The 56,000-nt window shown below is 64.1% G+C and carries 54 protein-coding genes, 2 tRNA genes and 1 other RNA gene (2 of these 57 cut by a window edge); 26 read left to right on the forward strand and 31 right to left on the reverse strand.

What is annotated here, in order from left to right; all coding sequences use genetic code 11:
* The 5 genes from P6U25_RS31495 to P6U25_RS31515 all read right to left on the reverse strand — a co-directional run.
* Nucleotides 1-318, reverse strand: the 5' end (the start) of a protein-coding gene (locus P6U25_RS31495; RefSeq protein WP_407148637.1) for a metallophosphoesterase. It extends 600 nt beyond the left edge of the window; 318 of the gene's 918 nt are visible here — the first part of the coding sequence; it begins with the start codon at nt 316-318; its stop codon lies off the left edge, out of view.
* A 179-nt stretch (nt 319-497) separates the two neighbouring features.
* Nucleotides 498-1,547, reverse strand: a complete 1,050-nt coding sequence (gene ruvB / locus P6U25_RS31500; RefSeq protein WP_407148638.1) for a Holliday junction branch migration DNA helicase RuvB — start codon at nt 1,545-1,547, stop codon at nt 498-500.
* A gap of 196 nt (nt 1,548-1,743) precedes the next feature.
* Nucleotides 1,744-2,361 carry a Holliday junction branch migration protein RuvA gene (gene ruvA / locus P6U25_RS31505; protein ID WP_407148639.1) on the reverse strand — a complete coding sequence of 206 codons (618 nt, stop codon included), beginning with the start codon at nt 2,359-2,361 and terminating at the stop codon, nt 1,744-1,746.
* 181 nt (nt 2,362-2,542) lie between these two features.
* Nucleotides 2,543-3,070 (reverse strand): crossover junction endodeoxyribonuclease RuvC, encoded by a 528-nt coding sequence (gene ruvC / locus P6U25_RS31510; protein ID WP_407148640.1) that lies wholly within the window; start codon nt 3,068-3,070, stop codon nt 2,543-2,545.
* A gap of 196 nt (nt 3,071-3,266) precedes the next feature.
* Nucleotides 3,267-4,013 carry a YebC/PmpR family DNA-binding transcriptional regulator gene (locus tag P6U25_RS31515; RefSeq protein WP_407148641.1) on the reverse strand — a complete coding sequence of 249 codons (747 nt, stop codon included), beginning with the start codon at nt 4,011-4,013 and terminating at the stop codon, nt 3,267-3,269.
* A 198-nt stretch (nt 4,014-4,211) separates the two neighbouring features.
* Between P6U25_RS31515 and P6U25_RS31520 the strand changes: the two genes are divergently transcribed.
* Nucleotides 4,212-5,972 (forward strand): methyl-accepting chemotaxis protein, encoded by a 1,761-nt coding sequence (locus P6U25_RS31520; RefSeq protein WP_407148642.1) that lies wholly within the window; start codon nt 4,212-4,214, stop codon nt 5,970-5,972.
* A gap of 131 nt (nt 5,973-6,103) precedes the next feature.
* Entirely contained in the window at nt 6,104-7,528 is a 1,425-nt protein-coding gene (locus tag P6U25_RS31525) for a methyl-accepting chemotaxis protein (protein WP_407148643.1), read from the forward strand.
* A gap of 109 nt (nt 7,529-7,637) precedes the next feature.
* Here the strand turns inward: P6U25_RS31525 and P6U25_RS31530 are convergent, their stop codons facing one another.
* From P6U25_RS31530 to P6U25_RS31550, 5 genes are all read right to left on the reverse strand, one after another.
* Nucleotides 7,638-8,465, reverse strand: coding sequence for a TIGR00282 family metallophosphoesterase (locus tag P6U25_RS31530; protein ID WP_407148644.1), 828 nt, complete (start codon nt 8,463-8,465; stop codon nt 7,638-7,640).
* A 2-nt stretch (nt 8,466-8,467) separates the two neighbouring features.
* Entirely contained in the window at nt 8,468-9,046 is a 579-nt protein-coding gene (locus tag P6U25_RS31535) for a 5-formyltetrahydrofolate cyclo-ligase (RefSeq protein WP_407148645.1), read from the reverse strand.
* Nucleotides 9,047-9,294: 248 nt separating this feature from the next.
* A non-coding RNA gene (gene ssrS, locus P6U25_RS31540) (6S RNA) lies at nt 9,295-9,455 on the reverse strand.
* A gap of 540 nt (nt 9,456-9,995) precedes the next feature.
* Nucleotides 9,996-10,379: a cell division protein ZapA gene (locus P6U25_RS31545; RefSeq protein ID WP_407148646.1), complete on the reverse strand. Its 384-nt coding sequence runs from the start codon at nt 10,377-10,379 to the stop codon at nt 9,996-9,998.
* Complete coding sequence (locus P6U25_RS31550) at nt 10,376-10,696, reverse strand: DUF4164 domain-containing protein (protein ID WP_407148647.1); 321 nt, start codon at nt 10,694-10,696, stop codon at nt 10,376-10,378. Before P6U25_RS31550 ends, P6U25_RS31545 begins: the two co-directional genes overlap by 4 nt.
* Nucleotides 10,697-11,061: 365 nt before the next feature.
* Between P6U25_RS31550 and tkt the strand changes: the two genes are divergently transcribed.
* The 8 genes from tkt (at nt 11,062) to P6U25_RS31590 (ending at nt 20,709) form a co-directional block, all read left to right on the forward strand.
* The gene (gene tkt, locus P6U25_RS31555) at nt 11,062-13,044 is read left to right on the forward strand and encodes a transketolase (RefSeq protein ID WP_407148648.1); all 1,983 of its coding nucleotides are present in this window, start codon (nt 11,062-11,064) and stop codon (nt 13,042-13,044) included.
* Between the two features lie 164 nt (nt 13,045-13,208).
* The gene (gene gap, locus P6U25_RS31560; RefSeq protein WP_407148649.1) at nt 13,209-14,216 is read left to right on the forward strand and encodes a type I glyceraldehyde-3-phosphate dehydrogenase; all 1,008 of its coding nucleotides are present in this window, start codon (nt 13,209-13,211) and stop codon (nt 14,214-14,216) included.
* Between the two features lie 158 nt (nt 14,217-14,374).
* On the forward strand, nt 14,375-15,571 hold the full coding sequence (locus P6U25_RS31565) for a phosphoglycerate kinase (RefSeq protein ID WP_407148650.1): 1,197 nt from the start codon (nt 14,375-14,377) through the stop codon (nt 15,569-15,571).
* 55 nt (nt 15,572-15,626) lie between these two features.
* The gene (gene fba / locus P6U25_RS31570) at nt 15,627-16,694 is read left to right on the forward strand and encodes a class II fructose-bisphosphate aldolase (RefSeq protein WP_407148651.1); all 1,068 of its coding nucleotides are present in this window, start codon (nt 15,627-15,629) and stop codon (nt 16,692-16,694) included.
* Nucleotides 16,695-16,873: 179 nt separating this feature from the next.
* A complete protein-coding gene (locus tag P6U25_RS31575) occupies nt 16,874-17,899 on the forward strand; it encodes a class I fructose-bisphosphate aldolase (protein WP_407148652.1) in 1,026 nt (341 codons plus the stop codon).
* Nucleotides 17,900-18,577, forward strand: a complete 678-nt coding sequence (locus tag P6U25_RS31580) for a thiamine phosphate synthase (protein ID WP_407148653.1) — start codon at nt 17,900-17,902, stop codon at nt 18,575-18,577. It begins immediately after the preceding gene.
* Between the two features lie 7 nt (nt 18,578-18,584).
* Nucleotides 18,585-19,679: a tetratricopeptide repeat protein gene (locus P6U25_RS31585; RefSeq protein WP_407148654.1), complete on the forward strand. Its 1,095-nt coding sequence runs from the start codon at nt 18,585-18,587 to the stop codon at nt 19,677-19,679.
* A gap of 235 nt (nt 19,680-19,914) precedes the next feature.
* Entirely contained in the window at nt 19,915-20,709 is a 795-nt protein-coding gene (locus P6U25_RS31590; protein ID WP_407148655.1) for an inositol monophosphatase family protein, read from the forward strand.
* A gap of 118 nt (nt 20,710-20,827) precedes the next feature.
* Here P6U25_RS31590 and P6U25_RS31595 read toward each other — a convergent pair whose 3' ends face one another.
* Together P6U25_RS31595 and P6U25_RS31600 are read right to left on the reverse strand one after the other, a co-directional pair.
* Nucleotides 20,828-23,977, reverse strand: a complete 3,150-nt coding sequence (locus P6U25_RS31595) for a multidrug efflux RND transporter permease subunit (RefSeq protein ID WP_407148656.1) — start codon at nt 23,975-23,977, stop codon at nt 20,828-20,830.
* 6 nt (nt 23,978-23,983) lie between these two features.
* Nucleotides 23,984-25,192, reverse strand: coding sequence for an efflux RND transporter periplasmic adaptor subunit (locus tag P6U25_RS31600; protein WP_407148657.1), 1,209 nt, complete (start codon nt 25,190-25,192; stop codon nt 23,984-23,986).
* A 525-nt stretch (nt 25,193-25,717) separates the two neighbouring features.
* Between P6U25_RS31600 and P6U25_RS31605 the strand changes: the two genes are divergently transcribed.
* The 4 genes from P6U25_RS31605 (at nt 25,718) to P6U25_RS31620 (ending at nt 28,699) form a co-directional block, all read left to right on the forward strand.
* Complete coding sequence (locus P6U25_RS31605) at nt 25,718-26,704, forward strand: flagellar motor protein MotA (protein WP_407148658.1); 987 nt, start codon at nt 25,718-25,720, stop codon at nt 26,702-26,704.
* 15 nt (nt 26,705-26,719) lie between these two features.
* A complete protein-coding gene (locus P6U25_RS31610; RefSeq protein WP_407148659.1) occupies nt 26,720-27,103 on the forward strand; it encodes a VOC family protein in 384 nt (127 codons plus the stop codon).
* Nucleotides 27,104-28,132 (forward strand): peptidoglycan -binding protein, encoded by a 1,029-nt coding sequence (locus P6U25_RS31615; protein ID WP_407148660.1) that lies wholly within the window; start codon nt 27,104-27,106, stop codon nt 28,130-28,132.
* 117 nt (nt 28,133-28,249) lie between these two features.
* Nucleotides 28,250-28,699 carry a GNAT family N-acetyltransferase gene (locus P6U25_RS31620; RefSeq protein ID WP_407148661.1) on the forward strand — a complete coding sequence of 150 codons (450 nt, stop codon included), beginning with the start codon at nt 28,250-28,252 and terminating at the stop codon, nt 28,697-28,699.
* A gap of 729 nt (nt 28,700-29,428) precedes the next feature.
* Here the strand turns inward: P6U25_RS31620 and P6U25_RS31625 are convergent.
* The gene (locus tag P6U25_RS31625) at nt 29,429-29,731 is read right to left on the reverse strand and encodes a PilZ domain-containing protein (protein ID WP_407148662.1); all 303 of its coding nucleotides are present in this window, start codon (nt 29,729-29,731) and stop codon (nt 29,429-29,431) included.
* Nucleotides 29,732-30,037: 306 nt separating this feature from the next.
* On the opposite strand from P6U25_RS31625, the gene P6U25_RS31630 reads away from it, so the two are divergent.
* The 4 genes from P6U25_RS31630 to P6U25_RS31645 all read left to right on the forward strand — a co-directional run bounded on the left by P6U25_RS31630 (nt 30,038) and on the right by P6U25_RS31645 (nt 34,256).
* Nucleotides 30,038-31,555, forward strand: a complete 1,518-nt coding sequence (locus tag P6U25_RS31630; RefSeq protein ID WP_407148663.1) for an AMP-binding protein — start codon at nt 30,038-30,040, stop codon at nt 31,553-31,555.
* 144 nt (nt 31,556-31,699) lie between these two features.
* Nucleotides 31,700-32,671, forward strand: a complete 972-nt coding sequence (locus tag P6U25_RS31635) for a S1C family serine protease (RefSeq protein ID WP_407148664.1) — start codon at nt 31,700-31,702, stop codon at nt 32,669-32,671.
* 213 nt (nt 32,672-32,884) lie between these two features.
* A complete protein-coding gene (locus P6U25_RS31640) occupies nt 32,885-33,949 on the forward strand; it encodes a phospholipase (RefSeq protein ID WP_407148665.1) in 1,065 nt (354 codons plus the stop codon).
* 100 nt (nt 33,950-34,049) lie between these two features.
* Nucleotides 34,050-34,256, forward strand: a complete 207-nt coding sequence (locus P6U25_RS31645) for a hypothetical protein (RefSeq protein ID WP_407148666.1) — start codon at nt 34,050-34,052, stop codon at nt 34,254-34,256.
* Between the two features lie 169 nt (nt 34,257-34,425).
* On the opposite strand, the gene P6U25_RS31650 is transcribed toward P6U25_RS31645, so the two are convergent.
* The 6 genes from P6U25_RS31650 to P6U25_RS31675 all read right to left on the reverse strand — a co-directional run bounded on the left by P6U25_RS31650 (nt 34,426) and on the right by P6U25_RS31675 (nt 38,295).
* Nucleotides 34,426-35,100 carry a DsbA family protein gene (locus P6U25_RS31650; RefSeq protein ID WP_407148667.1) on the reverse strand — a complete coding sequence of 225 codons (675 nt, stop codon included), beginning with the start codon at nt 35,098-35,100 and terminating at the stop codon, nt 34,426-34,428.
* Between the two features lie 34 nt (nt 35,101-35,134).
* A complete protein-coding gene (locus P6U25_RS31655) occupies nt 35,135-35,872 on the reverse strand; it encodes a sulfite exporter TauE/SafE family protein (protein WP_407148668.1) in 738 nt (245 codons plus the stop codon).
* 135 nt (nt 35,873-36,007) lie between these two features.
* On the reverse strand, nt 36,008-36,730 hold the full coding sequence (locus tag P6U25_RS31660; RefSeq protein WP_407148669.1) for an LrgB family protein: 723 nt from the start codon (nt 36,728-36,730) through the stop codon (nt 36,008-36,010).
* Nucleotides 36,727-37,113, reverse strand: coding sequence for a CidA/LrgA family protein (locus P6U25_RS31665; protein ID WP_407148670.1), 387 nt, complete (start codon nt 37,111-37,113; stop codon nt 36,727-36,729). Before P6U25_RS31665 ends, P6U25_RS31660 begins: the two co-directional genes overlap by 4 nt.
* Before the next feature lie 295 nt (nt 37,114-37,408).
* On the reverse strand, nt 37,409-37,855 hold the full coding sequence (locus P6U25_RS31670; RefSeq protein ID WP_407148671.1) for a PaaI family thioesterase: 447 nt from the start codon (nt 37,853-37,855) through the stop codon (nt 37,409-37,411).
* Nucleotides 37,856-37,860: 5 nt separating this feature from the next.
* On the reverse strand, nt 37,861-38,295 hold the full coding sequence (locus tag P6U25_RS31675; protein ID WP_407148672.1) for an acyl-CoA thioesterase: 435 nt from the start codon (nt 38,293-38,295) through the stop codon (nt 37,861-37,863).
* A 99-nt stretch (nt 38,296-38,394) separates the two neighbouring features.
* On the opposite strand from P6U25_RS31675, the gene P6U25_RS31680 reads away from it, so the two are divergent.
* Nucleotides 38,395-38,952 (forward strand): TetR/AcrR family transcriptional regulator, encoded by a 558-nt coding sequence (locus P6U25_RS31680; protein ID WP_407148673.1) that lies wholly within the window; start codon nt 38,395-38,397, stop codon nt 38,950-38,952.
* A 65-nt stretch (nt 38,953-39,017) separates the two neighbouring features.
* Here the strand turns inward: P6U25_RS31680 and P6U25_RS31685 are convergent, their stop codons facing one another.
* Entirely contained in the window at nt 39,018-39,503 is a 486-nt protein-coding gene (locus P6U25_RS31685) for a hypothetical protein (protein WP_407148674.1), read from the reverse strand.
* Nucleotides 39,504-39,687: 184 nt separating this feature from the next.
* On the opposite strand from P6U25_RS31685, the gene P6U25_RS31690 reads away from it, so the two are divergent.
* Together P6U25_RS31690 and P6U25_RS31695 are read left to right on the forward strand one after the other, a co-directional pair.
* Nucleotides 39,688-39,972 carry a PsiF family protein gene (locus P6U25_RS31690; protein WP_407152664.1) on the forward strand — a complete coding sequence of 95 codons (285 nt, stop codon included), beginning with the start codon at nt 39,688-39,690 and terminating at the stop codon, nt 39,970-39,972.
* Nucleotides 39,973-40,244: 272 nt separating this feature from the next.
* Complete coding sequence (locus P6U25_RS31695) at nt 40,245-41,330, forward strand: AbrB family transcriptional regulator (RefSeq protein ID WP_407148675.1); 1,086 nt, start codon at nt 40,245-40,247, stop codon at nt 41,328-41,330.
* A 74-nt stretch (nt 41,331-41,404) separates the two neighbouring features.
* Here P6U25_RS31695 and P6U25_RS31700 read toward each other — a convergent pair whose 3' ends face one another.
* Complete coding sequence (locus tag P6U25_RS31700; RefSeq protein ID WP_407148676.1) at nt 41,405-41,977, reverse strand: disulfide bond formation protein B; 573 nt, start codon at nt 41,975-41,977, stop codon at nt 41,405-41,407.
* 157 nt (nt 41,978-42,134) lie between these two features.
* Between P6U25_RS31700 and P6U25_RS31705 the strand changes: the two genes are divergently transcribed.
* The 3 genes from P6U25_RS31705 to P6U25_RS31715 all read left to right on the forward strand — a co-directional run bounded on the left by P6U25_RS31705 (nt 42,135) and on the right by P6U25_RS31715 (nt 44,395).
* Nucleotides 42,135-42,219 (forward strand) — tRNA-Leu (locus P6U25_RS31705).
* A gap of 222 nt (nt 42,220-42,441) precedes the next feature.
* Nucleotides 42,442-43,812, forward strand: coding sequence for a tyrosine-type recombinase/integrase (locus P6U25_RS31710; protein WP_407148677.1), 1,371 nt, complete (start codon nt 42,442-42,444; stop codon nt 43,810-43,812).
* Between the two features lie 412 nt (nt 43,813-44,224).
* Nucleotides 44,225-44,395, forward strand: coding sequence for a hypothetical protein (locus tag P6U25_RS31715; protein ID WP_407148678.1), 171 nt, complete (start codon nt 44,225-44,227; stop codon nt 44,393-44,395).
* A gap of 275 nt (nt 44,396-44,670) precedes the next feature.
* Here the strand turns inward: P6U25_RS31715 and P6U25_RS31720 are convergent, their stop codons facing one another.
* From P6U25_RS31720 to P6U25_RS31745, 6 genes are all read right to left on the reverse strand, one after another.
* Complete coding sequence (locus P6U25_RS31720) at nt 44,671-45,576, reverse strand: FAD-dependent monooxygenase (protein ID WP_407148679.1); 906 nt, start codon at nt 45,574-45,576, stop codon at nt 44,671-44,673.
* Nucleotides 45,458-46,249: an FAD-dependent oxidoreductase gene (locus P6U25_RS31725; RefSeq protein ID WP_407148680.1), complete on the reverse strand. Its 792-nt coding sequence runs from the start codon at nt 46,247-46,249 to the stop codon at nt 45,458-45,460. The genes P6U25_RS31720 and P6U25_RS31725 overlap by 119 nt, the downstream gene beginning before the upstream one ends.
* 161 nt (nt 46,250-46,410) lie before the next feature.
* Nucleotides 46,411-47,652 carry an amidohydrolase family protein gene (locus P6U25_RS31730; RefSeq protein WP_407148681.1) on the reverse strand — a complete coding sequence of 414 codons (1,242 nt, stop codon included), beginning with the start codon at nt 47,650-47,652 and terminating at the stop codon, nt 46,411-46,413.
* Between the two features lie 101 nt (nt 47,653-47,753).
* Nucleotides 47,754-48,212 carry a nuclear transport factor 2 family protein gene (locus tag P6U25_RS31735; RefSeq protein WP_407148682.1) on the reverse strand — a complete coding sequence of 153 codons (459 nt, stop codon included), beginning with the start codon at nt 48,210-48,212 and terminating at the stop codon, nt 47,754-47,756.
* An 86-nt stretch (nt 48,213-48,298) separates the two neighbouring features.
* On the reverse strand, nt 48,299-48,904 hold the full coding sequence (locus P6U25_RS31740; protein WP_407148683.1) for a protoglobin domain-containing protein: 606 nt from the start codon (nt 48,902-48,904) through the stop codon (nt 48,299-48,301).
* A 604-nt stretch (nt 48,905-49,508) separates the two neighbouring features.
* Nucleotides 49,509-50,396, reverse strand: a complete 888-nt coding sequence (locus P6U25_RS31745) for a helix-turn-helix domain-containing protein (protein WP_407148684.1) — start codon at nt 50,394-50,396, stop codon at nt 49,509-49,511.
* A gap of 783 nt (nt 50,397-51,179) precedes the next feature.
* Between P6U25_RS31745 and P6U25_RS31750 the strand changes: the two genes are divergently transcribed.
* Nucleotides 51,180-52,838 (forward strand): recombinase family protein, encoded by a 1,659-nt coding sequence (locus P6U25_RS31750; protein WP_407152665.1) that lies wholly within the window; start codon nt 51,180-51,182, stop codon nt 52,836-52,838.
* On the opposite strand, the gene P6U25_RS31755 is transcribed toward P6U25_RS31750, so the two are convergent.
* From P6U25_RS31755 to mnmA, 4 genes are all read right to left on the reverse strand, one after another.
* A tRNA-Met gene (locus P6U25_RS31755) sits at nt 52,795-52,871 on the reverse strand. The genes P6U25_RS31750 and P6U25_RS31755 overlap by 44 nt on opposite strands.
* A 116-nt stretch (nt 52,872-52,987) precedes the next feature.
* On the reverse strand, nt 52,988-53,359 hold the full coding sequence (locus P6U25_RS31760; RefSeq protein WP_407152666.1) for a hypothetical protein: 372 nt from the start codon (nt 53,357-53,359) through the stop codon (nt 52,988-52,990).
* A gap of 53 nt (nt 53,360-53,412) precedes the next feature.
* Nucleotides 53,413-54,048: a class I SAM-dependent methyltransferase gene (locus P6U25_RS31765; protein WP_407148685.1), complete on the reverse strand. Its 636-nt coding sequence runs from the start codon at nt 54,046-54,048 to the stop codon at nt 53,413-53,415.
* An 18-nt stretch (nt 54,049-54,066) separates the two neighbouring features.
* On the reverse strand, nt 54,067-55,263 hold the full coding sequence (mnmA, locus tag P6U25_RS31770; protein ID WP_407152667.1) for a tRNA 2-thiouridine(34) synthase MnmA: 1,197 nt from the start codon (nt 55,261-55,263) through the stop codon (nt 54,067-54,069).
* Between the two features lie 356 nt (nt 55,264-55,619).
* Here mnmA and P6U25_RS31775 point away from each other — a divergent pair, with 356 nt between their 5' ends.
* Nucleotides 55,620-56,000: the start of a flagellar hook-length control protein FliK gene (locus P6U25_RS31775; protein ID WP_407148686.1), read on the forward strand. 1,200 nt of this gene lie beyond the right edge of the window; only the first 381 of its 1,581 coding nucleotides appear in the window; its start codon is at nt 55,620-55,622; the stop codon falls past the right edge of the window.

The raw sequence follows: 56,000 nt of genomic DNA on the forward strand, positions 1-56,000 counted from the left end.
CGACGCCGGAATGAAGCGCGTGACGTGACGAAGGCCTGCAACATAGTCACCGAGCATGACGACGAGATCGGCATTCAACGCGTTGGTGCGGTCGACGATCTCGGCGATGCGATCGAGCGACATCCAGGGATCGCAAGCATGAATGTCGGCGAGCGCGGCGATCTTGAGCGGAAAATCCGCCGGCCATCGCCGCGGCGACAGATCGTAGCGCGTGAGCGTGAGCCGAACGACCGGCTCGCTGACGCCATAGGCCGCGGTCGAGGCACTGGTGGCGGTCAATCCGCCAACGGAGCGGAGGAAGTTGCGACGTGAAATCATGGACCTGCGATCGCTGATGCCTGACCGAGCTAAGCCGCGTGATTGGAGCGAAATTGGGCCGCCTTTGTGCAGAAGGCGGGCAGATGTCGCAATGGTTACCGATGGCCTGGGCCGCGTGACGGAACCGACCGCGCATTCAATTTTTCGAGAGTGCTGCGGCGGACATCACGCCCGCGCGATCAATCCTCGTCACCATTACCGCCGAACAGGCCGAACTGCGCGGGATCACGGTTGGGCTCGGCAAGGCCGAGATGGCGGAAGGCATGCGAGGTCAAGAGACGGCCGCGCGGGGTGCGCTGCAGATAGCCGCACTGGATCAGATAGGGCTCGATGATGTCCTCGATCGCGTCGCGCGGCTCCGACAATGCCGCTGCCATGGTCTCGACGCCGACCGGGCCGCCGCCATAGTTCAGGGCGATCGTCGTGAGATAGCGGCGGTCCATCGCATCGAGGCCTGCGCTGTCGACCTCGAGCGCGCTCAGCGCGCGGTCGGCGATGCCGCGGTCGACGGAATCGGCATCCGCTGCGGATGCAAAATCCCTGACCCGGCGCAACAGACGGCCGGCGATGCGCGGCGTGCCCCGGGCACGGCGTGCGATCTCGTTGGCACCGTCGGAGCTCATACCGACGTTGAGCACGCGGGCGCCGCGGGTGACGATCTTCTCCAGCTCCTCCTCGGTGTAGAAGTTCAGGCGGATCGGAATGCCGAAGCGGTCACGCAGCGGATTGGTGAGCAGGCCTGCGCGCGTGGTCGCGCCCACCAGCGTGAACTTCGACAGATCGATCTTCACCGAGCGCGCCGCGGGCCCCTCGCCGATGATCAGATCGAGCTGGAAATCCTCCATCGCCGGATACAGCACCTCTTCCACCGCAGGGCTCAGGCGATGGATCTCGTCGATGAACAGCACATCGCGCTCTTCGAGATTGGTGAGCAGCGCGGCGAGATCGCCGGCCTTGGCGATGACCGGGCCCGAGGTGGCACGAAAGCCGACGCCGAGCTCACGCGCGACGATCTGCGCCAGCGTGGTCTTGCCGAGTCCCGGAGGCCCGACGAACAGCACGTGATCCAGCGCTTCGCCGCGCTTCTTCGCCGCCTCGATGAAGATCGAGAGATTCTTGCGCGCCTGCGCCTGGCCGACGAACTCGGTCAGCGACTGCGGACGCAGCGCGGTGTCGCCAACATCATCGGAGCGGCGCTCGGGCGTGACGATGCGGGAGGGCGTGTTCATGACGCAAAACCAGCACGAGAGCGTTGTTCTCCCTCTCCCCGCCCTTGCGGGGAGAGGGTTGGGGTGAGGGGCTGCATCCGCGAGCGAGACATGCGTTCAGACCTGTACCCCCTCACCCGGATTGCATCTGCGATGCAATCCGACCTCTCCCCGCAAGCGGGGAGAGGTAAAGAAAGGACCGGCTTCGATACGCAGCTCACTTCGACAATTCCTTCAGGCCCAGCCGGATCAGGTGCGCGGTCTCGGCACTCTCACCGGCGCTGCGCGAGGCGGCGGCGATGGCGGCGGCGGCCTGCGGCTGGCCGTAGCCGAGATTGACCAGCGCGGAGATCGCATCTGTCACCGGGCGCGGCGCCCGGTTGTTGTCGATCGCGCCCGAGAGCTGCACCACGGCCGGATCGACATCGGCAAAGCCCGGCGCCTTGTCCTTCAATTCGCTGACAATGCGCTCGGCGACCTTCGGCCCCACCCCCGGCGTGCGCGCGACAGCCGCCTTGTCGCGCAGGGCAATCGCATTCGCGAGATCGGTCGGCGGCAGCGTGCCGAGCACAGCGAGCGCGACCTTGGCGCCGACGCCCTGCACCGTCTGCAGCAAACGAAACCACTCGCGCTCATGATCCGAGCGGAAGCCGAACAGTTTGATCTGGTCCTCGCGGACATAGGTCTCGATCGACAGCACGGCCGCCCCCCCCGGCGACGGCAGCGCCTGCAACGTGCGGCCGGCGCAGTGCACCTGGTAACCGACGCCGCCGACGTCGAGGATCACATAGTCCTCGCCGTAGGAATCGATCAGCCCCTTGAGCTTGCCGATCATCGTGCCACCTCGGACTTGGCGCTCGCGTCGCGTTCGTTCGCTTTGGCGTTGGCTTTGGTGAGGCAAGCACCGACGGAAGGGTTCCCTCCCCCCTTATCCCTCTCCCCAACCCTCCCCCGCAAGGGGGGAGGGAGCCTGACGAATGTGCCCTCCTCACCTCGCGAAAGCTTGCAAGCGCTCCTCATAGGCTTGCCACCTTCAGCCGCAGCGCGGCGCTCTGGCGGTGATGCGCGTGGGTGATCGCGATCGCCAGCGCATCGGCCGCATCGGCGGATGGCGGCTCGGCCTTCGGCAGCAGGATCTTCAGCATCACCTGGATCTGGTTCTTCTCGGCATGTCCGGCGCCGACCACAGTCTTCTTGACCTGGTTCGGCGCGTATTCGGCAATCGCAATGCCGAACATTGCGGGCGCCAGCATGGCGACGCCGCGGGCTTGGCCGAGCTTCAGCGTGGCGGCACCATCCTTGTTGACAAAGGTCTGTTCCACCGCCGCCTCCGCCGGCTTGTAATCGCCGAGCACGGCGGCCAGCCCCTCATGGATCGCGAGCAGGCGGCTCGCGAGCGGCAGATTGTCCGGCGGCTCGACCGAGCCACAGGCGACGTAGACCAGCCGATTGCCCTCGCTCTCGATCACGCCCCAGCCGGTACGGCGGAGGCCAGGATCGATACCGATGATGCGGACGGGGGAGCGAATCGGCTGCGATGTCATGGGGGAGTGATACCGCCTGCGCACCGGGAACGAAACACAAACGGAGCGTCATCCCCTGCCCCGCTTGTCCTGCCCCGCTCGTCATCCCCGCGAATGCGGGGATCCAGTACGCCGCGGCAGTTCGGATTAAGCGCAGGTCTCTGGGTCGCCCGCCAACGCGGGCGACGACAGTGGCGTGTTAGGCGGGACGAGGCTTTTATTCGCCCATCTTCGCGATCAACGCGTCGGACACTTCGAAGTTAGCGAACACGTTCTGCACGTCGTCGTGCTCGTTGAGCACGTCCATCAGCTTCAACAACTTTTCGCCGGTCTCATCGTCGACCGAGACGGTGTTCTGCGGCTTCCAGGTCAGCGCCGCCTTGCGCGGCTCGCCGAACTTCGCCTCCAGCGCCTTGGCGACCTCGCGGAAGGTGTCCTGCGCGGCATAGACCTCGTGGCCGCTTTCGCTGGAGACCACGTCGTCGGCGCCGGCCTCGATCGCCGCGTCCAGCATGGCGTCGTCGGAGGCGACGCTCTTGTCGTATTCGATGATGCCGGTGCGGTCGAACATGAAGGCGACCGAACCGGTTTCGCCGAGATTGCCGCCGGATTTGGTGAAAAAGGAGCGGATGTCGGAGGCGGCGCGGTTGCGGTTGTCGGTCAGCGCCTCCACGATCACGGCGACGCCGCCGGGACCGTAGCCCTCGTAGCGGATCTCTTCGTAGTTCTCGCCATCGCTGCCGGCCGCCTTCTTGATGGCGCGTTCGATGTTGTCCTTGGGCATGTTCTCGGCGCGCGCCGCGACCACGGCGGCGCGCAGACGCGGATTCATCGCCGGATCCGGCGTACCCAGCTTGGCCGCCACCGTGATTTCGCGCGCCAGCTTGCCGAAAAGCTTCGACCGCTGGGCATCCTGCCGGCCCTTGCGGTGCATGATGTTCTTGAATTGGGAATGGCCGGCCATGCGAGGTCTCTTCGAAGCGTCAGGTCAAAGGGGGATGGAAAACGCGGCCTTATAGGCCCCCACCGGCCAAAATCAAAGATCGGCGGGACATTCCGTTGCAGATACTACCGCATGCCGGAATATCAGGCACCTGTTAACCATGACTTCATGCCCGGATGAGAGGATCGGCCGTCCTAATCCCCACGCCCAAGGGTCCCCATGGCGTTCGGTTTGTTTCGAAGACGAGGGCCGGAGCCGGTTGCGCCCGCCGTGAAATCAGAGGTTCCGGCCGCGAACATCGCGCCCGAAGCCATCACCTCGACCGAAAGCGATTCGGCGAGGGAGATCCTGGAACTATTGGAACTCGAGCTCGGCGGCATGATCCGTCAGCTCGAGCGCGCCGCGGGCTCGGTGGCCGCCGGTGCCGACGCCACTGCCGCGACGCTCGCGACCATCCGGGCGCGCACGGACGCGCTGACCGGCCGCACCAGCGCGGCGCAGAGCACCGCGACGACATTTTCGGAGGCCGCCGACAGGTTCACCCACTCTGCCGAGGGCATCGGCCAGCAGGTGCGCAACGCCAGCAGGTTGGCTGACGACGCTGCAGCCGCCGCGCGCGAGGCCACCGCCAATGTCGATCGCCTGCGCGAATCCTCGGCCGCGATCGGCAACGTCGTCAATCTGATCGCGCAGATCGCGCGCCAGACCACGCTGCTTGCGCTCAACTCGACGATCGAGGCGGCGCGGGCCGGCGCCGCAGGCAAGGGCTTTGCCGTGGTCGCAACCGAGGTCAAGGCGCTCGCGGTGCAGACCCAGAGCGCGACCGAGGAGATCACCAAGAAGATCGAGGCATTGCAGAAGGACGCGACCGGCTCGGCGGACGCGGTGCACCGCATCTCGCAGGCGATCGAGGCGATCCGCCCGGTCTTCGAGCATGTCAACGGCGCGGTGGTCGAGCAGAACCAGATCACCGGCGAGATCGGCCAGAACGCCGCATCCGCATCTCACTTCATCGTCTCGGTCGGCACCAGCGCCGGCGAGATCGACAGCGCAACGCAGGAAGCAGCAAGGCACGGCGACAACGTCGCCAGGGCCGGCAAGGCCGTGACCGCCTTCGCCCAGAAGCTGAAGGCGCGCTGCGCGGTGCTGCTGCGCCAGAACGAGCGCGGCGATCCGCGCAAGAACGAGCGCCTCCCCTGCAGCCTCAAGATCGAGATCACGACCGCGCGCGGCAGCGTCACCGCGCCGGTCTACGAGCTCGCGATGGACGGCATCCTGATCGGTGGGCCAGACGCCGACAAGCTCCCGGCGCATGAGAGCCTGAGCGCGACGTTGCAGGATATCGGCGCCTGCCGCATCAGGATCGGCGAGCGCTCCAAGGCCGGCGCACAGGCGCGGTTCGAGGCGCCGACCGCCGCGCTGCGCGAGACGATCGAAGACCGGATGTGGGCGATCCACGAGGAGAATACCGAGTTCGTCACCCGCGCGATGGAGGCAGGCAGCGCGCTGACCAAGATCTTCGACAACGCGATCGCCAGCGGCGCTGTGGCGATCGACGACCTGTTCGACACCGACTATGTCGAAATACCGGGCACCAATCCGGTACAGTACCGCACCAGGATGCTCGATTGGGCGGAGCGCGCGCTGCCGCTGTTCCAGGAGGCATTCCTTGCCAGGGACTCGCGGATGGCGTTCTGCGTCGCGATCGACCAGAACGGCTACCTGCCCGTCCACAACAAGCTCTACTCGCATCCGCAGCGCCCCGGCGACGTCGCCTACAACACGGCCAACTGCCGCAACCGCCGCATCTTCAACGATCAGGCTGGGCTTGCCGCCGGCCGCAATCAGCGCGCTTATTTGATCCAGACCTACGCACGCGACATGGGCAACGGCACCACCGTGATGATGCGCGAGATCGACGTGCCGATCCGTGTGCGCGGCCGGCACTGGGGCGGCTTCCGCACCGCGTACAAGCTTTGATCATTCTGTAGCAACGACACGCACCAGTGCACGCTCAGGCAAGACCGAAGGTGCGAATCACGCTTTTAAGATCGGAATGGAGAATGCCGCGACGGGTCGACGGGCGGTTCTGACGGAAAGGAAGCTCGAAAATGTCGGTCGCGCAGGCTGCTGTCCTGGACACGTCATCCGGCCGGACGCTGGCCGAACGGCTCATCGACCTGCTCGCCGACCGTATCGGCGGCCTCGGTGTGGAGCTGGCCGACATCGCCGGCAACGTCCAGGAGGTCGCAAGTCGCGTCAGCAACCAGTCGGAGCGCTTCCACCATTTGCAGAAGACCGCCGAGACCATGGTCTCGGCCAATCACGAGATCGCCAATGCGTCGCAGGCGGTGCAATCGACCACATCCGCCGCGGTCGGCCAGATCGCGGAATCTCGCGGCGTGGTCGAGACCGCTGTCGGTCACATCGCAGAGCTCGTTGCGGCGGTCGGACGGATCGAGGCGCGGCTTGCCGCGGTCGGCTCCGCGCTGAGCCAGGTCGCCAAGGTCTCAGGTTCGATCGAGGCGATCGCGAAGCAGACCAACCTGCTCGCGCTCAACGCCACCATCGAGGCCGCACGCGCCGGGACCGCCGGTCGCGGCTTTGCCGTAGTCGCGAGCGAAGTGAAGAGCCTGGCGGAAGCGACCCGCCAGGCGACGCATCTGATTTCCGACACCGTGCGCGATCTCGACGGCCAGATCAGCAGCCTGATCGGTGAGAGCAGCGATGCCTCGCTGCGCGCAAAGAGCGCCGGCGAAGGCGCCCGGCAGATCTCCGGCATCATCACGCGCATACAGGAGGGTTTTTCATCCGTGGGCGCCGAGATCGACAGCGTCGCGCGCGCCGCGACCTCGAATCTCGGTCATTGCGACACCGTGATTGCGGAGCTGAACGAGCTTGCCAAAGGCGTCGATCTCTCTTCGCGTGACCTCAAGCACGCCGACGAGCGGGTGACGAAACTGCTCGAAACCTCGGAACACCTGATCGCGATGATCGCCGACAGCGGTGTACAGACCTCGGACGCGCCGCTGATCCGCGTCGTGATCGAGACCGCAAAGCAGATCTCGGAGCTGTTCGAGCATGCGATCGCGCGCGGCGAGATCACACTCGCACAATTGATGGACGAAAAGTACCGGGAGATAGCAGGCACCGATCCGAAGCAGTATCTCACCGACTACGTGGCCTTCACCGACCGCGTGCTGCCCGCGATCCAGGATCCGATCCAGAAGAGCGACCCGCGCATCGTGTTCTGCGTCGCCTGGGCCAAGGGCGGCTATCTGCCGACGCACAATCCGAACTACCGGCTGCCGCAAGGCCCCGATCCGGTCTGGAACAACGCCAATTGCCGCAACCGCCGCCTGTTCAACGATCGCGCGGTGAAGAAGGTGGCGGCAAATACAAAACCGTTCCTGCTGCAGACCTACCGCCGCGACATGGGCGGCGGCAATTTCGTGCTGATGAAGGACCTGTCATCGCCGATCTTCGTGAATGGCCGTCACTGGGGCGCGTTCCGGATGGGCTTTCGGCAGAGCTAAGCGAGCACCGCGTAGCCCGGATGGAGCGAAGCGTAATCCGGGACCAACATGCGAGCGGACGATAACCCCGGATTTCGCTGCGCTCCATCCGGGCTACGTTCACTCGCGATCACTTTACCCAGAACTCTGGCATCGCAGGCGCAAGCCGTCCGCCGGCCCGCACCGGCGCGATCTTCAGCGCAAGCCCGGTCGCATCGTCGGTTTCGACCGCCACCCCGCTCAGCGTGGCGGGTCCCGACGCCGGCTCGAAGCGGGCGGACGGAATGCCAGTGAGGAAGCGCTGTAGCGGCTCCTCCTTCTGCATGCCGATCACCGAATCGTAGTCGCCGGTCATACCGGCGTCACTCATATAGGCGGTGCCGCCTGGCAGCACCTGGTGATCGGCGGTCGGCACATGGGTATGGGTGCCGACCACGAGGCTGACGCGGCCGTCGCAGAAGAAGCCCATGCCCTGTTTCTCGCTGGTCGCCTCGCCGTGGAAGTCGACCACGATGGCATCAGCGCCCCGGCGCAACGGACATGCTTCGAGCTCACGCTCGATTGCCGCGAATGGATCGTTGGCGGACGGCTCCATGAACACGCGACCGATCGCGTTGATGACCAGCGCACGCTTGCCGTTCTTGGTGTCGATCAGCGCAGCGCCGCGCCCGGGCGAATGGCGCGGGAAGTTGAGCGGGCGGATCAGCCGCGGCGCACGCTCGATGAAGACCAGCGCCTCCTTCTGATTCCAGGCGTGATTGCCGAGCGTGACCGCATCGGCGCCGGCGTCGAGCAGCTCCTGATAGATCGCCTCGGTGATGCCGAAGCCGCCGGCGGAGTTTTCGCCATTGACGATGACGAGATCGAGCGACCAATCCCTGATCATGCCGGGAAGATGGTCGGTGATGGCGGTGCGGCCGGTCCTGCCGACGACGTCACCAACGAAGAGAATACGCAATGCTAGGCACTCCGGAAATCGAACGTCTTGCGTTCCGTTAGCACATAATCCAGCGGAACGTCGTGCGACAACGCCGGGATCGCCTTGGTCTCCTGGACGGCGAACGCCAGTCCGACGCCGATGACATGCTTGGCCTTGCGCAGATGCGCGAAGGTATAGTCGTAATAGCCGGCGCCGTAGCCGATGCGATGGCCGAGCCGGTCGAAGGCGGCCAGCGGCACCAGCATCACATCCGGATGCACCTCGGCGGCGGCCGGCGACGGCTCGGGGATGCCGAGCGGCCCGAGCATCAACCTTTCATGCGGCGCCCAGGAGCGGAAGGTCAGCGACTGGCCGCGCGCATTGACGCAAGGCAACGCGAGCCGAGCCCCCTTGGCTGCGAGCATCACCATCAGCGGGGTCGGATCGATCTCGCTGCGGATCGGCGAATAGCCCGAGACGATCATGCCTGACGTGATCTCGAACGGTGCGCCGCGCTTGGCCAGCGCCTCGGCGGCCGCATGACGTTGCTCGTCGCTCAGCGCGTCGCGCTTGGCCAGCGCGAGCGCCCGGAGTTCGGCCTTCGATGGAGATGCATGCATGACCATCTTCCGCTGTCATCGTCCGCGACAGCGGACAATCCACCATTCCAGAGACGCCGCTATCTTGCGGCCAAGCCGCGGCGTACTGGACACCCCGCATCGACGGGGCAAGCACTGCTAGTCAATCAAACCGCCGCAACGAAAACAGCACAAACCGAAAGCACGATCCGGGAAAAGTGCGAAGCGTCTTCCGAGGAGATCCTGCTCAAGCACAGCACGAAAGCGCGATGACCTCATCGCGCTTTGAGTGCGAAGCCGCAGAGGCCGTTGGAGCGCTCGATCCCGGAGTTCCCTACGAAAGTAGGTGGGCACCATATGTCCGGGTCCACGGACCCGGCCAGGGACAGTTCCCTAAAGGATCGATAAGGCCCCGGGGATATATGGCTCCTGACGCACGACGCAGCTTCGCGAGCGCTAATCTAGCCATCGTTGCCGCAATCCGCCAGCGGTAACAGAGACGCAGAGTTCATGCATTCTCTTCATCCACCCCTGGATGGCACTTGCGGGAAGACGCGTTGGCAAAATATCGAAAAACAACCCCATGCAAAGTAGCCGGCGGTGGCTGGCGTTCGATCAGGCTACTTGACGCGTCGGGCAACTCACCGATATTCTTCCAATAATCCGAAATCAAGCAGACGCACGCTCGCCCCAGGGGGCATATGGCATTTGCGTGCTTCTGCAACCGACGTTTCCACGTCGTCATGGCCGATAGCGATATGCGATAGCTCGCCCCACCAGGCAGGGCAATCGCATATGCCGCCTTGGGCCGCTGCGCACGAACCCGGCCTCGTGGTTCGAGACGCGCCGCAAGCGGCGCTCCTCACCATGAGGGTCTACTATTGTGCCGCAACACAAGACTTCATCCTGAGGAGCCCGCCAAAGGCTCGAAGGATGGCCACAGGGCGCTTTTCTCCCAAATGCGATTGCCTGCCCCACCAGGGGAGGGTGATCACCCGATCGCGATCCCGCCGCCGACCGTGCGGTTGAGCACCTGCGTGGTGTGCTCGATCCGCTCGGCCGCGGCGTTGAGCGCGTTGCAGACCGCGACCTGAGTCGCGCGGGCGCGGTCGGCCGCGGCCACACGCGCGTTGCGGAGCTGTTCGACCTCTTCCTCGAGGTTGCGGATGCGTGATCCGGCGTCGACCAGTTCGTCGCACGCGGTGAGCGCCGCCATCACAGTGAGCCGCGCATCGCCGATCTCGCCGAATTTGCCGCGCAGCGATTCGATGCGCTGCTCGAGGTTTTCCGCGAGCTTGAGCAGCCGCACCTCCTGGCCTTCTTCGCAGGCCATCCGGTACTGCCGGCCATTGATGGTGACGTTGATGTGGCTCATCTCGTCTCTCCGCTCTCCAGCACGGCGCGAATGGTGCCGATTGCTGCGTCGAGCTTTTCTGCGATCTCGCGATTGGCGCGCTCCAGCTTGCGCGTCTTGACCAGCGATCCGTCGAGCTCGTCGGCGAGCCTGGAGCGATCGGCGCCGAGCGCCTGGATGCGGCTCGCCAGCTCGTTCTCGTCGCGATCGGCCTCGCGCCGCCGCTCCACCGAGCTCTCCAACGCATCGAGCGCCGCCATCAGCCGCTTTGTCGCAGCATCGATATCGGCAAGAGGTGCCTCGGTATTACCAGACCCGTTGGCGGGACGATCACTCATGACACTCGGCGCGGACCCTTCATCAGTTGGTCTTGGGTAAGTTGGTCTTGTGTAAGGTGGTCTTGGGTAGCCTTGCTTGAGACAAGCCTGCCGCACGGCAAAACAGGCGTATCGGCAAGCGGTTAGGGGATGAAATTTACGTGGCGAGCGAGCCCAGCGCAATGTCGCCGCAGAACTATGCACCGAACAATCGAAACGGCCCATTTCGAGCAACTTTTCCCCGTTTTGGGGCGTTTGATCGCCTTGGACTTGAGGATTTGAGGTGCTAATCCACCCCGCAACCCCGTAAGGCCATCACGCGCGTGTCGCGGCTGCCCGCCCCGATGCGTCCCGCAACCAACTCCTCATTTCAGGCGGACTTCATCATGACGCAGGTCGATCACACCCGTATGGCCAATGCGATCCGTGGCCTTGCCATGGACGCCGTCGAGAAGGCGAATTCCGGCCATCCCGGCCTGCCGATGGGTGCTGCCGACATCGCCACGGTGCTGTTCACGCAATTCCTGAAATTCGATGCAGCCGACACGGCCTGGCCTGATCGCGACCGCTTCGTGCTGTCGGCCGGCCACGGCTCGATGCTGCTCTATGCCTTGCTGTACCTCACCGGCAACAAGGACATGACGCTCGATCAGATCAAGCATTTCCGCCAGCTCGGATCGACGACGCCGGGACACCCCGAGAATTTCCATACCAAGGGCATCGAGACCACCACCGGCCCGCTCGGCCAGGGCATCGCGACCGCGGTCGGCATGGCGCTGGCCGAGAAGATGCTCGCCGCCGAGTTCGGCAAGAAGATCGTCAACCACCACACCTATGTGCTCGCCTCCGACGGCGACCTGATGGAAGGCATCTCGCAGGAGGCGATCGCGCTGGCCGGCCACTGGCGGCTCAACAAGATGATCGTGCTGTACGACGACAACGGCATCTCGATCGACGGCCCGACCTCGATCGCGGATTCCGTCGACCAGGTGAAGCGTTTCAAGTCGGCCGGCTGGGCCGCAGAGCTGATCGACGGCCAGGACCCGCAGGCGATCGCCGCCGCGATCACCCGCGCGCAGAAGTCGAACAAGCCGTCGCTGATCGCCTGCAAGACTACGATCGGCTACGGCGCGCCGCACAAGGCCGGCACCGCCAAGGCGCATGGCGAGGCGCTTGGCGCCGACGAATTGAAGGCCGCCAAGGAGAAGCTCGGCATCTCGCTCGAGCCGTTCTCGGTGCCCGATGACGTGCTGAAGGCCTGGCGCGAAGCCGGTGCCCGCGGCGCCGCCGCGCACAAGGCGTGGGATGAGCAGTTCGCCCAGCTCGGCAGCCGCAAGCGCGCCGAGTTCGAGCGCCGCATCCGTCACGAGCGTCCGCAGTCGCTCGCCAAGGCGCTGCGCGCGCACAAGAAGGCGCTCCTGGAAAATCCGCTTAATGTCGCGACCCGCAAATCGTCGGAAGCCGCGATCGAGGTGATCGCCGCGGCGATGCCGATGGAATTCGTGGCCGGCTCGGCCGACCTCACCGGCTCCAACAACAACAAGGCGAAGTCAGCGGTGGCGTTCGCGGCGAAGACGCCGAAGGGCCGCTTCATCCATTACGGCATCCGCGAGCACGGCATGGCGGCGTGCCTCAACGGCATCTTCCTGCATGGTGGCTTCGCGCCGAACGGCGCGACCTTCCTGGTGTTCACCGACTATGCGCGCGGCGCGATCCGGCTCTCGGCGCTGATGGGCACCGGCGTCGTCTACGTTATGACCCACGACTCGATCGGCCTCGGCGAGGACGGCCCGACGCATCAGCCGGTCGAGCACCTCTCGGCGCTGCGCGCGATGCCCAACATGCGCGTGTTCCGTCCCTGCGACGCGGTCGAGACCGCCGAGTGCTGGGAACTGGCGCTCAACCGGGTCGAAGGCCCGACCGTGCTGGCGCTGACCCGTCAGAATCTGCCGCAGCTCCGCACCACGGCGCCGAACGACAACCCGTGCAGTCACGGCGCCTATGAGCTGGTGCCGGCGCAGGGTGACGCAAAAGTGTCACTGTTCGCCTCCGGTTCCGAGGTCCAGCTCGCGGTCGAGGCGCAGAAGCAGCTCGCCGAGCGCGGAATCGCGACGCGGGTGGTTTCGGTGCCCTCACTGGAATTGCTACTGACGCAGCCCGCCGAGCGCCAAAATGCCATTATCGGCAACGCTCCGGTCAAGATCGCCGTCGAGGCCGCCGTGCGCTGGGGCTGGGATGCCGTGATCGGCCACGATGGTGAATTCGTGGGCATGCACGGTTTCGGCGCCAGCGCCCCGGCGAAGGACCTTTTCAAGCACTTCGGCATTACTGCCGAGGCCGTCGTTAACGCTGCGCTGAAGCGCGTCTGACGCCGGCCAGACGCCCGCCGGCCGAAGGTTGAGCTTGCCGCGAAAAAGGATTACCAAAGCTCCATCTTTTCCGTCCGCGCCCGGCCGAACCGGGCGTTCCGCCGTAAAACCCTCGTGGGAGGTCTCCCACGGGGCGGGCATCAGCTTTTAGAGGAGAGACGAGCATGGCAATCCGCGTCGCGATCAACGGGTTTGGACGTATCGGCCGCAATGTGTTGCGGGCCATCGCCGAGTCCGGCCGCAGGGATATCGAGGTGGTCGGCATCAACGACCTCGGCCCGGTCGAGACCAACGCGCATTTGCTGCGCTTCGATTCCGTGCACGGCCGTTTCCCCGGCACCGTGACCGTCGAGGGCGACTCGATCAGCGTCGGCGACAGCAAGATCAAGGTCTCCGCCGAGCGCGATCCCTCCAAGCTGCCGTGGAAGGCGCTCGGCGTCGATGTCGCGCTGGAATGCACCGGCATCTTCACCGCGAAGGACAAGGCTTCTGCGCATCTCAGCGCCGGTGCCAAGCGCGTGCTGGTCTCGGCTCCCGCTGATGGCGCCGACGCCACCATCGTCTACGGCGTCAACCACGAGACGCTGACCAAGGACCACATGGTGGTCTCGAACGGCTCCTGCACCACCAACTGCCTGGCCCCGGTCGCCAAGGTCCTGAACGACACGGTCGGCATCGAGACCGGCTTCATGACCACGATCCACGCCTACACCGGCGACCAGCCGACCCTCGACACCCTGCACAAGGACCTCTATCGCGGCCGTGCGGCGGCGATGTCGATGATCCCGACCTCGACCGGTGCGGCGAAGGCGATCGGCCTGGTGCTGCCGGAGCTGAAGGGCAAGCTCGACGGCGTTGCGATCCGCGTGCCGACCCCGAACGTCTCGGTGGTCGACCTCAAGATCGTCGCCAAGCGCGCGACCGACGCCAAGGAGATCAACGAGGCGATGAAGCGCGCCTCCGAGCAGCAGCTCAAGGGCATCCTCGGCTACACCACCGCGCCGAACGTCTCGATCGACTTCAACCACGATCCGCACTCGTCGACCTTCCACATGGACCAGACCAAGGTGCAGAACGGCACGCTGGTGCGGGTGATGTCGTGGTACGACAACGAGTGGGGCTTCTCCAACCGCATGGCCGACACCGCCGTCGCGATCGGAAAGCTGCTCTAAGACAGGCGATCCGTGATGCCCGGCCTTGCGCCGGGCATCATCGTCTTGCTCCTCCGTCATTCCGGGATGGTCCGAAGGATCAGACCGGGAATCTCGAGATTCTGGGCTCGATGCTCCGCATCGGCCCGGAAGGACCGCTCAGAGTTCGAGTTGACCCCATGAAAAAATCATTCCGCACCCTCGACGACGTGGACATGAAGGGCAAGCGCGTGCTGCTGCGCGTCGACCTCAACGTTCCCATGGAAAATGGCCGCGTCACCGACGCCACCCGGCTCGAGCGCGTCGCTCCCACCATCACCGAAATTTCCGACAAGGGCGGCAAGGTGATCCTGCTGGCCCACTTCGGCCGGCCCAAGGGACGCGATCCCAAGGAGTCGCTCAAGCCGGTCGCCGAGGCGCTGTCGCAGGTGATCAAGCGCCCGGTCGCCTTCGCCGACGACTGCATCGGCGACGCCGCGGCCGAGGCGGTCGCGGCGCTGAAGGACGGCGATATCCTCTGCCTCGAGAACACCCGCTTCCACAAGGAAGAGGAAAAGAACGACGCCGGCTTCGTCGCTGAGCTCGCAAAGCTCGGCGACATCTGGGTCAACGACGCATTCTCCGCCGCACACCGCGCACACGCCTCGACCGAAGGCCTCGGCCACAAGCTGCCGGCCTATGCCGGCCGCACCATGCAGGCCGAGCTCGACGCACTCGGCAAGGCGCTGGAGGCGCCGACCAAGCCGGTGATCGCGATCATCGGCGGCGCCAAGGTGTCGACCAAGATCGACCTTCTGGAGAACCTGGTGACCAAGGTCGATGCGCTGGTGATCGGCGGCGGCATGGCCAACACCTTCCTGCACGCGCAGGGCGTCGCCATCGGCAAGTCGCTGGCCGAGAAGGATCTCGCCGCCACCGCGCTCAAGATCCTGGACAAGGCCAACGCCTCGAACTGCGCGATCATCCTGCCGGTCGACGCCGTGGTCGCAAGCCAGTTCTCGGCCAATGCGCCGTCGCATGCCTATGGGCTCGACGCGATTCCCGCCGACGGCATGATCCTTGATGTCGGCCCGCAGTCGATCGCACGCATCCATGCCGCGATCGACGATGCGGCAACGCTGGTGTGGAACGGACCGCTCGGCGCCTTCGAGCTGACGCCGTTCGACCGCGGCACCGTGGTGTCGGCGAAGCATGCCGCCGAGCGAACCAAGGCGAAGGAGCTGATCTCGGTCGCCGGCGGCGGCGACACCGTCGCGGCGCTGAACCAGGCCGGCGTCGCCGGGGATTTCTCCTACGTCTCGACCGCGGGCGGCGCATTCCTCGAATGGATGGAAGGCAAGCCGCTGCCCGGCGTCGAAGTTCTGAAGAAGGGCTGAGGGCTAACTCACATCCGATCACGCGCGAAAGCGCTGCAATACAGGGAGAAACTGAATGGCTCGCATCACGTTGCGGCAACTGCTCGATCACGCGGCTGAGCATGAATACGGCGTTCCGGCGTTCAACATCAACAATATGGAGCAGGCGCTGTCGATCATGGCCGCAGCCTCCGAGGTTGACGCCCCCGTCATCATCCAGGCCTCGCGCGGCGCGCGCTCCTATGCCAACGACGTCATGCTCAAGCACATGATGGACGCCGTCACCGAAATCTATCCGCAGATTCCGGTCTGCGTGCATCTCGACCACGGCAATGAGCCCGCCACCTGCATGACCGCGATCCAGGCCGGCTTCACCTCGGTGATGATGGACGGCTCGCTCAAGGCCGACGGCAAGACCCCCGGCGACTGGGACTACAATGTCGGCGTCACCAGGACCGTGACCGGCATGGCCCATCTCGGCGGCATCTCGGTGGAAGGCGAGCTCGGCGTGCTCGGCTCGCTCGAGACCGGCATGGGCGACAAGGAAGACGGCCATGGCGCCGAGGGCAAGCTGTCGCATGACCAGTTGCTCACCAATCCCGATGAGGCCGTGAAGTTCGTCAAGGAGACCAAGGTCGACGCGCTGGCGATCGCGATGGGCACCTCGCACGGTGCCTACAAGTTCACCCGCAAGCCCGACGGCGATATCCTCGCCATGAACGTGATCGAGGAGATCCATCGCAAGCTGCCGAACACGCATCTGGTGATGCATGGCTCGTCCTCGGTGCCGCAGGAGCTGCAGGACGTCATCAACGCCAATGGCGGCAAGATGAAGCCGACCTGGGGCGTGCCGGTCGCCGAGATCCAGCGCGGCATCAAGAACGGCGTGCGCAAGATCAACATCGATACCGACAACCGCATGGCGATGACCGGCCAGATCCGGAAGGTGCTGAAGGACAATCCGGAAGAGTTCGATCCGCGCAAGTACCTGAAGCCCGCCATGGAGGCGATGACCAAGCTGTGCAAGCAGCGGCTGCAGGAGTTCAATACCGCGGGCCAGGCCAGCAAGATCAAGCGGGTGCTGACCACGGCGGAAATGGCCAAGCGCTATGCCGCAGGCGAACTCAACCCGAAGGTCGCCTGACAGCACCATCACCCGGCAACATTAACGGCGGGACATCGCTTCTGACGCAGTCGGGAACGGTGTCCCTGCCCAACGGGCCGCCGCCGCAACCTGCCGGCCGCGACGAACGTTTTCTAGGCAATTGCCCGAGAACCGCCTATTTTGGTTTGCAAAGGCAATGCGCTCCGGAGGACGTCTCGATGAACCTTGCTGACCTCAACAAAGTCGCCCTCGCCATGGTCACCCCGGGCAAGGGCATCCTCGCCGCTGACGAATCCACAGGCACCATCAAGAAGCGTTTCGACGCCATCAAGGTCGAATCGACCGAGGAGAACCGCCGCGACTATCGCGAGATGCTGTTCCGCTCGCAGGAAGCGATGAGCAAGTACATCTCCGGCGTCATTCTTTACGACGAGACGATCTGGCAGAACGCGAAGGACGGCACGCCGCTGGTCAGGCTGATCGAGCAGGCAGGCGTGATCCCCGGCATCAAGGTCGACGAAGGCACCCAGCCGCTGCCGGCCTGCCCCGGCGAACTCGTCACCGTCGGCCTCGACAAGCTCGCCGAACGGCTGAAGAAATATTACGAGCGCGGCGCGCGCTTCGCGAAATGGCGCGCGGTGATCGATATCGGCGCCGGCATCCCGACCATGACCGCGATCCGCGTCAATGCGCACGCGCTGGCGCGCTACGCCGCGCTGTGCCAGGCCGCGCAGATCGTGCCCATCGTCGAGCCCGAAGTGCTGATGGATGGCGATAACGACATCGACCGTTGTTACGACGTCACGCAGCGTGTGCTGAACAGGACCTTCCAGGAATTGCGGGTGCAGCGCGTCGCGCTGGAAGGCATGATCCTGAAGCCGAACATGGCGATCTCGGGCAAGAAGTGCACCAAGCAGGCCTCGGTCGAGGAGGTCGCCGAGAAGACCGTCCGCCTGCTCAAGAGCTGCGTGCCGGCCGCAGTCCCCGGCATCGCATTCCTCTCCGGCGGGCAGAGCGACGAGGAAGCGACCGCGCATCTCGACGCCATGAACAAGATCGGCAACCTGCCCTGGCATCTCACCTTCTCCTACGGTCGCGCGCTGCAGGCCGCACCCCAGAAGGCGTGGTCCGGCAAGGCCGACAATGTCGCCGCGGGCCAGCGTGCCTTCTCGCATCGCGCCCGGATGAACGGGCTGGCGAGCACCGGCAAATGGAGCGCCGGCCTCGAGAAACAGGCGGCATAGTTGGCGACAAAGCCCGTTCCGCCGCGGCCGGCGCCGCGCCTCTATCTCGCGACGCCGCCCGTCGACGAGCCCGCGCAGCTCACGGCGGAGCTTCCCGATCTGCTGGCCGCGGCCGACGTGGCGGCGGTGCTGGTGCGGCTCAACGAGACCGACCAGCGCACCATGATCTCACGCGTCAAGGCGCTGGCGCCTGCGATCCAGAATGCCGGCGCGGCGCTGTTGATCGACGGACATCCCGAGTTGGTCGCCCGCGCCGGCGCCGACGGCGCGCATCTGACCGGCATCGCTGCGATGGAGGACGTCCTGCCGTCGCTGAAGCCCGACCGCATCGTCGGCGTCGGTGGCCTTGCGACGCGCCACGATTCCATGGCCGCGGGCGAGGCCGGCGCCGACTACGTGCTGTTCGGCGAGCCCGATGCCAATGGGCAGCGGCCCTCGGCCGAGGCGATCGCCGAGCGGCTGCAATGGTGGGACGAATTGTTCGAGCCGCCCTGTATCGGCTTCGCCGCCTCGCGCGAGGAGGCCGAAGCGTTCGCCGCAGCCGGCGCGGATTTCGTGCTGGTCGGTGACTTCGTCTGGTCCGATCCGCGCGGCGCGAAAGCCGCCCTGATCGAGGTCGGTGAAGCGCTCGCGCAGGCGCACGCCAGGACGATCGGAAAGGCCAGGGCCGAGGGATGACGCCGGAATGAAGTGCCTGCGTCAGATAGGTGTTGCGCTCGGCTGCACGATGCTGGCGAGCGGCGCGATCGCGCAGCTCTCGATCACGCCCCCGGCGCAGCAGGCGCCCGCGCCAAAGAAGGAGGCTCCGAAGGAGCACAAGCCGAAGGTCCATTCGCCGGCTGCCAAGAAGCCGGCGCCGAAGCCTGCCGCAACGCCCGCGGCCGCCGCAACTCCCACCCCGTCGCCCTCGCCGACCCCGACGCCAGCCTTCGAAGACCCCAACGTCGACCTCGTCTACGGCGCCTATCAGCGCGGGCTGTACAAGACCACCTTCGACCTGGCGAGCGCGCGCGCCCAGTACAACAACGATCCCAAGGCGATGACGATGCTCGGCGAGCTCTACGCCAACGGGCTCGGCGTCAGGCGCGACTATGTCAAGGCCGACCAGTGGTACAAGCGCGCGTCCGACGCCGGCGACCGCGAGGCGATGTTCGCGCTCGCCATGATGAAGATCGCCGGCCGCGGCGGGCCGATCGACAAGGATTCCGCGGTCAAGCTGCTGGCCTCGGCGGCCAAGCTCGGCGAACCCAAGGCGGCCTACAATCTCGCGCTGCTCTATCTCGACGGCCAGACCCTGCCCCAGGACCTCCAGCGCTCCGCCGAGCTGCTGCGCATGGCGGCCGACGCCGGCAACCCCGAGGCGCAATACGCGCTCGCGACCTTCTACAAGGAAGGCACCGGGGTGCCGAAGGACCTGGAAAAGGCGGCGCGGCTGCTGCAGGCTGCCTCTCTCGCCGACAACGTCGACGCCGAGGTCGAATACGCCATCGCGCTCTACAACGGCACCGGCACGCCGCGGAATGTGCCGGCCGCGGTAGCGCTGCTGCGCAAAGCGGCCCGGCAGAACAGCGCGATCGCGCAGAACCGCCTCGCCCATGTGCTGGCGACCGGCGCGGGTGCGCCGATGGACAAGGTCGAGGCGCTGAAATGGCATCTGGTCGCGAAGACCGCCGGCAAGGGCGACCCCGACCTCGACGACATCCTCGCCGATATGTCCGCCGAGGACCGCGCCAAGGGCGAGGCGGCCGCCCGGAAATGGATCGGAAACAACGTCAAATGACGCCTTGACGGCGCCACTTCCAGAGGGCACCCAGTCGGTGAACCCAAGGCGGTACCCTCTCACCCCGTCATCCTGAGGTGCGAGCCTAGCGGCGCAATCGCGCCGCCGGGCGAGCCTCGAAGGAGGCACGGCCCGGCTGGCCATGCATGCTTCGAGACGCGCGTTCCGCGCTCCTCAGGATGACGGGACTATTTTTGAACCCGCCCGCACGATCAGACCAAAGAAATCATCCATCATGCTCTACTCCGCCCTCATCAATGTCATGGTCAAAGCCGCGCGACGTGCCGGCCGCAGCCTCAAGCGCGACCTCGGCGAGATCGAGCATCTCCAGGTGTCGATGAAGGGGCCGGCGAATTTCGTCTCGCTCGCCGACAAGCGTGCAGAGGAGATGCTCTACACCGACCTTGCCAAGGCGCGGCCGGGCTACGGCTTCCTCGGCGAGGAAGGCGGCAAGCGCGAGGGCACCGACAAGAGCCACACCTGGATCGTCGATCCGCTCGACGGCACCACCAACTTCCTGCACGGCATCCCGCAGTTTGCGATCTCGATCGCGCTGGCGCGGGAGGGCACGGTGATCGCGGGCGTGATCTACAACCCCGCCAATGACGAGCTCTATATCGCCGAGCGCGGCAAGGGCGCCTTCCTCAACGACCAGCGGCTGCGCGTCGCCGGCCGCCGCCAGCTCAACGAATGCGTGGTCGCCTGCGGGCTGCCGCATATCGGCCGCGGCAACCACCAGGTGGCGCTGCAGGAGATGGCCGCGCTGCAGACCAAGGTCGCAGGCTTCCGCCGTTTCGGCGCCGCCTCGCTCGACCTCGCCTTCGTCGCCGCCGGCCGGCTCGACGGCTACTGGGAGCGCAATCTCAGCCCCTGGGACATCGCGGCGGGTCAAATCATGGTCAAGGAAGCCGGCGGCACGGTGTCCGGCATCCAGGGCAACGACGACCCGCTGCAGACCGGCCACGTCGTCTGCGGCAACGAGTTCGTGCACGGCGAGCTGATCAAGATCCTGAAGCCGCTCGGGCAGTAACGCACCACGCTCGCTGTCATCATCCGCGAAAGCGGATGATCCCGTACTCCACGTCTGCGGTAACTGCCAACTGCGACACTGCGGCGTACTGGATACCCGCTTTCGCGGGCATGACAGATTATGGCTTCGCCGGCGCCGGTGGACCGTACACCTCACCCTTCTCCGTCGCCTTCTCCCGATCGCCGGCCAGCACGCGCTGCACGCTGACGAAGAACACCGGCACCAGCAGCAGCGCCAGGATCACCACCGCGATCATGCCACCCATCACCGATGTACCCAGCGCCTGCTGGCTGGCGCCGCCGGCGCCGGTCGCGATTGCCATCGGCAGCACGCCGCAGACGAAGGCAAGGCCAGTCATCAGGATCGGGCGAAACCGGAGGCTGCACGCCTCAATCGTCGCCGTGACCAGCGGCTTGCCCTGGGCGCGCAGGTCCTTGGCGAATTCGATGATCAGGATCGCGTCCTTGGCCGCGAGACCGATGATGGTGATCAGGCCGACCGTGAAATAGACGTCGTTGGGCAGGCCGCGCAGCGTCGCCGCCACCACGGCGCCGAGAATGCCGAGTGGCACGGTGAGCAACACCGCAAGCGGAATGGTCCAGCTCTCATAGAGCGCCGCGAGTAGCAGGAACACCACCAGCACCGACAACGCCAGCAGGAACGGCGCCTGCGAGCCCGACAGCTTCTCCTGCAACGACTGGCCGGTCCATTCATAACCGAAGCCGCGGGGCAGCTTGTCGGCCAGCCGCTCCATCTCGGCGATCGCATCGCCCGAGGTGAAGCCGGGTTTCGCCTCGCCGGAGATGCGCACCGCCGGATAGTAGTTGAAGCCCGCGATCTGCGTCGGTCCCTTCGACCACTCGATCGTCGTGAACGCCGAGAACGGCACCAGTTGGCCGCGGCTGTTCTTGACGTTGTAGTTCAGGATGTCGTCCGCATTCATGCGGCTGGTCTTGTCGGCCTGTACGATGACACGCTGCATGCGCCCGCGGTTCGGGAAGTCGTTGATGTAGTTCGAGCCGAGGTTGGTCGAGATCGTGTTGTTGATGTCCTCGAAGGTGACGCCGAACGCGCCCGCCTTCTCGCGGTCGATCACCAAATTGACCTGCGGCGCCGGCGGCAGACCTTCGACATAGACCTTCTGCAGGATCGGGCTCGCGTTGGCTTCGGTGACGAGGCGGTCGGACGCGGCGACCAGCGCCGCATAGCCTTTCTGGCCGCGGTCCTGCAGGCGAAACGAGAAGCCCGAGGAGTTGCCGAGATTGTCGATCGGCGGCGGCTGCAGCGCCGAGATCCTGGCATCGCGGATCGAGGACAGATCACGATTGACGTCGGCGACGATGGCGGCCGCAGAATCCTTCGCACCCCGCTCCGACCAGTCCTTCAGGGTGATGAAGGCCTGTGCGGTGTTCATGCCCTGGCCGAGGAAGCTGAAGCCGGTGAGGAACGTCACGTTCTCGATGCCGTCGCGCTGGAGCAGATACTTCTCGACCTTCTCGACCGCGGATTCAGTGCGCGCGTAGGACGATTCCGAGGGCGTCTGCACGTCGGTCGTGATGAAGCCCTGGTCGTCGACCGGCAGAAAGCCGCCCGGCAGCCGCACGAAGCCGTAGGCGACGCCCGCAAACAGCACGGCGTAGATCAGCATCAGGCGGCCGGTGCGCTTCAGCGAACCCTGCACCGTGCGCGTATAGCCGGCACGGCTGGTGTCGAGCACGCGGTTGAACCAGCCGAACACGCCCTTGCGGGCATGGCCGTGGCCCTTCTGCACCGGCTTGAGCAGCGTCGCGCACAGCGCCGGCGTCAGCGACAGCGCGAGCAGCGCCGAGAACGCGATCGCCGCGACCATGGTGACCGAGAACTGGCGGTAGATGATGCCGACCGAACCGGGGAAGAACGCCATCGGCACGAAGACCGCCATCAGCACCAGCGTGATGCCGATGATGGCGCCTGTGATCTGCGACATCGCCTTCTTGGTCGCTTCCTTCGGCGGCAGGCCCTCCTCGGCCATGATGCGCTCGACGTTCTCGACCACGACGATGGCGTCGTCGACGAGGATGCCGACCGCCAGCACCATGCCGAACATGGTCAGCATGTTGATCGAAAAGCCCGCGATCATCAGCGTGGCGCAGGCGCCAAGCAGCGCCACCGGGACCACGATGGTCGGGATGATGGTGTAGCGGATGTTCTGCAGGAACAGGAACATCACGATGAAGACCAACACCACCGCCTCGACCAGCGTCATCAGCACCTTCTTGATCGAGGCCTCGACCACCGGCGTGATGTTGTAGGGGATGTCGTAGCTGATATTGGCCGGGAAGAAGCGCGACAGCTCCTTCATCTTGGCCTCCACCGCGCTCGCGGTCGCCAGCGCGTTGCCCTTCGGCGACAGCAGCACCGAAAGGCCCGCGGTCGGCTTGCCGTTCAGGCGTGTGTTGAACTGATAGCTGAGGCCGCCGATCTCGATCCGCGCGACGTCACGCAAGCGGACTGTCGAACCGTCGTTGTTGGCGCGCAGGATGATCGCGCCGAATTCGTCGGGCGAGGAGAGCTGGCCCTTCACCAGCACCAGTGCGGAGATCTTCTGCGTGTCAGTGCTCGGTTCGGCGCCGATGCTACCCGAGGCAACCTGGGCGTTCTGCGCCGTGATCGCCTTGTTGACGTCGTCGGCGGACAGACCGTAGCCGACCAGCTTGGCCGGATCGATCCAGATGCGCAAGGACCGCTCGGTCGAGTAGAGCGTGGCGCGGCCGACGCCTGGGATGCGGCGGATCTCGCCCAGCACGTTGCGGATCATGAAGTCGCCGAGCCCCACCTCGTCGAGGCTGCCGTCGGTCGAGTTCAGCGTGATGATCTGAAGCACGGCGGAGGAGGCTTCCTCGACCAGGATGCCCTGCTGGATCACGGCGCGCGGCAGCCGAGCCTCGACGCGCTTGAGGCGGTTCTGCACCTCGACCGAGGCCTGGCTGGTGTCGGTGCCCGGCTTGAAGTTGGCGATGATCTCGACCTGGCCGAGCGAGTCGCTGGTGGACTCGAAGTTCAGGATGTTGGCGGCGCCGTTCAGCTCCTCCTCGATCAACCGCGTGACGCTGTTGTAGAGGTTCTCCGGCGACGCGCCGGGATAGCTGGTCGAGATCGAGATCGAGGGCGGCGCGATGATCGGATATTGCGCGACCGCGAGCAGCGGGATCGAGATCGCGCCGATCAGACAGATGAACAGCGCGACGACCCAGGCGAAGATCGGCCTGTCGATGAAGAAGCTAGGCATCAGCGATCACCGCTGGACGTGGGCGGCTTGCTGCGGGTCCGTCGCGGTTTCGGCCGTCGCGTCGACCTGCTTCCAGAGATGCGGCCGCACCTTGTCACCCGCGGCGAATTTCTGGAAGCCCTCCACGACGACCTTGTCGCCGGCCTTCAAGCCATCGGTGACGAACCACTGACCGGCCTGCAACGAGCCGGTGCGAACGGCCTGCACCGCCACGAGGTTGTTGTCCTTGACAACGTAGACCTCGCTGCCGCCACCGCCATTGCGCTGGATCGCCTGCTGCGGCACAGCGATAGCGTCGGAATCGATGCCCTGCTCGATCTGCACGCGGACATACATGCCGGGCAGTAGCACCCGGTGCGGATTCGGGAACTCGCCGCGCAGCGTCACCTGGCCGGTGTAGGCGTCGACCCTGGCGTCGGAAAACAGCAGCTTGCCCGGCAGCGGGTAGAGCGAACCGTCGTCGAGCACGAGACGGACCTTCAGCGCATCGGGCGCGATGCGGTCGAGATCGCCTCTCTCGAAGGCACGGCGGAGCTGGTTCATCTCGCTGGCCGATTGCTGAAAGTCGGCATAGATCGGGTCGATCTGCTGGATCGTCGCCAGGCTCGTGGCATCGTTCTGCACGACGAGCGCGCCCTCGCTGACCAGCGCCGCGCCGACGATGCCGTCGATCGGCGCGCGGATCGTCGCATAATCCAGATTGAGCTTGGCGCGCGCGACTTCGGCCTCGCGGCCCTGAACGTCAGCCTCGGCCTGCTTCAGCGTGGCGATCGCCTTCTCGTTCTCCGCCTCCGGCGCGGCGCGCTGGCTGGTCAAGGTCGCGATGCGGCGAGCCTGCAACGAGGCCTGCTCGAGCACTGCCTTGGCGCGCGACAACGCGGCCTCGGTTGACTGCAATTCCACCTCGAACGGGCGCGGATCGATCTGGTAGAGCGGATCGCCGGCTTTCACCTCGCTGCCCTGGTGGAACATGCGGTTGACGATGATGCCGGACACGCGCGGGCGCACCTCGGAGACGCGTGTCGGCGCGATCCGGCCCGGCAGCTCGCGGACCATGGCGCGCGCCTGCTGTTGCACGGTGACGACACTGACATCCGGCTCGGGTGCCTGCGCTGCGGCGGTCGCGGTGTTCGGTTCGTCGCAGCCCGCAAGCAATGGCGCCGCCACGGCCAGCATCAATGCAATGCATGCCGATTGCGCGCGAAGTCCAGACATCGGAAAGGTCGCCCTGATTGGTGTGAACATAGAAATGGCGGTGCCGCATCGACACCGCTTCGTTGACCGGGAGAAAATAAAATGTGCTTGCTGCGACGCAATGCATTCCGCGGGCGGCTCATTGTCACACAAGCCTATCGCCCTGAAACTGCGGCGTCTTTTGTCGACTCACTGGATTGTGACGAGGGTTCCATCGCAGGCTGTGGCCTCCATTAAGAGATGTGTGCGCGGGAAACGCGGCAATGGCGTGCGCGCAACGGCAGGATTTCGCAACTTTGTGCCGAATCGCCTCGCCCGCTGATCGGACAGTGCGAGCGGCACAGGCGCGATCCACCGACCGTGAGCCGCGCAATGCCCCGAGGGCGCGCGCGAACAACTAGGACTCCGCTCATGGTGTGTGCGAAAGGCCGCCTTCAACCGAAGATTCGCCGTTCGTGGCCCGGATGCGGCTTTCCTTACTTTCCTCCCTCCGCCGCTGTGCCATATTGATCCCAGATGCGGCCTTCGCGTACGGATGACCCGGCAATGCCCCCTTCCCGCTCCGACATGGAGATCGAATTGAGCAAGCTGTCCTCGCCCCGGATCTTCCTGGTGCGGATGCTGGTGTTCCTGGTGCTCTGCGGCCTGGTCGGGGTCGTGCTGTACAAGCAGATCGTCACCGCCTTCTTCGCCAATCCCGGGCTGAACGCTCTGATCGGCGCGGTGCTTCTGATCGGCATCATCCTGGCGTTCCGGCAGGTGATCCGGCTTTATCCTGAAGTCACCTGGGTCAACAATTTCCGCATCGCCGATCCCGGCCTTGCGATCGACCGCCGCCCGAAGCTGCTGGCCCCGATGGCCGCGATCCTCGGCGGCGAGCGCACCGGGCGGATGAGCATCACGCCGCAGACCATGCGGCATCTGCTCGATTCGATCGCGACCCGGCTCGATGAGGCCCGCGACATTTCGCGCTACATGACCGGCCTGCTCGTGTTCCTCGGCCTGCTCGGCACCTTCTGGGGCCTGATCGAGACGGTGGGTTCGGTCGGCAAGGTGATCGACAGCCTCAAGGTCGGCGGCGATGCCGGCGCGCTGTTCGATGCGCTGAAGGAAGGCCTTGCCGCCCCGCTCGGCGGCATGGGCATTTCGTTCTCGTCCTCGCTGTTCGGCCTTGCCGGCTCGCTGATCCTCGGCTTCCTCGACCTGCAATCGAGCCAGGCGCAGAACCGTTTCTACACCGACCTCGAGGACTGGCTCGCCACCACCGTGCGCGGCATTTCCGGCGAGGAGTCCGCCGTCGGCGGCGAATTGCAGGGCGCGATTGACCGGCTGCGCACCGCGGTCGAAGAGGGCGGCGGCAATCGCGGCAGCACGGCCGCGATGGCCAATCTCGCCGAGGCGATCCAGGGCCTGGTTGCGCATATGCGCACCGAGCAACAGATGATCCGGGAATGGGCCGACGGTCAGGGCGAGCAGAACCGCGAGATCAAGCGCCTGCTCGAGCGCCTCGCCCGCCAGCCCGAGAAGAGTTGAGCCACGGAGGTCAGCTTGCTGGACCACGTCACACTCGGCGTCCGGGATGTCGAGCGCTCGAAAGCCTTCTATGATGAGGCGCTGCGTTCGCTCGGCATCAGCCGCCTCTATGCAGAAGGCAACCGATTTGCGGGCTACGGCATCCGGCCAAAAGCCTTCTTCTGGATCGGCGAGCGCAACGTGATGCAGACCGGCGCGCATATTGCGTTTACAGCCAGTGACCGCGCCACCGTGGACCGATTCTACGAGGAAGCGATCAAGGCCGGCGGCAGGGATAACGGACGGCCCGGAATTCGGCCGCACTATCATGCAAACTATTACGGCGCCTTCGTGCTCGATCCTGACGGCCACAACATCGAGGCCGTCTGCCACGCGCCGCAGCAAACGAAGGGAATCTGAATGGCCCTTGCCCGCACACGCCGCAGCGAATCCGCCTTCAACTACTGGCCCGGCTTTGTCGATGCGCTGTCGACGCTGGTGCTGTCGATCGTGTTCCTGCTCACAGTGTTCCTGGTGGTGCAGTTCTTCCTGTCGCAGGAGGTCACCGGCAAGGACAAGGCGCTGGAGCAGCTCAACGCCAAGATCGCCCAGCTCAACGACCTCCTGTCGATGGAGAAGCTCGGCAAGCTCAACCTCGACGACCAAATGGCGCAGTTGCGCGCCAGCCTCGCCACCGCCGAGGGCGAGCGCGACCGCATGAAGGGGCTCTATGAGGGGCTTGCGAGCTCCGGCAACGATGCACAGGGCCGTGCCAACGAGCTCAGCAAGGCGCTGGAATCCGAGAAGGGCGTCTCCGCGCGCGCGATGGCGCAGATCGAGGTCCTGAACCAGCAGATCAGCGCGCTGCGCCGCCAGCTCGCCGCCCTGGAAGAGGCGCTCGACGCCTCCGAGAAGCGCGACAAGGAATCGCAGAACCGCATCACCGATCTCGGCCAGCGCCTGAACGTCGCGCTGGCGCAGCGGGTGCAGGAACTGTCGAAGTATCGCTCCGAGTTCTTCGGCCGCCTGCGCAGCATCCTCGGCAACCGCCCCGACATCCGCATCGTCGGCGACCGCTTCGTGTTCCAGTCCGAAGTGTTCTTCGACACCGGACAGGCGACGCTGCTGCCCGAGGGCAAGACCGAACTCGACACGGTGGCGAGCGCGCTGATCGATATCGACAAGAAGATCCCGAGCGAGATCCCCTGGGTGCTGCGCGTCGACGGCCACACCGACGTGCGGCCGATCAGCAGCCCGGTGTTCAAATCGAACTGGGAGCTGTCATCGGCGCGCGCGATCTCGGTGGTGCAGTACCTGGTCTCGCTCGGCGTGCCGCCGCAGCGCCTCGTCGCCGCCGGCTTCGGCGAATTCCAGCCGCTCGACACCGGACAGAACGACGACGCCTACAAGCGCAACCGCCGCATCGAACTGAAGCTGACAGAGAAATGACGATGCCCATGGCCTCGCTGCCAAGGCATCTTCACGATCTCGCGAAAGGAAGCTTCCCGGGACATCTGCACTCGGACGCGCGTCGCGCTTTTGCCCGGGCATGACAATGGTTCTTTGATGAGCGCTGCCTTTCAACTTCGTCCCTATCGCGCCGCGGACGAGGACGCCGCGATCGAGCTGTGGCGCGAGACCTGGCAGCAGGCCTATCCGTCCATCGACTTCAATGCACGCGTGGCATGGTGGCGCGAGCGCTGGCGCAGCGAGCTGGTGCCGAACGCGTCGATCATCGTCGCCGAGCAGGACGATGCGCTGATCGGCTTCGTCACCATCGACAAGCAGGGCTATCTCGATCAGCTCGTGGTCGATCCCGGTCACTGGGGCTCGCCGCTCGCAAGCGCGCTAGTCGACGAGGCCAAGCGGCTGTCGCCCGACGGCGTCACGTTGTTGGTCAACAAGGACAACGCCCGCGCCATCCGCTTCTACCAACGCAACGGCTTCGTGCATGCCGGCGAGGACGTCAACCCGACCTCGGGTCGGCCAGTGCTTAAGATGGCATGGACGCCGTGAGGGGGAAAAGCACAACGCCCGCTGCTGTCGTCCCTGCAAAAGCTGTCAAACGCGTTGCGCGGACATGACGGTGATGGAGCTTACCCACCGCTCTCGCCCACTCGTCGTCCCTGCGCAAGCAGGGACCCATACGCCGCAGCGGATGTTGCGTGAACGCGACTCGGCGTTCCAGCATCGCTGAACAATGACTAACTGTGGTTATGGGTCCCTGCTTTCGCAGGGACGACACCTGAGGATAGTTCTCGCTCGATGTCTCATGCCGTCATTGCGAGGAGCGCAAGCGACGAAGCAATCCATCGCGCCGCGCCGGCGCGGATCACGAAAACAAGAAGGTCCCGATCAGCAGACCTGCCGCAAACGCCCATAGCCCCAATGTGCAGGCTGAAACGACGCGTGCGAAGTTGCGCAAATCCACGTCTTGCAGGCTATCGTGAGCGCGATCCGTCAATTGCTGGCACCCCCTGCGGTGGCCGCCGTGACACCTCTGACGTAGCAGACAGTTTCCACCCCATAAGCGCCCAAATGAAGGCGACAAATGGTCATGCCGGCTCACGCATTTGCGCAATGCACGGAGCAGTGCGTAACGCGTCGCGAAGGGCTGGTACGCCCGACACCCTTTCCTTGAGATTACCAGCTTTGTTCAAAGCCGAGCAAGATACGAAGGTGGGCCGCTCGAGGATATCGCTCCAAAATGTGGAGACCTGTAACGGCCCTGTCTGCCGCCGGCCTTCAGCCCGAAGGCTGGCCGTCCGCCGGCTCCGCCGCGATGAATTTGAGGCCGTAGGTCTTGCCCCGGCGCCAGACGACTTCGCAAGGATGACGCTTGGAATGATCGGCCAGCAGCGTCAGCGCCAACCGGTCCTTCACGTCGAACGCCAATTCGGTCGTGATCTTGGCGCCGCCGGGCGAAACATCGACCACCGCGCATTCGCTCTCGGTCGCGCCATCGCCGACGGTGATCCAGGCCGCGCGGTTGTTGAGCTGGCGTCGCGGCTCGCGACTGACCTTCACTCGTGCCCTGTTGCTCGCCATCGTCACGACCCCTGAGGACGTTGGGCGCCACGCGTCGTGTGACGCGGAGTGCACACAACCGCTTCAGTCACAATGCCGCCCCTCCCGTAAAGTCCGACTTAGCGTGATCGGTTGAACTTTACCGGAATCTTGACGCGGCTTTTAGCCAACACGGATTTCGCAATCGCATCAGCGGGATACCGGTTGCACCGGAAACCTTCAACTTGACTCGGTGACGGCACTGTTGATGAAGTGCAGCCGTGGCACGCGCCACTCCCTCCTGCAACAAGAGCGGCTCCAAGACGCCCCTTTCGACGGAAACGACCCATGCTGATCCCCCTAGCCGACGTGCCGCGCTGGTATGCCGAGCGCAAGCCCGCGGACGCCATCGCCGTCAGTCACGGCCAGGACATGCTGACCTGGGAGCAGCTCGAGCGCAGGGCGAATGCGCGGGCGCGCGCCTTTGCCGCCAAGGGCGTCAAGCCGGGCGACTTCGTCGCGATCGGGCTGCCCAACAGCAACGCGTTCTTTGAAACCACCTTTGCGGTGTGGAAATGCGGCGCGACGCCGACGTCGCTATCCTGGCGGCTGCCGCGCGGCGAGGCGGCCGCGGTGCTCGACATCCTCAAGCCCGCGCTGGTGGTCGGCGGCGAGGCCGACTGGAACGCGCCGAACTCACTGCCGGCGAATTTTGCGCCTGACGGATTTTCCGACGAGCCGCTGACCGCACCGATTCCGCGCTACTGGAAGGCGATGACCAGCGGCGGCTCGACCGGGCGACCGAAGGTGATCCTCGATCACGGTCCGGCCGTGCTCGAGACCACGGCACCGCTGCCGCTCGGGATTCCGTTCGAGGCATCGGTGCTCAATCCCGGGCCGCTCTATCACAACGCGCCGTTCATCCTGTCGCATTACGCGCTGGCCGGCGGTGGACGGCTGACAGGCATGGTCAAGTTCGATGCCGAGGAGACGCTGCGGCTGATCGAAGCGAACCGCGTACAATGGGTGAACTTCGTTCCGACCATGATGCACCGGATCTGGGCGCTGCCCGAGGAGATGCGCAACCGCTACGACGTCTCCAGCCTGCAAATGGTGTTTCACATGGCGGCTCCGATGCCACCGTGGCTGAAGGAGAAGTGGATCGAGTGGCTCGGGCCGGAGCGGGTCTGGGAGCTCTATGGCGGCACCGAGCGGCAGGGTGCCTGCGTGATCTCGGGCGTCGAATGGCTGGCGCACAAGGGCTCGGTCGGCAAGATCGGCGAGACCGCGAAGCTGCGCATCATCGGCGAGGACGGCAACGACGTGGCGCCCGGCGGGACCGGCGAGATTTACTTCCTGCCCAATGACGGCGCCGGCACCACCTATCACTATCTCGGCGCAGCGCCGAAGCGGCGGCCGGACGGCTGGGAATCGCTCGGCGACATCGGCCGTCTCGACGAGGAAGGCTACCTCTATCTCGGCGACCGTCTCGCCGACATGGTGCTGCGCGGTGGCGCCAACATCTATCCGGCCGAGGTCGAGGCTGCGGTGAGCGAACATCCCGAGGTGCGCTCCTGCGTCGTGGTCGGCCTGCCCGATCCGGAATTCGGCCAGCGCGTGCATGCGATCCTCGAGCTCGCCGACGATGCGGATGCTCAGGGGATCGCCGACGGCATGGGCGACTTCCTGAGCGACCGGCTCAGCCGCTACAAGCATCCCGAGAGTTTCGAGCGCGTCGCGGTGGCACTGCGCGACGATTCCGGAAAAGTGCGCCGCACGCTGCTGCGCGACGAGCGCGCCGCCTGGATCAAGGAGGATCGCGCGTTCCGCATCATGCCGGCGCGCAAGCCGTCAAGAGCCGATTGAGTTCAATTCATCTTGCGAGAGGCATGCCTGCACGCCACATGAGCTGTGCAGGCGGCCGCTTGGGGTATATCTTTTCACTTTCCCTGCCGGCAGAACCTCGGATTTACTCCGGGTTCCCTCGCCCTGCACGCCAGGAGACCCTTCATGCCCTCATTGACCGAATGGAAAGTGCCGCCGGCCTTTCAGCCTCGCTCCGAAGATTATCGTTTCGATCTCGATCGCGCGCTGATGAGTGTGGTCGGCCTGCATTCGATCATTCCGCCTGACGCCTTCAGCGCGGAAACGCTCGGCACCGAGCGCGCCGGCAATGGCGTGGTGATCGATGACGGGCTGGTGCTGACGATCGGCTATTTGATTACCGAAGCCGAGGCGGTGTGGCTGCATCTCGGCGACGGCCGCGTGGTCGAAGGACATGCACTTGGCTTCGATTTCGAATCCGGCTTCGGGCTGGTGCAGGCGCTCGGCCGGCTTGATCTCGACCCGCTGCCGATCGGCTCGTCGGCGGCGACAAGGATCGGCGACGATGTCGTGCTCGGCGGCGCCGGCGGCCGCACGCGATCGGTCGCAAGCCAGATTGCGGCGAAGCAGGAATTCGCGGGCTATTGGGAATATCTGCTCGACGAGGCGATCTTCACCTATCCGTCGCACCCGAACTGGGGCGGCACCGGGCTGATCTCCGACACTGGTGGACTGATCGGCATCGGCTCGTTGCAACTCGAACGTGAGCGTTCGGGCCGCGCCGAGCACATCAACATGATCGTACCGATCGACCTTTTGAAGCCGGTGCTGAACGATCTGCGCAAGTTCGGCCGCGTCAACAGGCCGGCGCGGCCGTGGCTCGGCATGTTCACGACCGAGATCGATGACCGCGTCGTCGTGGTCGGCATCGCCAGCAAGGGACCGGCAGCGCGCGCCGAGCTGAAGACCGGCGACGTGATCCTCGCGGTCGCGGGCGAGAAGATCACGAGCCAGACCGACTTCTACCGTAAGCTCTGGGCGCTCGGCTCCGCCGGCGTCGACGTGCCGCTGACCGTCTACCACGAGGGCGTCACCTTCGACGTGACCTTGACCTCGATCGACCGCGCCAGACTACTGAAGGCGCCGCGGCTGCACTAGGGTGAAATGAGTTTCCGATCGATCGCTCTCCCTTCACCTCTCCCGCTTGCGGGGGAGATCGCCGCGCGCAGCGCGGCGGGTGGGGGCTCTCTCCACTCAAGGGTCCTCGCTCGCGGCAATGCCCCCACCGCAGCCCTCCCCCGCAAGCGGGAGAGGGAGTGCAATCCCGTCGCGGCTCCAGCTCTGATCTAGCAACCAAGAAAGATAGCACCGATGAGCGAGGCCGTGGTCGATAACATCGTGGCCGTGCTGCCACCGCTGCTGCAGACGCTGGAATCGTTGTCCTTCGTCGCGCGCAATCTCAACCCGCCCGAATTCGGCCGCGTCATGGAGATCGCGGGCGAGCCCGACGCGACGTTGCAAGCAGTGCGGCCGCGGCTCGCCGACTGGCCGGAGAAATTTGCGCATATCAAGACGGCGCTGGATGCCGCCATCGATGCAGCGCTTGCGGGCTATGCCGGCCTGCGCGCGGTGCAGAACGGCGAAGGCGACCTCGTCAGCGTGTTTCGCGCGCTGCGCTATGGACCGCGGGCGCTGGAGGCGCTCTATCCGTTGACCGAGTTGCCTCCGGTCAGCAGCTTCTTCATCGCGCCGGAATTGCGCGAGGACGCCGAGCTGCAGGCCAAGCTCGCGGCCGTTCCCAATGACGACACCGGCGTCTTTCACGAGCGCAACGAGCCCGGCAGCCGCGGCGGCTTCTCGATGTACGTGCCGGAATATTACACGCCGGATCGCGCCTGGCCGCTAGTGATGGCGCTGCACGGCGGCAGCGGCAACGGCCGCGGCTTCCTGTGGAGCTGGCTGCGCGATGCCCGCAGCCGCGGCGCCATCCTGGTCGCGCCGACCGCGATGGGATCGACCTGGGCGCTGATGGGCAACGACAGCGATACGCCGAACCTGAACCGCATTCTCGACCAGGTGCGCCAGCGATGGCGCATCGACAAGACCCGCATGCTGCTGACCGGCATGAGCGACGGCGGCACGTTCAGCTATGTCACCGGTCTCGACGGCGCCTCGCGCTTCACGCATCTGGCTCCCGTTGCAGCCACGTTCCATCCGCTGATGGCGGAGATGGCGGACGCTGACCGCCTGCGGGGCTTGCCGATCTTCATCACCCATGGCCGGCTCGACTGGATGTTTCCGGTGCAGACCGCGCGGCAGACGCAGGGGCTGCTGTCAGCCGCCGGCGCCAGGGCGATTTATCGCGAGATCGACGACCTCAGCCACGCCTATCCCCGCGAAATCAACGGCGAAATATTGCAGTGGCTGAACGGATGATTTGACGGCCGTCATCATTTCGCCATCGGAGCGCCCGCGTCACCGGCCGGAACCATCCCCTCCGCCCCGACGTTATCCGGCCGACACCGGAGGACTCGTGATGCGAATCTTTGTCGGAATGATTTTGGGCGCGCTGATCCTGATCGGCGCAGTCTATGTCTACGATTCCATGCAGACATCGCGCGTGGCGAACGGAGAGGTGGCGCAGGAAAGCCGCACCCTCGTCAATTGGGACGTCGCGGCCCGCGACTGGAACGCGCTGAAAACGCGAGCTCATGAGGAATGGACCAAGATCGCGTCGAAGTAACGGCGCAATCGAGACCGCAGCTAAAGCGCGATGAGATTGGGTCGAATCGTCATCGCGCTTTAGCTGCGTGTTTGAGCATGATCTTTTCTGAAAACCGCTTCGCACTTTCCCAGATCATGCGCCAACGGCCTCTTCCGAGCGGAAGCGGCCGTCACTCGTTGCGATGAGCTCAGTTCTTCTCGATCTTGCGGCCCATATTCGCCTTGCGGGCGTCGGCGATCGCCTGTTCGAACTGAGCCATAGTGAGCACGCCGGGCACACGATACTTGCCGACGATGAAGGACGGCGTGCCGTTGAACCCGAAGGCTTCCGCCTGCTCGTTGTTGCGTGCGAGCACCGCGTCGATCGCCTTCGCGTTGGCGTCGAGATCCTTCTTGAGGCGATCCATGTCGAGGCCGGCGCCTGAGAGCAATTCGCTGATGCGCGACTCGGTGATGCGCGAATTGACCGCCATCATCGCCTCGTGCGCGACCAGGAATTTGTTCTGGTACCGCGCCGCAAGCGCCATCCGCGCGGCGACCTTGGACACCGGTCCCAGGATCGGCCAGTCCTTCAGCACCAGGCGAACCTTGCCGTCGTCCTGCACCACCTGGCGCAGCTCCGGTTCGAGCTTGCGGCAATAGGGACAGTTGTAGTCGAACCATTCGACGATGGTGATGTCGCCGTCGGGATTGCCCGCCACCGGGATATCCGGGTCGCGCAGCACCTGCGCTTCAGTCAGGACCTTCTCTTCTTCCTCGGCGCGGGCGGTTCCCGCGGCCAGCAGAGCGACGCCGGCGCCGAACAGGCCGAGCGCCTCGCGGCGGGTGGGGATGATCACGGATGGTCTTGTCAAGCGGTTCATATCTGGCTTTCGCGGGGGCCCTTCGGTTCTACGCTCAGGAGCCGTGAATGTTACGCACCAGCATATAGATTGCGACCACAATAATGACAGTCGCGAACACGGTGTTGAGTGCACCGCGGCGTTCCGACAGGTGCCGGGCGCTGCGCGTTCCCGCCAGCCCCCCGGCGACGCCGCCCGCGACGAATAGCGCGGCCAGCCCCCACGACACCAGCCCGGACCACGCATAGCTCAGGGCCGTGGTCATGCCGAAGGCAGTGACAGCGACCAGCGAGGAACTCACCGCGTTCATGATCGGCATGCCGGTCGCCAGCATCAATGCCGGCACGATCAGGAAGCCGCCGCCGATGCCGAAAAAGCCGGACATCGTTCCGGTCGCGAGCCCGAGGCCGACGATCGCCGGCATGTTGTCCATGCTGAATTTAACGTCGGTCAATCCGACCCGCGCCCGGGTCTTCAGCATCAGGGCGGCGATCACCAGCATCACCAGTGCGAACAGCGCGAGCAGCTTCTGTCCGTCGAGCATCTTGCCGAGGATCGAGCCGCCGAACGCGCCACACATGCCGGCGAGGGCGAACACGATCGCGCAGGACCAGATCACCGTGCCGCCGCGGGCATGGTTGGAGAGATTGATTGCGGCATTGGCGGCGACCGCGATCGCGGATGTACCGATCGCGACATGCGGCTCGGGCACGCCGACCACATAGACCATCAACGGCACCGCCAGAATCGATCCGCCGCCGCCGACCAGGCCCAGCGAGAAACCGACCAGCATGCCCGATGCCAGTCCAAGCACACTTTGCGTTGCGGAGAAGACCAAGGGGAACAGACTCGCGTTTGAGGCCGCGACCCTAGAAGAATTTGCTGCCCGGCGCCATGCCCATAGCACAAAACTGCACTGCAACTGTCGTCAGTGCACCAGAAATGTCACGGCGAGCGGCACCAGCAGCGCGGTGACCAGGGCATTCAGGCTCATCGCGATGCCAGCAAAGACACCCGCCACCTCGTCGACCTGGAAGGCGCGCGCGGTGCCAATGCCGTGCGCGGCGATGCCGACAGCAAAGCCGCGGGCGCGATAGTCGGTGATGCCGGTCAGGTTCATCAGCGGCGTCACCACGATCGCCCCCATGATGCCGGTGAGGATCACCGACACCGCCGTCAGCGACGGATCGGCATGCAGGGATTCGCTGATGCCCATGGCGACGCCCGCCGTCACCGACTTCGGCGCCAGCGACAGGATGACGTCGCGCGGCAGGCCGAAGGCCTGCGCCAGCAGCACGACGGAGACGATCGCCGTGATCGAGCCGACCGCGAGCGCGACCAGCATCGGCAGGATCGCGGCGGCGACCCGCCCGCGGTTCTCGTACAGCGGCACCGCAAGCGCGACGGTGGCGGGGCCGAGCAGGAAATGCACGAACTGCGCGCCGGCGAAATAGGTGGTGTAGGAGGTCTTCGTCAGCAGCAGGAAGACGCCGATGATCCACACCGAATGCAGCACCGGATTGGCGAGCGGATGGCGGCGTGTCCTGAGCGACACAGCGTCGGCCACTGCATAGGTCAGCAAGGTCACCGTCAGCCACAGCAGCGGCGACTGCGAGAGATAGACCCAGAGCGAGAATGGATTATCGCTCACGGCTTGTCCTCACCGCGCGAGAACAGGCTGCTGGCCGCGACGAAGGTCGCGACCGTCGCCAGCAATGTGATGATGACCGACACCGCGAGAATCGCCAGGATCGCGACACCGTGCTCGGCGAGCAGGTCGAGCTTCTGCACCACGCCGACACCGGCCGGGATGAACAAGAGCGACAGATTGGCCAGCATCGCGCGGCTCGTGCTCTCGACGCCGTCATCGCCAAGCGGCCCGCGCGCCAGCACGGGAAAACGGTCGCGCGCCAGCAACAGCAACACGAGCAGCAGCAGGCCGACCACCGGGCCTGGCACCGGCGCGCCAAGCGCGCGCACCACGACCTCGCCGATCAGTTGGCAGAGCAGGATCAGGCTGAGGCTGGCGATCATGCGAGCAGCGTCCCCACGATCCGCCTATCAGGTCGCCGCGAGGGACGGTTGTCAATGCCGCCCGATTCGGCGCGCGTCCGCTGCCGGATTCTGCCAGCACCGTGATCCTGAGGGCGCGCTCATGCGCGTCTAGAAGGACGCACGGCCCAGATATTTCCGCTCGCTACATCACCGCTTGCCGAGAGGGTGCAGCCGTCGCCCTTCGAGACGCCGCGCAAGCGCGGCTCCTCAGGGGTGACGGCGATAGATTGTGCTCGTGGTTCTATCCATCACGAGCGAGCGACCGAACCTCTCCTCACGACTCCCGCCGCGGCAGCGCCATGAGCGTGCCGGTCATGGTCGCGACCAGCGCCTCGGCGCCGTCATTGAGCGCATAGGCACCGGCTTCGCAGAATGTCAGCGTGCGGCCGGGTTTGACCACGTGGGCACGAAACGCGAAGCGCTCGCCTTTGGCGGGCGCCAGCAGGTTGGTCTTGAACTCCACCGTCAGGATATCGGAGCCGGCGGGCATCAGCGTGAAGGCGGCGACGCCGCAGGCATTGTCGAGGCCCGCCGTGATGATGCCGGCATGAACGAACCCGTTCTGCTGGGTGAAGTCCGACGAATAGGGCATCGCAAGCTCGACCTTGCCGGGCTCCATGTGCACGATGGAAATACCGAGCGTCTGCATCGCGCGCTGCCGCTCGAACATGTCGGTGGCGACGGCGCGGTAGTCCGGGTTCTTCGGCTGGAAGGACGACATGACGGTCACGCAATCGTTGGTTCTGACGGCACTAGGTGCTGCATCGCGGTGTAGCGGATCGCCGGCGCGAACGGCGCCGACTTGCGCGCGGCGCGATCCATGTGCACGGCCGTGAGCTCGCAGGTCGCGGCGACCTCGCCGGTTTCCGCGTTGCGCATCTCGTGCAGCAGGCGGATCGCCTTGTCGCGGAATTCCAACAGGCGGCTCTTGACCTCGACGATGTCGCCGGCGAGCAGCTCGCGCTTGTAGGCGATGTTCTGCTGCACGGCGGCCATGCCGCGGCCGGATTCGCGCAGATAACCCGGCGTCAGGCCGAGCCGCGCGAACATGTTCCAGCTCGCCTCGTCGAACTTGCCGACGTACCACATGACGTTCATGTGGCCGACGTGATCGCAATGCCAGGGATAGACCGTGCCGCGATAGGTCGCCTCGCCTTCCATCGTCCCGTCCCGTCTTTTGCTTGTGATACGGTAGCGTATCAGCGCCCGGACAGGCTAGCAATACGGTACCGTATCACAAGGCCGCGCGCGGGAGATGAGATGACTGAGGGCAAGAGCGACGTCTGGGTCGCAGCCGGTTTCGCCGAGCTCGCGCGCTCAGGCATCGATGGGGTGCGGGTCGAGGTGCTGGCGAAGAACCTCGGCGTCACCAAGGGCGGTTTCTACCGTCGCTTCAGGGATCGCGCTGCGCTGCTCGAGGGCATGCTGTCGCACTGGCGCGACGGCCGCATCGCCACGATCGAGAAACACACCGCGCTCGACGGCGCGACCGCGCGCGAGCGGCTGAAGGCGATCATCACGCTCTATTCCGAGCATATGAACACCGAGGCGATGGCGATCGAGCTTGCGATCCGGCAGTGGGCCCGCACCGACGAGGCCGCGGCGAGCGCGGTCGCCAGCGTCGACGCCGCGCGGCTGAAGAATGTCGGACAGCTCTATCGCGCGACCGGACTTCCGGCCGAGCAGGCCGACGCCAAGGCCTTCCTGTTCTACTGCTTCATCTTCGGCCAGAGCCTGCTGTTTCTCGAACGCGGCCCGCGCGGTCGGGCACAACTGCTGGCCAAATCGGCGGACAAGCTGCTCGACGACGGGCCGTGAAGCAGGAGCGATAAAAAAAGCGGCCGGCGTGGCGCCGGCCGCTCATCAACGTCGATCAGGCGAGCTCAGGCCGCGCCCTTCAGGCGCTTGTTGCATTCGCTGTAATAGCCGCCGCCCTTCTGGATCCACTTCAGCCCGGCATTGCCGCCGGTCGACTTGTTGGCGTTGTACTGGTCGACGCAGGTGTGCATGCGCGCCTTGCCTTCAGACTCCTTGGAGTATTTGGGATCGACGGCGTTGGGAAACACTGCCTGACCCGCGGGTGCCGCGGCAGGAGCGGCTTCCCTCTTGGCTTCCTTCGGTGCGGCCGGTGCGGGCGCAGCGGCGGCCGGAGGCGGCGCGGCAGGTGCCGCGGCTGGGGTTGCATCGGCGCCGCACTGGGTCTTGCGGAAATCATTCCATTTCTGACCGTTGAGGCTGCCGTCGGCCTTGGCGGCCTTGTACTTGGCGCTACACTCCTGCATGGTCAGGGCATGCGCTGGCGCGCTCGCCGCAAAGGCTGCGAAACCGGACACGGCAATCACGCACAACAATCTGGTCTTGATGGTCATCCCTGGTCTCCCTTGGGGGGCAATGGCATAAGACCATTATCCTAGCGCAACCGTCGCGTGCGACAACGCGCGGGCCTGCTCTGCCGCTAAAATTTTGTCTCAGCCAAAATGTCGCACGTTCATCCGCGGTTCAGCATCGCCGCGCGACCGTCCCTGCCTCCATTCCCCACGAGGTGCACCCATGATGAAGATTTCCTCGCTCGCGACCGTCGCCGCCCTTGCCACTGCCTTGGCGATGGGCGGAGCCTTCGCGCAAACCCCCGCACCGGCCCCCGGCGCCGCTCCCGCTGCCACGGCCAAGGCGCCAAAGGAAGCCAAGCCGCGCAGCGCCGCTTCGATCGAATGCTCGAAGCAAGCGGACGAAAAGGGCCTGAAGGGCAAGGAGCGCAAGAAGTTTCGTCGGGAATGCATAAAGGAAGCTGGCGGCAAGGCGGCTCCGGCAGCGGCGCCCGCCCCGGCCAAGCAGTAAGCGACGATGCTTCGCGCGTCCCGCCCGCTCCATTGAGCGGCGCGCATCCACCAAGCGGCGCGTGGAGCCGCGCGGATCGAATCGCCCCGGACGGCCTCCGGGGCGATTTCTTTGCGTCGACCTCGCGCAATCTCGCGCCGTGCGCGGCCAACCGCCTGACGGAATGTCTTGTCTCCGTCACAAATCTCGCTGCCACGGATCGACCCGGCCGATGCATTGCTGCACCGCGCCGATGCAATTGTTCCGTTAACGCGGATTTGCCATAAGACGGCGTGACCCTAATCCGCGCATCGATAGCACCTGCCGTTCCCAGCCGCGCCAAACTGCTCAGCGCGCTCGAGACCATCGTCATCGGCAGCGCCGGCGGCTTATTGTTCTTCTGGGCTCAGTTGCCGGGCGGGCTGATCTCCGGCGCGATGACCGCGGTCGCGATCGCTGCGCTGATGGGGCGGCCGCTGGCGATGCCGCCGGTGCTGACGCAATCAGTGCTGCTGCTGCTCGGCATCTCGCTGGGCTCCCTGATGTCGCAGCAATTGCTGCAGCACATGGGCTCCTATCCGCTCACCATCGGCCTGCTGGCGCTCGCGACCTTCTGTTCGACCTTCGGCTCGAGCTACTACCTGCAGCGCGTGCACGGCTGGGATCAGACCTCGGCCTTCCTCGCCGGCAGCCCGGGCGCACTTTCACAGATCACCATCCTCGCCGCGGAGAAAGGCGCCGATGTCGCAGGCATTGCCGTGGTGCAGACCATGCGCGTGATCATCCTGACCGCGGCGCTGCCGATCATGCTGGCGGTGAGCGGGGTGACCCATGCCGCGCAACTGCCCCTGCCTACGGGGGCCGCCTCCCCGTTCGGCCTCGCGGTCCTGGTCGCGGCGTCGATTGCTGTCGCGCTGTTGCTGCGCTGGGTGAAATTTCCGGCGAGCTGGATGTTCGGCGCGATGCTGGCCTCGAGCCTGCTGCACGGCGGGGGACTGGTCGACGGCGGCCTGCCGCCCTCGATCCGCAACGTCGCGCTGGTCGGCATCGGCGCCGTGATCGGCACCCGCTTCGCACGGATGAAGACCTCGACCCTGCTCAAGCACATCAATGCCGGGATCGGATCGTTCGCGATCGCGATCCTGATCTCCGCCGTATTCGTCACGGTGATCGCGTTCACCACCCATGTGCGGCTGGCGGACGTCGTGGTCGCCTTCGCCCCCGGCGCGATGGATGCGATGCTGGCGCTGGCGCTGACGCTGCATATCGACCCGATCTTCGTCGGCGCCCACCATTTGTCGCGCTTCGTGTTCGTGACCGTCTCGACGCCGGGCATCATCCATCTGTTCGGACGGCCGCAGGACGACGTCGACGATTAGATCGAGAGCGTAGGATAGGTAGAGCGCAGCGAAACCCATCGGCTGTGCTCCGCGGCCGCCAGTGGTGGGCGCCGTCACGCCTTCGCAGTCTTCGCCAGGCCCCAGGCGGCGATCGCGGCCATCAGCAGCGAGATCAATACGTTGTAGCCGGCGAGCGAGATGCCGAGGAAGCGCCACTGCACTTCGTCGCAGCGGACCACCTTGACCTTGTCCAGTTGATCCAGCAGCGAGCCGGCCTTGCCGAAATCCACCATTGGGCCGGTGCAATCGGTCGGCCCCTGCCAGAACCCCCATTCGACGCCCGCGTGGTAGGCACCGAGCCCGGCATTGGCGAGCGCCGCGAGGCCGAGCAGCGCAAGTCCGGCCAGCAGCACCGGGCGCGGAGCCTCCCTCGCCGCCGCAACCGCGATCACCGCGCCGAGCGGGACCGCGAGATAATAGGCATAGCGCTGCTCGAGGCAGAGCGGACAGGGCACGATCTCCAGCACGAGCTGGAAGAACCAGGCGCCCGCCAAGGTCGCCAAAGCGATCACCGCGATCGCAGCCGAAGCCGTCAGCGCGGGGTTGCCGGCTGCGCCAGCATGCGAAGGATGGGCGGTGGCAAGCGTCACGGCGGGTCTCCTGCGAGCATCATCCGGTTGGGCCATCATCCTCCCTCCATGCTCAAGGCGGGTCGTATCTCGCGAAAATACCGCTGTCGAGGCGCGGGACAATCACATCCGCGCGGGTTGACGGTGACGGGCCGCCCGCTATAGTCCGCCGCGCTTCGCGACCAGGGCCCTCCAAACGGCCTCGGTCACGAATGCCCCTGTGGCGGAACTGGTAGACGCGCTCGACTCAAAATCGAGTTCCGCAAGGAGTGCTGGTTCGATTCCGGCCAGGGGCACCAACTAGCCTGTTCAGCCCCGTTCCAAATCGTCCGCAACCGTTCGCGCAGTGCTCGGAAGCCCTTGAAAAATAGGCACTTCCGCGTACAGTCTGGTTCGTCACCGTTTGTTCTCCTCCGATCCCAGCCGCCCGATTTGCTGGTATTTTTGCTGGTATCGTGCTGGTATCGGGAGAACAAACGTTCACGGCGACTTTCGCTTTTCCGAATGAAGGAATTGAGCAGATGGCCGGCAAGAACGACGGCGCATGCGCCAATCCCAAGCAGATCAGGACCGACGTCGACTGCCGCGCCGCTCGACCGAAATTTGACAATGGCGCGTGGAGTCCCGCCAAGATTTCCGACGTGACCGGCGGCTGGCTCTATCTCTTCGTCACGCCGGACGTGAGCAGGCCCGGCAACGCTGCCTCCAAGCTCTGGCGGATGAGTTACCGTTTCCACGGCCGCCAGAAAACCTACTCCATCGGACCTTACGGCAACGGCAAGGATGGCACGTTCTCGCTCGCCGACGCGCGGCGCGAGCGCGACAAGGCCAAAGACCTGCTCAAGGACGGCAAGGACCCGAGCACCGAGAAGCAGCTCGATAAGCACAGGCAGGCGGCTGCCCGGCCCTTCGGGCAATGGGCCGACGAGTGGCTCGCGAAGAAGAAGGTGGAGAAAGTCAAACGCGGCAGGATCGTCGCGGTGCGCGATCCCAAGACCATCGAGGTGCTTGAACTCCGCGTCCGCTACGTCAAGAAGCGCTTCGGCAAGCTGTGCCGGCAGGACATCAAGCGTCCAGACGTGCTCGCTTTCATGCGTTCATACGAAGCCGAGGGGAAACTGGAAACCCGCGACCGCGTGCGCAGCATCGGTGAGCAAATCTGCGACTATGCCGATGTCGAAGGTGACGGCTACAATCCATTCCGCAACCTGCGTGGGCAGATGATTGTCAACATTTCGACGCCGCGTCCCGGTGTCACCGAACCACGGGACGTGACGCGCGTCTTCAAGCTCATCAGCGCACCGTGGACGAAAGCGAGGTTTGGTGACGTTGTTGGCCTTGCCTTGCGCTTCGATGCGCTGACCATTCCCCGCCCCGGCATGGTCAATGAAATGGAGTGGAGCGAGGTCGATTGGGATGCCAAACGCTGGACTATTCCAGCCACCAAAATGAAGACCGGCTGGGACCATGTCGTGCCTTTGTCACGGCAGGCACTTGCAATCCTGCGTAGCGTTCAGAAGCTGACCGGCCATCGCCGGTACGCGTTTTCGTGCTCGAAGGACGCGCCGCTATCGAACAACACGCTCAACAAGCGCCTGCGGCTGCTGGGCATTGACACCAAGACTGATCATTGCGCCCATGGATTCCGGACCACGTTCTCGACACTGTCTCACCACGAAGAGATCAAGGACGCCAAGGCATGGGATGGCGATGTTGTCGAGCTGCAGCTTGCGCATCTCGATAACTCGACCGTGGAAGGCCTCTACAAGAAGCACGGGCCGCTCGCGCTGATCGGCTCGCGCACCAAGCTGATGCAGCATTGGGCTGATCGGATCGACCACTGGCTCGATCCCAAGAAGGTGATGCCGGTCAAGGGAGGCGCGCAGGCTTGAGTCATCTAAAGCGACCTTCTGGATCGCCTGCGCCGGCATCGCAAGAATCGGTGGTTGCAGGACGCGCAAGACTCGCTTCTTGAGATGGCGGGACCATCGTACAGATCAACGGCAAACGATCCTTGCACAAAGGGTCTTCCGAGAGCCCGTCGACAAACCCAAACTCGTATATGCAAAAGTAGCGAAGAAGCGTGCCTCAATTCCGCGACGATAAGCACGAAGATAGAAGAGGCCGCCTATCATGGCGGCCTTAGATTGCCATAGGACTTTGCATCAACGCTCGTTGGAGTTCCTCAAGTGAGGCTTTGATTAGTTTGCAACGGGTTACGTGCAACTTCCAGAGGGTCGATTATGAATCAGCGGCCGACAGGTACGCCGCCTTCTGTTCGCGATGTGTCCATGACGCCGAACTGTGAAGGCGACCATCCCTAAGCACAACTACGTCAAGGAGAAGCTCGCTGTTCAGAAAATTGCCGGCCGCATGGCCTCGACCTCTAACCAGGTACTACGCTTGGTCGATCTTTCTATGTTCACGATCAGCTTGGAATCTTGGGCGGGTAAGGAAGCGTTTTTGAAAGCGTAGAGGTACTGGCGATCCTGGATTTGTACCCAGGGCGACGCAGGTGCAAGGGCTAGTTCATGCAATTCGTTGGAGCCTCCAAATCAAAACCCATAATCCGATTTGAGTCTCTGTTGGAAAGCCCGTGGCCTCATGCGTGTGCATGTCGAGGCTGTAGGTGCAGCCATTGTTGAGAGGCTGGTGCTCTGATCAGGTGAAAGAGACTGCGCGCCAATCCGCAAGCTTGGACACAGGTCCCGCGGTAAACCTGCATCGCAGTGTACGCAGCTTTGACAGCATCAAGCCTTGACTTGATGACGTTTCTCGGTTTCCCGTCGGACCGGGAAATCTCGGCCCGTCAAGCGAGAGAAATAGGGAGCCAAGCGAGTTCCAGCATCGCTTAGGCTGCACCGCAAGCCGACGTATCCGTCCGGCCTGATCAGATGCACGGCCGACCTACCGAATGGATGGCCTGTCTGAACTGCCCACACGACCCGTACCCAAGCCGGAATCCCTGTCTTAAGGACATGCTCGGCATCTCCGAGATCATCGCCCGTGCTGCTGATCAACAGCGTTGTGTCACCTTGCCTTAAAAGATTATGAAGTCTGCCGCTTTGGCCGTCATCTGAGACCTCGATGTCAGGCGCCCGGTCGCCAGCCGGAATGTCGGAGCCGGGCGTGTAGTGGTCTTCGCAAATCGGGCTGTGCCGATATCCGATCGCGAGCTCCGATACGGCTTCCCCTACCCTTTGGCGGAGGCGTCCGAAACTCGACACGATGGGGACCAGGTGGTCGCGGAGATATCGTGCAACCGGGTTCTTGAGGGTTACAAATCGCGTAAGTCGATCCGAATTACGGATCACCATCTCATCTATCGGCAGACGCTCGGATTGATAGCTATCGAGCAGGGTCGGGTCCGCCATATCGCGAACGACGAATGCGAGCTTCCAAGCTAGATTGAATGCGTCCTGAATGCCGGTATTCATCCCCTGCCCGCCCGCGGGACTGTGAATGTGTGCGGCGTCGCCGGCCAGGAAGACGCGGCCCTTGCGGAGTTCTTGGACCTTCCGGTGATGCAGGCGGAATTTAGAGAGCCAGCGAGGAGAGTGGAGCCTCATTCCACTGGGCCCTCTTTCGTCGATCAAGGCCTGGCACTCCGCCAGACTCGGTTCGTCGCCCCAGGTCTTGGGCGGATTGTCCGCCACAACTCGGCACCGCCCATCCTTCAGTGGGAAAAACGCGAGCGGCCCCCTTCGCCGCCGTGAAGACGTGGAATGCAGAGGTGTCGAGGTCCCCGTCGACGTGAACGTCGGCCAGCATGAACTCATCTTCGTAGCTCGCGCCCTCAAATGAGAATCCCAGCAAATGCCTCACCAAACTGTGCGCCCCATCGCACCCGATGACCCATTCGAACTCAGCATCCTCGAACGTACCGTCGACCCTGCGTAATCCGACCCGTACCGCTGAACGGTCCTGAACGCAGCCGATGAGTTCGGTCCCCCGCTCGACTTTTACTCCGTACCGGCTCAGACGGCTCTCGAATATCTCTTCAGTCTCGTTCTGCGGAAGTAACAGCATGAATGGATATGTCGTTTGCAGATGATCGAAATCGACCTGCGCAATCATGTCGCCAGCTTCGTCGAAGATCCTGCCCTGCCGGGCGGGATGGCCCTGCTTCAGGAATCGATCCACGTCCATATCCGCGATCTGCAGGATTTCCAGTGTTCGCGCCTGAACAGCGATCGCGCGAGACTTCTTCGAAATGGCGTGTTCCTTTTCAACGATTCGACATTGAATGCCGTATCGCGCGAGCTCGCAGGCCGCCACCAATCCCGTTGGACCCGCACCAACGATCAGTACTTGTTGGGTAAAGGCCATGTCTTTCCTCGTTCCTTGCGTTGCGCATTAGCATACAGGAGGAGAGGCATTCGGCATGCCATCGTCCGGCTGCCAGTGCTAAGCCGATCTCCGCATACGTCGCGTTCGAGCGCAGATGAACGAAGCGAAGATTGACGATTGGCGCCTCAACTCCCGCCTAGTCATCGCGCCAATTCATTCTTGACAATGATTCCATCCTTCATGATGAGCTTGAGGTTGCGCGACGGATCTAGAAGAACCCGGAGATCCAAAAGAGGGTTACCGTCGACGATCAGTAAGTCGGCATAGGCGTTGGGTGCAATAACGCCGAGTTTTCCTTTCTGAAGTAGAAGGTCGGCGTTAGTTGTGGTCGCAGACTTGAGAATCTCTTGAGGAGAATCGAATTCCAGCCGCACTTCGAGCTCCCTGAGCTGAGATTTTTGCGCTTCTGGCCCCCAAAGATCGGTACCGAGCGCGATGGGAACCCCGCGCTGCTTGGCCCACGAATAGACTTGCTTGCCTCGGTCGATCGTGCGCTTGAGGTTGGCAACAATTTCGCGCGATAGTCCCATCTCACCTGCAGTTTCGACGCGCTGGACGAGCGAGATAAAGGTTGGATCGAAGAAGGCTTCAGCATCACGCATCTTGGCTACGGTTGATTCTTCCATGAAGTTTCCGTGCTCGATCGAACGGACACCGGAGCGCAGGCAGCGTTGCGCTCCTTCGTCGGTATAGACATGGGCCATGACGTACGTACCGCGCGCGGTTGCCTCTTCGACGACGGCCAGCAATTCTGCTTCAGAAAATTCATAGCGCGTGGCCGTTCCTTCGGCCGGAAACACGACGCCTCCGGAAACAAAAACCTTTATCTGCGTCGCACCTTTGCGCAATTCTTCGCGGGCAGCCTGCCGAACCGCGTCGACGCCGTCTGTGATCATAGACATGACCGACATTGGAGTAACATGACCGCATGGATCGGTTACTTCGGTGGGCGTTCGGAAGTCGGCTCCGCCGCCCGTCTGCGTGAGTGCCTTTCCCGAATAAAAAAGCCGGGGGCCAAGGATCTTACCCTCCTTTAGCAAGCGGGCGATGCCATAGTCCACGCCGCCCGCCTCTCTTATCGTCGTAAATCCATCCTTTAGGCTGCCGTGCAGATAGCTCGCGGCAGCCACAGCGATCTCCGATCCTGGATAAGTCAGGTTCTTCGGGCTGAGGGAAAGCCCTGTGACGTGGGCATGTGCGTCGATGAGGCCGGGCATAAGAGTCATACCCGCAACATCGATGATGGTCATATCGGGCCGGTCGACCGATTCATCCGTCACCGCTTCGATCCGGTTGTCGCTTACCAATACGTTCAGGTTTGGCCGCAGATGCGGTTCACCATCGAGCAGGACGCTTGCGTTCTTGAACAGAATTGACGGCATCGTCTCACTCCGCGCTTTCTCCCTCTATCGACCCCGTCGCTTCTGGACGCTTCGTGACCCCCTGAGCACGAAGTAAATGTGTAGCGGGCGGTGTCTTGTCTCTAGTCATTCTCGCCGCGATGATATTCGTTGCGCTGGAGCACGCGGAATCCGTACCATCCCCAGTACACGCAATGGCGTTGAATCAGGCCGTCGTCGTTGAGATCCATCGCCTCGACAAAGTCCATCTGCTCGCCTTTGCCCGCATCGCGCGGGTATTCCCAGATCAACCGCTTGCCATCGGTAAAGTAACCGGTCCGATAATACTGTCGCACTGGCGGCTTTCGGATCGCTAGGATGTCGAAGAGCGGCCGAATCTCTTTGTGACCGTGCAGGTAGCCGCGATCGATGCCCAGAAGGTGTGGCACGAGCGGGCTCTCGAACCAGGCATCCTCGGCATAAAGCGCGAGCAGCGCGTCCGCGTCGTTGTGCGACAGCGCATCGTTCCAGGCAAAATACATCCGCTCGATCGGGGTCGAACCGGCTGTGATCAGGTTCTTTGGCAGCGTCCTTTCGTCCATTGCGTCACTCCATCCAGCTAGTTTCCTGTTTGCTCCCACGCCCTTCGTTCGCTTTCGAATTAGTGCTTCGACGTGTTTGGGCGCGATCAGAAGTCACCTTCCCGGATATAAGGTTGCACCCACAGTGTGGCCTGCAGGATCATCGACTTCCACCAAGCGTCGTACATCCGGTTGACGATGTCCGGCGGATGGCCGTTCCTGGCCAGGAATGGTCGCATCGGCACGACGATCGTCGAGCAGAATGCGAGGAGATCCCGGGCGCGGATATGGCCCAGCGTGTGGCCGTGGTCAGTCTTGTTCTTCTTGGATCGATGATGGCGCAGGCCGATTTCGTATTGATAATCGAGCCACGCCTGATCGTATTTGGCGCGAGCCGTGTCGATCACCCACTGACCGAACCGCTTTGCCACTGCCTTTGCGTACTCGCTATCTACTTCGTGCGTCTTGGGATCTTCGTCGTAAGCGCGAAGATGGGGGTGATCGAAGATGACACCGCGCCATACCTTAAGCAGGTCCTCGACCTGATCCGCGAGTACGTCTTCCGACATGCGCAGATAAACGACGTCCTCCTCTGAGAAGAGCGCTGACTTTTTTAGCTCTTCCCACTCCTCGATGGTGATTGGCGATTTGGCAACCTTGTTGGTACCGAAATCATATCCTGGAATCTTCTGTTGTTTGCCGGCGGCGTCCATTACTTGTCCTCCTGTCGTTCAACGGAACGGGTGCAATCGCTCGGCCCCACCGGGTCGCGACAACACAGAAGCGCACCCGCGCCGCATAAGTCTTGGCGGCAGTGGCTCGAACCGTTTACGTGAGCCGAACGCCGACAACTGGAGATCGTTGCAAAGTGCAGACTATCAAAGTGAGACGCGTGATCTCCAAATGGTGCAGGTCCCTTATCAGAATGGCCGGCAGCTGAACCTCACCGCTGCTAGAACGGCACACGTCGGGAGGACGTCTTTCGCTCCGATCTCCATGTGTCACCCGCGATCGAGCGCGCTATACGGATGCGCCGGACTGGCGTCCGATAGGCCTCCATGCGCGGCGTTATCGAATGCGTCTTCGTTCAGCAAGGCGCAACTCCAGCGATTGCCGGCCAGTCGATCCGATCATTGAGTAGTCGAGAGGATTTGTCGCCGCTATCGAGAAATGGGACGCACTATCGGCAAATAGGCCTCAGCTGTTTTGCCGTCCCTTTCTTTCGAAATGCTCCGGAAAGTGAAGCTGGCGCTCAGGTGTGCGAGAGGCTTCCGGTTTTGTGCGCGCGAGTTGGATACGCACGTCGCCCGGGAGTTATCAGAGTCGTGACCGATTGCGATACTCTGACGGCGTGCAACCTGTCGCTCTGCGGAAGGTCGAACCAAAATGTGCATGGCTCGAAAAGCCGACATCGAGCGCTATTTCGACGACCGACTTTTCGGTCGCAGCCAGCAATTTCTTCGAGCGCTCGATTCTGCGGGCAAGAAGATATCGATACGGCGGAACTCCCACCGATTTTCTGAAGGCACGACAGAAGTAGTGCGGCGTCATGCCTACGATTGCGGAGACCTCTTCCAAACCGACATCGTGCACGATGTTCTCTTCGATGAAATCGAGCACTCGCTTCAATTTCCGGTCCGGTAGCGCGAGCTGCTTCGATTCTCGTCCGGATCCAGCATATCGCGCCACCAGATGTGTCGCGATATGTCTGCCGGCTGCTCCGATCAGAAGCCGGGAAAGATTGGAACCCCCTGCACATTCGGCGACCAGTTCGGCTACGGCGTGTCGTATCAAATTGTCCTCCGCCACAAGCGGGGTCTTGAAGCACAACCGTTGTCTCGGAACACCGATCTCAGACGCGATCTCCTCCACCAATGCTTGCCTCACGAACAGCAACGTAACGGCAATATCGCAATCCCATGTCCACCTTTGCGAGGTGTATGCAGGACTCACCGAAATCTTGCCGATCGGCCTTAGCTGACGTTCCCGCTTGCCTTCGATCACTCTCTCGAGCCTCGGGGTGCCGCTGTCTTGAACCGCGACACGGAGGAGGTCGAGAGGCTCGTGCTGCCAGCCGCCCGGCTCCAGATTGTACCGTTGCAACCGAATTCCATCATGCGAGACATTAAGCGTGAGCGATTGCCCAGCCTTTCGAGCGGCCAGTTCGGATCCGGAAAAGACGGAATCCACTGGAAAGGCAACCATCTGATCGCGCCTCCGACGACCTGCCCGCGCTTCGTTCGATTATGATGCTCGATCAATCTTTCGGCGAAGCGGTCGTTTCTAACTATCTTCGCATTTTGCGTGCGGCTCGTTTTGGAACTCCAACCTCCATGCCACATTGAGGAAGATTGCGCTCTGGAGCCGCGACATAAGCATCCATTGCAAACCGTCGTCGACGTCGGACAGTCTCGCTCGCCACGGCATTGATTTCATTCTGGATCAGATTGTTCCGCCTGCACTCATGCTCGCCTGTGAGCGCCGTGGCGGAGCTTTCCGGCACCGCGGCATCATGGGAAAACGACGATTGGGCCCTGATCGGCATCTACCCGTATCTACGGCTCCGGGGTGAAGTGGCCGGGTGCGCCAAAACACGAGGCGCTCGAACAGAAACTGACTTCGCGAGCCGGTTACTTGGCCGAGGCGCTCTCTCCGAGCGCGTGCGTGGCTGCTCGTCATGGCTTCGCGGCAGCGAGGCCTTTGGCGGCCGCAACCGTTCCAATCTCACTTTTTCTTCGCCGCGGCAGCCGAATGCTCGACGAGCTGATTGCTGCCGTTCCGCTTAGGTGCCGCCCGAGCATGATGGTAGGGGTGATCGCCACCGCGGGACTTTGTGTATGGCAGGCGCGTGCACCTCGTTGAGTTGCGCGATGAATTAGAGATTGATCTTGAGGAACGCGCATCGCAAATTGTCCTTGCGGACAAGTCCAGACAAGGCAATCTTACGCCTCGCGCGCGTACTTGCTCGTCTAGCCGCGAGGGAAGATCATGAAAGAGAGCTCGCCAATCGAAGCGACAAGGAAAAGAGCGACGATCTACGCTCGATTCTCAACCGATCTTCAGAATGAGCGATCAATTGAAGATCAGCTTTCACTCTGTCGAAGTTATGCCGAGCGCGAAGGCTTAACCGTTATCAGCACGTATGAAGATCGGGCTCGTTCAGGCGGCTCGGTCATGGGACGCGAAGGTCTTCTGCGGATGTTGGACCGCGCGCGGGAGCGATCCTTTGACGTGGTGGTCGTCGAGGCACTCGATCGCCTCTCTCGCGATATGGAAGATCTCGCAGGCATCCATAAGCGACTGTCTTTTCTCGGAATCGAGATCCGTGCGGTTCATGAAGGCGTCGTCAACACCGTGCTGGTCGGCCTTCGCGGCCTAGTCGGGCAACTCTATCGTGAGGACAATGCTCATAAGGTGCGTCGTGGCCAAGCAGGGCGGGTCAAGCTAGGTCTGGCAGGAGGCGGCCTGACTTACGGATACACCGCAGTCGCCGGAAAAAACGGCGAACGGATCATCGTCGAGGACGAAGCCCAAGTGATCCGCCGTATCTTTCGGGAATACGTGGACGGTCGAACGCCTCGCGACATAGCGCACGATCTCAACAAGGAGAGGATATCACCTCCTCGGGGCCGCGCATGGAACGCCTCGACAATCAATGGCAATCTTGGGAGGGGTTCCGGCATTCTACAGAACGAGCTTTATGTGGGGCGTCTCGTCTGGAACAAAGTCAGGATGGTGAAGGATCCCGACTCGGGAAAGCGCCTGTCACGACCAAACCCTAAGAGCGAATGGCAGGTGGCTGAAGTGCCGCATCTGGCAATCATTAGTCCGGAGCTGTTCAAAGCTGCTCAGCAACGGAAGGAAGAGCGCGGTCGCGCCCACCCAAGCTATCAACGTCGACCTCGTCGGATGCTTTCTGGCCTGCTCCGCTGCGGTTCATGCGGCTCGGGCATGGCAACCAACGGGCGGGATAAATCTGGGCGCGTTCGCATTCGCTGCTCCGCGGCGGCGGAGAGCGGCACGTGTCCCGACGCTAAGACCTTCTATTTGGACGCCGTCGAGAGCGCAGTCCTCAGCGGGCTAAAGGCGGAGTTGCGCGCGCCCAAGGTTATTTCGGAGTACGTACGCACGTATCTCGACGAGCGGAAGCGCCTCGCGGCTACAGCAAACGCAAACCGGCACCGCCTAGAGCAGCAGCTTGGTCAACTAAACCGGGAGATCGAGAGGCTGGTAGATTCGATCGCAAAAGGACATGGTGATCCATCAATTCTAGGGCCGCGATCGACGACCCTGGATGCTGAGCGAAGGCGGATACGTGAGGAGTTGCGGAATAAACCGGCCGACCCGAAGGAAGTCGCGCTGCATCCGGCCATTCTCAAACGGTATGAGGAGCAGCTCGGTAAGCTTGAAGAAGCTCTTGGGAAAGGTGTCAGTGGAGGCGACGGTGAAGCCGCAGAAGCCATCAGAGACCTAGTCGAGACGGTCACTGTGTTCCGCGATCCAGCACGTACCGGTGGTGTAGCGGTAGATATAGCGGGCCGGCTAAATGCCCTACTCGGGGAAGAGGCCTATCCGAACCACGTAAAAGGAGTGTGGGGAAAGGTGGTAGCGGGGGAGGGACTCGAACCCCCGACCCCAGGATTATGATTCCCGTGCTCTAACCAGCTGAGCTACCCCGCCACGGCATCGCGATTGGCGGCAGGAGTGCCGCGGGCGCGAACGCGCGGCATATAAAGAGCGGGGAGCACGCCTGTCAAGCAAACCCGGCCTCTCCTGCAACTTATTGGAGACAGGCTTTATTTGGGCCGGATCGACTGGTCGCCGCCGGGGCTGCCGGGCGGCGGAATCACCGGGGTATTGCCGCCGTCCGGGGCCGGCGCGCGCATTTCGGGATCGACGCCGGATGGAGGGCACAGCACGCCATCGGATCGCGAGAGCTTGTCGCCCAACGGCTCGCTGCTCTGGCCGGTCGTGGTTCCCTCCGACGCATTCGGGTTTGGGTTCGGGTGACCCGGCTGTTGCGTCGGCGCGCAATTCGCGGTGCGCGGAGGGGCAGGCGGCGCGGTCTGCGCCTGGGGGGTGGCCGGCGCGGGCGGCGCCTGCGCTGCGGCGGCGACGGGCAGCGCCATCAGCAGACATGACAAAGCGAGTGTTCGATTGATCCGCATGGCAAGCCAACGACGCGGGCGCACCGATGTTCCAGGTCAGAATCGTCGCAACCTCACGATTTTCGAAACCGGATCAGCGAGAAATGCCCCAGCGGCGGCATCGGCCGCCGTTCTGCAAGGCTCACGCCGCCATGCTTGGCGGCCCAATTGGTCAGCCGTTCCCACGGGAATTCCGGCCGCCAGCCGAGTCGCCGCGCCAGCGGCGCGAAGGCGAGCTCGAAGATCCGGCGCGGCCCGCTTTCGGCCCCGATGTGATTGACCAGGATCAGCTCGCCGCCCGGCTTCAGGACGCGAATGAAATCGTCCAGCGTCGCTTCGGGATCGGGCACCGCGGTGATGACATATTGCGCCACCACCGCGTCGAAAAATGCGTCGGGAAAAGCGAGGTTCTTGGCGTCCATCACCGCCAGCGTCTCGACATTGCTCAGGCCCAGCGCGCGCACGCGCTTGAGCGCCCGCCGCAGCATCGGCTCGGAAATATCGACCCCGCACAGCCTCGTCGTGCGCGAATATTCCGACAGCGACAGTCCGGTGCCGACGCCGACATCGAGCACGCGTCCGCCGATCCGGTCGGCCTCTGCGATCGTCGACTGGCGGCCGTGGTCGAACACCTTGCCGAAAACGAGATCGTAGACCGGCGCCCAGCGGCCATACGCCTTTTCGACCCCGTCGCGGTCGATGTCCCCCATTGCCTGCCCCGATAATCCCTAGCCGCGAACCGCCTCTGCGAGCGGCGCCATCGTATCCCGCGTCCCTGCCCGCGTTGCGCGGCTGGCGGTCGCGCTCTTGATGAAGCCGCCGCCGAGCACCCGCGGCTGCCCCGACGGCGCGTCGTAGAACACGCAGGCCTGTCCGGGCGACACGCCCTCCTCGCCCGCAACAAGCTCGACCTCGTAACCGCCATCGACGGCCCGCAGCCATGCCGGCTGCGGCGCGCGGGTCGAGCGGACCCGGACGTACATCTCGATGCCGTCGCCGATCACGCGATCGAGCGCGCCGTCGCCGATCCAGTTGACGTCGCGCAGCGCGATCCGGTCCATCCGCAGCGCCTCGCGCGGCCCGACCACGACGCGGCGCGTCGCCGCATCGAGCTTGACCACATAGAGCGGGCTGCCCGATGCAATGCCGAGCCCCTTGCGCTGGCCGACGGTGAAATGAACGATGCCTTGGTGCTGGCCGATGACGTTGCCGTTGAGATCGACGATGTCGCCGGGCGCGATGGCGTTCGGCTTCAGCCGGCCGATGACGTCGGTATAGCGGCCGGTCGGCACGAAGCAGATGTCCTGGCTGTCCTGCTTGTCGGCAACCTCGAGACCGAAACGTCGCGCCAGCTCGCGGGTCTGCGGCTTGGTCATGTCGCCGAGCGGAAAGCGCAGGAAATCGAGCTGCTCGCGCGTGGTCGCGAACAGGAAATAGCTCTGGTCGCGATCGGCGTCCGCCGCACAGAGCAGTGAACGCGACCCGTCGGCGAATCTGCGCGAGGCGACATAGTGGCCGGTGGCGAGCGCCTGCGCGCCGAGCTCGCGCGCGGTCGCCAATAGATCGCGGAACTTGACCGACCGGTTGCATTCGATGCACGGCACCGGCGTCTCGCCGAGCGCGTAGCTGTCGGCGAAATTGTCGATCACGGATTCCTTGAAGCGGCTCTCGTAGTCGAGCACGTAATGCGGGATGCCGATCCGCTCGGCCACATTGCGCGCATCGTGGATATCGCGGCCCGCGCAGCAGGCGCCCTTGCGATGGGTCGCGGCGCCGTGGTCGTAGAGCTGCAACGTAATCCCGACCACGTCGTAACCCTGCGACTTCAACAGCGCAGCCGTCACCGAGGAGTCGACGCCACCAGACATGGCGACCACGATCCGTGTGTCCTCAGGGCGACCTTCGAGATCCAGGGTGTTGAGCATCGTCAAGGGGTCATCGATCATGTCGCGGCGCGCCTTCCGGGCTCCGCGACGGGATTAAAAAGCCTGTGTCCAGAGAGCCTTAGAACGCGTCCAAGGCCTGATCGGTCGGTTCGGGACGCGTTGGAGACCCTCTTTAATATAGGCCGTATTCCGGGGAGGCAATCAGGGGAAGTGACGAGTTGCCGCGCGCGCAGGGCAAATCTTGCCGCCGGGCAAAAAGAAGGCCCCGCCGGGGTCCGGTTCCGGCCTCCGTCATCCCGAGTTAACCGACTGAAATACCTCGAATTTCCATGAGAGGTTCGGCTGGCCCGGTCCTTGCTGACAAAAGGCCGGAAGTTTCTTTGCGAGGGTCGGCGGTGGTCAGCGTCAAGTCGGAAGCATTGGCAAGCCTGTCTTTTCAGGGCGCGGCGCCGCGCCCGGGGCGTCCGGACCTGGCCCAGCAGGCGGGCGGTGGCAGCTTTGCCGCGCTGGTCGACAGCAACACGCCGACCAGCAACGACGACCGCGCCTACGACAGCCCGGCCACGCAACCCCCGCCCGCACGGCGCTCCGACGATTCGCCGTCGCCGGCAGACGCGCGCTCGCGCGACACCACCACGGCGCCCGACCGGCCGTCGCCGGACGATAGCAAGGCCACCGGCCGCAGCGACGCTCCGCGCAAGAGCAAGTCGAAGTCGAAATCGGACGACTCCGGCTCGACCGGAAAGACCCAATCCACCGATGACAAGCCGGCGGCG

The organism is Bradyrhizobium sp. ORS 86, assembly GCF_045571475.1.
In the GTDB taxonomy this organism is placed as follows: Bacteria; Pseudomonadota; Alphaproteobacteria; order Rhizobiales; family Xanthobacteraceae; genus Bradyrhizobium.

What these genes read in the sequence shown, in the direction of transcription:
- ruvB (WP_407148638.1), bottom strand. Translation starts at nt 1,547, where the DNA reads ATGAACACGCCCTCCCGCATCGTCACGCCCGAGCGCCGCTCCGATGAT.
- ruvA (WP_407148639.1), bottom strand. Translation starts at nt 2,361, where the DNA reads ATGATCGGCAAGCTCAAGGGGCTGATCGATTCCTACGGCGAGGACTAT.
- ruvC (WP_407148640.1), bottom strand. Translation starts at nt 3,070, where the DNA reads ATGACATCGCAGCCGATTCGCTCCCCCGTCCGCATCATCGGTATCGAT.
- P6U25_RS31515 (WP_407148641.1), bottom strand. Translation starts at nt 4,013, where the DNA reads ATGGCCGGCCATTCCCAATTCAAGAACATCATGCACCGCAAGGGCCGG.
- P6U25_RS31520 (WP_407148642.1), top strand. Translation starts at nt 4,212, where the DNA reads ATGGCGTTCGGTTTGTTTCGAAGACGAGGGCCGGAGCCGGTTGCGCCC.
- P6U25_RS31525 (WP_407148643.1), top strand. Translation starts at nt 6,104, where the DNA reads ATGTCGGTCGCGCAGGCTGCTGTCCTGGACACGTCATCCGGCCGGACG.
- P6U25_RS31535 (WP_407148645.1), bottom strand. Translation starts at nt 9,046, where the DNA reads ATGCATGCATCTCCATCGAAGGCCGAACTCCGGGCGCTCGCGCTGGCC.
- P6U25_RS31545 (WP_407148646.1), bottom strand. Translation starts at nt 10,379, where the DNA reads ATGAGCCACATCAACGTCACCATCAATGGCCGGCAGTACCGGATGGCC.
- P6U25_RS31550 (WP_407148647.1), bottom strand. Translation starts at nt 10,696, where the DNA reads ATGAGTGATCGTCCCGCCAACGGGTCTGGTAATACCGAGGCACCTCTT.
- tkt (WP_407148648.1), top strand. Translation starts at nt 11,062, where the DNA reads ATGACGCAGGTCGATCACACCCGTATGGCCAATGCGATCCGTGGCCTT.
- gap (WP_407148649.1), top strand. Translation starts at nt 13,209, where the DNA reads ATGGCAATCCGCGTCGCGATCAACGGGTTTGGACGTATCGGCCGCAAT.
- P6U25_RS31565 (WP_407148650.1), top strand. Translation starts at nt 14,375, where the DNA reads ATGAAAAAATCATTCCGCACCCTCGACGACGTGGACATGAAGGGCAAG.
- fba (WP_407148651.1), top strand. Translation starts at nt 15,627, where the DNA reads ATGGCTCGCATCACGTTGCGGCAACTGCTCGATCACGCGGCTGAGCAT.
- P6U25_RS31575 (WP_407148652.1), top strand. Translation starts at nt 16,874, where the DNA reads ATGAACCTTGCTGACCTCAACAAAGTCGCCCTCGCCATGGTCACCCCG.
- P6U25_RS31585 (WP_407148654.1), top strand. Translation starts at nt 18,585, where the DNA reads ATGAAGTGCCTGCGTCAGATAGGTGTTGCGCTCGGCTGCACGATGCTG.
- P6U25_RS31590 (WP_407148655.1), top strand. Translation starts at nt 19,915, where the DNA reads ATGCTCTACTCCGCCCTCATCAATGTCATGGTCAAAGCCGCGCGACGT.
- P6U25_RS31595 (WP_407148656.1), bottom strand. Translation starts at nt 23,977, where the DNA reads ATGCCTAGCTTCTTCATCGACAGGCCGATCTTCGCCTGGGTCGTCGCG.
- P6U25_RS31600 (WP_407148657.1), bottom strand. Translation starts at nt 25,192, where the DNA reads ATGTCTGGACTTCGCGCGCAATCGGCATGCATTGCATTGATGCTGGCC.
- P6U25_RS31605 (WP_407148658.1), top strand. Translation starts at nt 25,718, where the DNA reads ATGCCCCCTTCCCGCTCCGACATGGAGATCGAATTGAGCAAGCTGTCC.
- P6U25_RS31615 (WP_407148660.1), top strand. Translation starts at nt 27,104, where the DNA reads ATGGCCCTTGCCCGCACACGCCGCAGCGAATCCGCCTTCAACTACTGG.
- P6U25_RS31620 (WP_407148661.1), top strand. Translation starts at nt 28,250, where the DNA reads ATGAGCGCTGCCTTTCAACTTCGTCCCTATCGCGCCGCGGACGAGGAC.
- P6U25_RS31625 (WP_407148662.1), bottom strand. Translation starts at nt 29,731, where the DNA reads ATGGCGAGCAACAGGGCACGAGTGAAGGTCAGTCGCGAGCCGCGACGC.
- P6U25_RS31630 (WP_407148663.1), top strand. Translation starts at nt 30,038, where the DNA reads ATGCTGATCCCCCTAGCCGACGTGCCGCGCTGGTATGCCGAGCGCAAG.
- P6U25_RS31635 (WP_407148664.1), top strand. Translation starts at nt 31,700, where the DNA reads ATGCCCTCATTGACCGAATGGAAAGTGCCGCCGGCCTTTCAGCCTCGC.
- P6U25_RS31640 (WP_407148665.1), top strand. Translation starts at nt 32,885, where the DNA reads ATGAGCGAGGCCGTGGTCGATAACATCGTGGCCGTGCTGCCACCGCTG.
- P6U25_RS31645 (WP_407148666.1), top strand. Translation starts at nt 34,050, where the DNA reads ATGCGAATCTTTGTCGGAATGATTTTGGGCGCGCTGATCCTGATCGGC.
- P6U25_RS31650 (WP_407148667.1), bottom strand. Translation starts at nt 35,100, where the DNA reads ATGAACCGCTTGACAAGACCATCCGTGATCATCCCCACCCGCCGCGAG.
- P6U25_RS31655 (WP_407148668.1), bottom strand. Translation starts at nt 35,872, where the DNA reads ATGCTGGTCGGTTTCTCGCTGGGCCTGGTCGGCGGCGGCGGATCGATT.
- P6U25_RS31665 (WP_407148670.1), bottom strand. Translation starts at nt 37,113, where the DNA reads ATGATCGCCAGCCTCAGCCTGATCCTGCTCTGCCAACTGATCGGCGAG.
- P6U25_RS31670 (WP_407148671.1), bottom strand. Translation starts at nt 37,855, where the DNA reads ATGTCGTCCTTCCAGCCGAAGAACCCGGACTACCGCGCCGTCGCCACC.
- P6U25_RS31675 (WP_407148672.1), bottom strand. Translation starts at nt 38,295, where the DNA reads ATGGAAGGCGAGGCGACCTATCGCGGCACGGTCTATCCCTGGCATTGC.
- P6U25_RS31680 (WP_407148673.1), top strand. Translation starts at nt 38,395, where the DNA reads ATGACTGAGGGCAAGAGCGACGTCTGGGTCGCAGCCGGTTTCGCCGAG.
- P6U25_RS31685 (WP_407148674.1), bottom strand. Translation starts at nt 39,503, where the DNA reads ATGACCATCAAGACCAGATTGTTGTGCGTGATTGCCGTGTCCGGTTTC.
- P6U25_RS31690 (WP_407152664.1), top strand. Translation starts at nt 39,688, where the DNA reads ATGAAGATTTCCTCGCTCGCGACCGTCGCCGCCCTTGCCACTGCCTTG.
- P6U25_RS31700 (WP_407148676.1), bottom strand. Translation starts at nt 41,977, where the DNA reads ATGGCCCAACCGGATGATGCTCGCAGGAGACCCGCCGTGACGCTTGCC.
- P6U25_RS31710 (WP_407148677.1), top strand. Translation starts at nt 42,442, where the DNA reads ATGGCCGGCAAGAACGACGGCGCATGCGCCAATCCCAAGCAGATCAGG.
- P6U25_RS31725 (WP_407148680.1), bottom strand. Translation starts at nt 46,249, where the DNA reads ATGGCCTTTACCCAACAAGTACTGATCGTTGGTGCGGGTCCAACGGGA.
- P6U25_RS31730 (WP_407148681.1), bottom strand. Translation starts at nt 47,652, where the DNA reads ATGCCGTCAATTCTGTTCAAGAACGCAAGCGTCCTGCTCGATGGTGAA.
- P6U25_RS31735 (WP_407148682.1), bottom strand. Translation starts at nt 48,212, where the DNA reads ATGGACGAAAGGACGCTGCCAAAGAACCTGATCACAGCCGGTTCGACC.
- P6U25_RS31740 (WP_407148683.1), bottom strand. Translation starts at nt 48,904, where the DNA reads ATGGACGCCGCCGGCAAACAACAGAAGATTCCAGGATATGATTTCGGT.
- P6U25_RS31745 (WP_407148684.1), bottom strand. Translation starts at nt 50,396, where the DNA reads ATGGTTGCCTTTCCAGTGGATTCCGTCTTTTCCGGATCCGAACTGGCC.
- P6U25_RS31750 (WP_407152665.1), top strand. Translation starts at nt 51,180, where the DNA reads ATGAAAGAGAGCTCGCCAATCGAAGCGACAAGGAAAAGAGCGACGATC.
- P6U25_RS31760 (WP_407152666.1), bottom strand. Translation starts at nt 53,359, where the DNA reads ATGCGGATCAATCGAACACTCGCTTTGTCATGTCTGCTGATGGCGCTG.
- P6U25_RS31765 (WP_407148685.1), bottom strand. Translation starts at nt 54,048, where the DNA reads ATGGGGGACATCGACCGCGACGGGGTCGAAAAGGCGTATGGCCGCTGG.
- mnmA (WP_407152667.1), bottom strand. Translation starts at nt 55,263, where the DNA reads ATGCTCAACACCCTGGATCTCGAAGGTCGCCCTGAGGACACACGGATC.